The 56126-nt window shown below is 69.2% G+C and carries 53 protein-coding genes and 1 tRNA gene (2 of these 54 running past the window's edge); 31 read left to right on the top strand and 23 right to left on the bottom strand.

The genetic code is table 11. From position 1 onward, the window contains the following. The 6 genes from RX333_RS08365 to RX333_RS08340 form a co-directional block, all read left to right on the top strand. Positions 1-320, top strand: part of the annotated coding region (locus RX333_RS08365; RefSeq protein WP_316014472.1) for an FAD-dependent oxidoreductase (this coding region is incomplete at its 5' end). 158 nt of the annotated region lie to the left of the window's left edge; 320 of its 478 annotated nt are in view. 90 nt (positions 321-410) lie between these two features. Continuing rightward, positions 411-2669 (top strand): phosphoenolpyruvate--protein phosphotransferase, encoded by a 2259-nt coding sequence (gene ptsP / locus RX333_RS08360; RefSeq protein WP_316014471.1) that lies wholly within the window; start codon positions 411-413, stop codon positions 2667-2669. Between the two features lie 38 nt (positions 2670-2707). After that, positions 2708-3643 (top strand): hydroxymethylbilane synthase, encoded by a 936-nt coding sequence (gene hemC / locus RX333_RS08355; RefSeq protein ID WP_316014470.1) that lies wholly within the window; start codon positions 2708-2710, stop codon positions 3641-3643. Further along, positions 3636-4310 (top strand): uroporphyrinogen-III synthase, encoded by a 675-nt coding sequence (locus RX333_RS08350; protein ID WP_316014469.1) that lies wholly within the window; start codon positions 3636-3638, stop codon positions 4308-4310. The genes hemC and RX333_RS08350 overlap by 8 nt, the downstream gene beginning before the upstream one ends. Positions 4311-4365: 55 nt before the next feature. Beyond that, positions 4366-5985: a COG4223 family protein gene (locus tag RX333_RS08345; protein ID WP_316014468.1), complete on the top strand. Its 1620-nt coding sequence runs from the start codon at positions 4366-4368 to the stop codon at positions 5983-5985. 21 nt (positions 5986-6006) lie between these two features. Further along, positions 6007-7581: a heme biosynthesis protein HemY gene (locus RX333_RS08340; RefSeq protein WP_316014467.1), complete on the top strand. Its 1575-nt coding sequence runs from the start codon at positions 6007-6009 to the stop codon at positions 7579-7581. A gap of 147 nt (positions 7582-7728) precedes the next feature. On the opposite strand, the gene RX333_RS08335 is transcribed toward RX333_RS08340, so the two are convergent. The 6 genes from RX333_RS08335 to RX333_RS08310 all read right to left on the bottom strand — a co-directional run bounded on the left by RX333_RS08335 (position 7729) and on the right by RX333_RS08310 (position 14549). Then, positions 7729-7804: transfer RNA gene (locus RX333_RS08335), tRNA-Thr, on the bottom strand. A 118-nt stretch (positions 7805-7922) separates the two neighbouring features. Beyond that, positions 7923-9194 (bottom strand): flavin-dependent oxidoreductase, encoded by a 1272-nt coding sequence (locus tag RX333_RS08330; protein WP_316014466.1) that lies wholly within the window; start codon positions 9192-9194, stop codon positions 7923-7925. Then, positions 9191-10720, bottom strand: a complete 1530-nt coding sequence (locus RX333_RS08325; protein ID WP_316014465.1) for an acyl-CoA dehydrogenase family protein — start codon at positions 10718-10720, stop codon at positions 9191-9193. The genes RX333_RS08330 and RX333_RS08325 overlap by 4 nt, the downstream gene beginning before the upstream one ends. Before the next feature lie 2 nt (positions 10721-10722). Next, positions 10723-11901 (bottom strand): cytochrome P450, encoded by a 1179-nt coding sequence (locus tag RX333_RS08320; protein WP_316014464.1) that lies wholly within the window; start codon positions 11899-11901, stop codon positions 10723-10725. A 66-nt stretch (positions 11902-11967) separates the two neighbouring features. Continuing rightward, entirely contained in the window at positions 11968-13611 is a 1644-nt protein-coding gene (locus RX333_RS08315) for a tannase/feruloyl esterase family alpha/beta hydrolase (RefSeq protein ID WP_316014463.1), read from the bottom strand. Positions 13612-13652: 41 nt separating this feature from the next. Beyond that, positions 13653-14549: an amidohydrolase family protein gene (locus tag RX333_RS08310; protein ID WP_316014462.1), complete on the bottom strand. Its 897-nt coding sequence runs from the start codon at positions 14547-14549 to the stop codon at positions 13653-13655. An 81-nt stretch (positions 14550-14630) separates the two neighbouring features. On the opposite strand from RX333_RS08310, the gene RX333_RS08305 reads away from it, so the two are divergent. The 4 genes from RX333_RS08305 (at position 14631) to RX333_RS08290 (ending at position 18648) form a co-directional block, all read left to right on the top strand. Beyond that, complete coding sequence (locus RX333_RS08305) at positions 14631-15401, top strand: crotonase/enoyl-CoA hydratase family protein (RefSeq protein ID WP_316014461.1); 771 nt, start codon at positions 14631-14633, stop codon at positions 15399-15401. Between the two features lie 260 nt (positions 15402-15661). Continuing rightward, complete coding sequence (locus RX333_RS08300) at positions 15662-16699, top strand: TRAP transporter substrate-binding protein (RefSeq protein ID WP_410056062.1); 1038 nt, start codon at positions 15662-15664, stop codon at positions 16697-16699. 67 nt (positions 16700-16766) lie between these two features. Next, the gene (locus tag RX333_RS08295; protein ID WP_316014460.1) at positions 16767-17279 is read left to right on the top strand and encodes a TRAP transporter small permease; all 513 of its coding nucleotides are present in this window, start codon (positions 16767-16769) and stop codon (positions 17277-17279) included. A gap of 40 nt (positions 17280-17319) precedes the next feature. Further along, positions 17320-18648, top strand: a complete 1329-nt coding sequence (locus tag RX333_RS08290) for a TRAP transporter large permease (protein WP_316014459.1) — start codon at positions 17320-17322, stop codon at positions 18646-18648. Between the two features lie 30 nt (positions 18649-18678). On the opposite strand, the gene RX333_RS08285 is transcribed toward RX333_RS08290, so the two are convergent. Continuing rightward, entirely contained in the window at positions 18679-19158 is a 480-nt protein-coding gene (locus RX333_RS08285; RefSeq protein WP_316014458.1) for a MarR family transcriptional regulator, read from the bottom strand. Positions 19159-19291: 133 nt separating this feature from the next. Then, a complete protein-coding gene (locus RX333_RS08280; protein ID WP_316014457.1) occupies positions 19292-20206 on the bottom strand; it encodes a LysR substrate-binding domain-containing protein in 915 nt (304 codons plus the stop codon). 100 nt (positions 20207-20306) lie between these two features. On the opposite strand from RX333_RS08280, the gene pobA reads away from it, so the two are divergent. From pobA to cydB, 9 genes are all read left to right on the top strand, one after another. After that, positions 20307-21476, top strand: coding sequence for a 4-hydroxybenzoate 3-monooxygenase (gene pobA / locus RX333_RS08275; protein WP_316014456.1), 1170 nt, complete (start codon positions 20307-20309; stop codon positions 21474-21476). 25 nt (positions 21477-21501) lie between these two features. Further along, on the top strand, positions 21502-21879 hold the full coding sequence (pcaC, locus tag RX333_RS08270; protein WP_410056061.1) for a 4-carboxymuconolactone decarboxylase: 378 nt from the start codon (positions 21502-21504) through the stop codon (positions 21877-21879). Next, complete coding sequence (gene pcaH, locus RX333_RS08265; protein WP_316014454.1) at positions 21876-22604, top strand: protocatechuate 3,4-dioxygenase subunit beta; 729 nt, start codon at positions 21876-21878, stop codon at positions 22602-22604. The genes pcaC and pcaH overlap by 4 nt, the downstream gene beginning before the upstream one ends. 3 nt (positions 22605-22607) lie before the next feature. After that, positions 22608-23222, top strand: a complete 615-nt coding sequence (pcaG, locus tag RX333_RS08260) for a protocatechuate 3,4-dioxygenase subunit alpha (protein ID WP_316014453.1) — start codon at positions 22608-22610, stop codon at positions 23220-23222. Beyond that, on the top strand, positions 23215-24063 hold the full coding sequence (locus RX333_RS08255) for a 3-keto-5-aminohexanoate cleavage protein (RefSeq protein ID WP_316014452.1): 849 nt from the start codon (positions 23215-23217) through the stop codon (positions 24061-24063). Before pcaG ends, RX333_RS08255 begins: the two co-directional genes overlap by 8 nt. Further along, on the top strand, positions 24056-24838 hold the full coding sequence (pcaD, locus tag RX333_RS08250) for a 3-oxoadipate enol-lactonase (protein WP_316014451.1): 783 nt from the start codon (positions 24056-24058) through the stop codon (positions 24836-24838). Before RX333_RS08255 ends, pcaD begins: the two co-directional genes overlap by 8 nt. Beyond that, entirely contained in the window at positions 24835-25899 is a 1065-nt protein-coding gene (locus RX333_RS08245; RefSeq protein WP_316014450.1) for a 3-carboxy-cis,cis-muconate cycloisomerase, read from the top strand. Before pcaD ends, RX333_RS08245 begins: the two co-directional genes overlap by 4 nt. A 138-nt stretch (positions 25900-26037) precedes the next feature. Continuing rightward, positions 26038-27486 (top strand): cytochrome ubiquinol oxidase subunit I, encoded by a 1449-nt coding sequence (locus RX333_RS08240; protein WP_316014449.1) that lies wholly within the window; start codon positions 26038-26040, stop codon positions 27484-27486. Position 27487: 1 nt separating this feature from the next. Then, complete coding sequence (cydB, locus tag RX333_RS08235; protein ID WP_316014448.1) at positions 27488-28519, top strand: cytochrome d ubiquinol oxidase subunit II; 1032 nt, start codon at positions 27488-27490, stop codon at positions 28517-28519. A 113-nt stretch (positions 28520-28632) separates the two neighbouring features. Here cydB and RX333_RS08230 read toward each other — a convergent pair whose 3' ends face one another. Then, positions 28633-31209, bottom strand: coding sequence for an HWE histidine kinase domain-containing protein (locus tag RX333_RS08230; RefSeq protein WP_316014447.1), 2577 nt, complete (start codon positions 31207-31209; stop codon positions 28633-28635). Beyond that, positions 31209-31769 (bottom strand): biliverdin-producing heme oxygenase, encoded by a 561-nt coding sequence (locus tag RX333_RS08225; protein ID WP_316014446.1) that lies wholly within the window; start codon positions 31767-31769, stop codon positions 31209-31211. Before RX333_RS08225 ends, RX333_RS08230 begins: the two co-directional genes overlap by 1 nt. Before the next feature lie 183 nt (positions 31770-31952). Here RX333_RS08225 and RX333_RS08220 point away from each other — a divergent pair, with 183 nt between their 5' ends. Together RX333_RS08220 and RX333_RS08215 are read left to right on the top strand one after the other, a co-directional pair. Continuing rightward, complete coding sequence (locus RX333_RS08220; protein ID WP_316014445.1) at positions 31953-33104, top strand: MFS transporter; 1152 nt, start codon at positions 31953-31955, stop codon at positions 33102-33104. Next, positions 33097-34488 (top strand): MATE family efflux transporter, encoded by a 1392-nt coding sequence (locus RX333_RS08215; protein ID WP_316014444.1) that lies wholly within the window; start codon positions 33097-33099, stop codon positions 34486-34488. Before RX333_RS08220 ends, RX333_RS08215 begins: the two co-directional genes overlap by 8 nt. A gap of 3 nt (positions 34489-34491) precedes the next feature. On the opposite strand, the gene ychF is transcribed toward RX333_RS08215, so the two are convergent. Further along, positions 34492-35589, bottom strand: coding sequence for a redox-regulated ATPase YchF (gene ychF, locus RX333_RS08210; RefSeq protein ID WP_316014443.1), 1098 nt, complete (start codon positions 35587-35589; stop codon positions 34492-34494). Positions 35590-35734: 145 nt separating this feature from the next. Between ychF and RX333_RS08205 the strand changes: the two genes are divergently transcribed. The 5 genes from RX333_RS08205 to RX333_RS08185 all read left to right on the top strand — a co-directional run bounded on the left by RX333_RS08205 (position 35735) and on the right by RX333_RS08185 (position 40339). Beyond that, positions 35735-36262, top strand: a complete 528-nt coding sequence (locus RX333_RS08205) for a lipocalin family protein (protein WP_316014442.1) — start codon at positions 35735-35737, stop codon at positions 36260-36262. Between the two features lie 73 nt (positions 36263-36335). Further along, a complete protein-coding gene (locus RX333_RS08200) occupies positions 36336-37727 on the top strand; it encodes an aspartate aminotransferase family protein (RefSeq protein WP_316014441.1) in 1392 nt (463 codons plus the stop codon). Then, on the top strand, positions 37724-39013 hold the full coding sequence (locus RX333_RS08195; protein ID WP_316014440.1) for an FAD-binding oxidoreductase: 1290 nt from the start codon (positions 37724-37726) through the stop codon (positions 39011-39013). Before RX333_RS08200 ends, RX333_RS08195 begins: the two co-directional genes overlap by 4 nt. Positions 39014-39107: 94 nt before the next feature. Beyond that, complete coding sequence (locus RX333_RS08190) at positions 39108-39602, top strand: GNAT family N-acetyltransferase (RefSeq protein WP_316014439.1); 495 nt, start codon at positions 39108-39110, stop codon at positions 39600-39602. Then, positions 39599-40339, top strand: coding sequence for a glucose 1-dehydrogenase (locus RX333_RS08185; protein ID WP_316014438.1), 741 nt, complete (start codon positions 39599-39601; stop codon positions 40337-40339). The genes RX333_RS08190 and RX333_RS08185 overlap by 4 nt, the downstream gene beginning before the upstream one ends. A gap of 2 nt (positions 40340-40341) precedes the next feature. Here the strand turns inward: RX333_RS08185 and RX333_RS08180 are convergent, their stop codons facing one another. Next, positions 40342-41028, bottom strand: coding sequence for a COQ9 family protein (locus RX333_RS08180; protein WP_316014437.1), 687 nt, complete (start codon positions 41026-41028; stop codon positions 40342-40344). Between the two features lie 122 nt (positions 41029-41150). On the opposite strand from RX333_RS08180, the gene rpsU reads away from it, so the two are divergent. Both rpsU and RX333_RS08170 read left to right on the top strand, forming a co-directional pair. Continuing rightward, positions 41151-41357, top strand: coding sequence for a 30S ribosomal protein S21 (rpsU, locus tag RX333_RS08175; RefSeq protein ID WP_196105016.1), 207 nt, complete (start codon positions 41151-41153; stop codon positions 41355-41357). 91 nt (positions 41358-41448) lie between these two features. Next, the gene (locus RX333_RS08170) at positions 41449-42213 is read left to right on the top strand and encodes a metallophosphoesterase (RefSeq protein WP_316014436.1); all 765 of its coding nucleotides are present in this window, start codon (positions 41449-41451) and stop codon (positions 42211-42213) included. Here the strand turns inward: RX333_RS08170 and RX333_RS08165 are convergent, their stop codons facing one another. From RX333_RS08165 to RX333_RS08145, 5 genes are read right to left on the bottom strand one after another with little or no spacing between them, the layout of a single operon-like run. Next, positions 42214-42354 carry an aa3-type cytochrome c oxidase subunit IV gene (locus RX333_RS08165; protein ID WP_316014435.1) on the bottom strand — a complete coding sequence of 47 codons (141 nt, stop codon included), beginning with the start codon at positions 42352-42354 and terminating at the stop codon, positions 42214-42216. A gap of 56 nt (positions 42355-42410) precedes the next feature. After that, a complete protein-coding gene (locus RX333_RS08160) occupies positions 42411-42854 on the bottom strand; it encodes a DUF6173 family protein (protein WP_316014474.1) in 444 nt (147 codons plus the stop codon). Then, a complete protein-coding gene (locus RX333_RS08155; RefSeq protein WP_316014434.1) occupies positions 42839-43873 on the bottom strand; it encodes an MBL fold metallo-hydrolase in 1035 nt (344 codons plus the stop codon). Before RX333_RS08155 ends, RX333_RS08160 begins: the two co-directional genes overlap by 16 nt. Next, the gene (locus tag RX333_RS08150; RefSeq protein WP_316014433.1) at positions 43863-44333 is read right to left on the bottom strand and encodes a hypothetical protein; all 471 of its coding nucleotides are present in this window, start codon (positions 44331-44333) and stop codon (positions 43863-43865) included. The genes RX333_RS08155 and RX333_RS08150 overlap by 11 nt, the downstream gene beginning before the upstream one ends. 32 nt (positions 44334-44365) lie before the next feature. Next, on the bottom strand, positions 44366-46081 hold the full coding sequence (locus RX333_RS08145) for an acyl-CoA dehydrogenase (protein ID WP_316014432.1): 1716 nt from the start codon (positions 46079-46081) through the stop codon (positions 44366-44368). A gap of 77 nt (positions 46082-46158) precedes the next feature. On the opposite strand from RX333_RS08145, the gene RX333_RS08140 reads away from it, so the two are divergent. Next, entirely contained in the window at positions 46159-47100 is a 942-nt protein-coding gene (locus tag RX333_RS08140) for an L-threonylcarbamoyladenylate synthase (protein ID WP_316014431.1), read from the top strand. 45 nt (positions 47101-47145) lie between these two features. Here the strand turns inward: RX333_RS08140 and RX333_RS08135 are convergent, their stop codons facing one another. The 6 genes from RX333_RS08135 to RX333_RS08110 all read right to left on the bottom strand — a co-directional run bounded on the left by RX333_RS08135 (position 47146) and on the right by RX333_RS08110 (position 54421). After that, positions 47146-48681, bottom strand: a complete 1536-nt coding sequence (locus RX333_RS08135) for an ATP-dependent RecD-like DNA helicase (RefSeq protein WP_316014430.1) — start codon at positions 48679-48681, stop codon at positions 47146-47148. 50 nt (positions 48682-48731) lie between these two features. Beyond that, a complete protein-coding gene (dprA, locus tag RX333_RS08130) occupies positions 48732-49859 on the bottom strand; it encodes a DNA-processing protein DprA (RefSeq protein WP_316014429.1) in 1128 nt (375 codons plus the stop codon). A 47-nt stretch (positions 49860-49906) separates the two neighbouring features. Continuing rightward, complete coding sequence (gene plsY, locus RX333_RS08125; protein ID WP_316014428.1) at positions 49907-50536, bottom strand: glycerol-3-phosphate 1-O-acyltransferase PlsY; 630 nt, start codon at positions 50534-50536, stop codon at positions 49907-49909. Then, positions 50533-51831 (bottom strand): dihydroorotase, encoded by a 1299-nt coding sequence (gene pyrC / locus RX333_RS08120; RefSeq protein ID WP_316014427.1) that lies wholly within the window; start codon positions 51829-51831, stop codon positions 50533-50535. Before pyrC ends, plsY begins: the two co-directional genes overlap by 4 nt. Beyond that, positions 51828-53090 (bottom strand): hypothetical protein, encoded by a 1263-nt coding sequence (locus RX333_RS08115; RefSeq protein ID WP_316014426.1) that lies wholly within the window; start codon positions 53088-53090, stop codon positions 51828-51830. The genes pyrC and RX333_RS08115 overlap by 4 nt, the downstream gene beginning before the upstream one ends. Before the next feature lie 407 nt (positions 53091-53497). Continuing rightward, positions 53498-54421 carry an aspartate carbamoyltransferase catalytic subunit gene (locus tag RX333_RS08110; protein ID WP_316014425.1) on the bottom strand — a complete coding sequence of 308 codons (924 nt, stop codon included), beginning with the start codon at positions 54419-54421 and terminating at the stop codon, positions 53498-53500. A gap of 252 nt (positions 54422-54673) precedes the next feature. On the opposite strand from RX333_RS08110, the gene RX333_RS08105 reads away from it, so the two are divergent. Both RX333_RS08105 and RX333_RS08100 read left to right on the top strand, forming a co-directional pair. Then, entirely contained in the window at positions 54674-55669 is a 996-nt protein-coding gene (locus RX333_RS08105) for a DctP family TRAP transporter solute-binding subunit (protein ID WP_316014424.1), read from the top strand. Positions 55670-55843: 174 nt separating this feature from the next. Continuing rightward, on the top strand, positions 55844-56126 hold the beginning of the coding sequence (locus RX333_RS08100) for a C4-dicarboxylate ABC transporter substrate-binding protein (RefSeq protein WP_316014423.1). The gene runs 743 nt beyond the window's last position; 283 of the gene's 1026 nt are visible here — the first part of the coding sequence; the start codon lies at positions 55844-55846; the stop codon falls past the right edge of the window.

The following is a 56126-nucleotide window of genomic DNA, read 5'->3' as shown; positions in this document are numbered from 1 at the left end:
GGACGGTGGAGCTGGACCGCTGGGACGCGCCGCCGACGCCTGCGCGGCTCGACTACGTGGCGGCGGGGGCGGCGCGCATGGTTGGCGACCTGCCCGCGCCCTCGGCCGCCTGGGTGGGCGCGCGGCCCTCGATGCCCGATGCGAAGCCGGTGATCGGGGCGCTGAGGCCCGGCGGGCGGGTGCTGGCCGCCTATGGCCATCAGCATCTGGGGCTGACGCTGGCCGGGGTGACGGGGCGGATGGTGGTGGATGCGGTGCAGGGCCGCGCGGCGGAGCCGGGGGGCGAGGCGCATTCCCCGGCGCGATTCGTCCGCAGGTAGCAAGCGGGCTTCACCTCCCGCGCGTAGCGATTTATGGTCGGCGCGACGCAACCGACCGATCCGCAACCCTGCCACGGGGGCCATCCTCACATGACAGCCCAGACACGCGGCGCCTCCTCGCGGGTGCTGCTGCAAAAGCTGCGAGACGTGCTCGCCTCCCGCGAGGGGGGGCAGGAGCGGCTGGACCGCATCGTTCGGCTGATCTCCGAGACGATGGAGACGGAGGTGTGCTCGATCTACCTGCGGCGCGACGCGCGGACGCTGGAATTGTGCGCGACCAAGGGTCTGAACGAGGATGCGGTGCACCAGACGCGGCTGCGCTTCGGGCAGGGCCTGGTGGGGCGGGTGGCCGATCAGGGCGCGCCGATCAACACGGCGGACGCGACGCGCACGCCCGGTTTCCGCTACATGCCCGAGACGGGGGAGGAGGTCTATTCCGGCTTCCTCGGCGTGCCGATCCAGCGGCTGGGCGAGAGCCTGGGCGTGCTGGTGGTGCAGAACATCTCGGCGCGCCGGTTCTCCGACGACGACCTGCACGGGCTGGAGGTCGTGGCGATGGTGATCGCGGAGATGGCGGAGGCGGGGGCCTTCACCGGGACGGGCGGGACGGAGTTTTCGGCCCCGCATACCGGCTCGGCCTTCTTCCGGGGCGTGCAGGGGCAGGAGGGCGTGGTGGAGGGCGTCGTCCACTTCCACGACCCGCAGATCGTGATCTCGGACCCGGTCAGCGACGATCCAGAGGGCGAGCACCGGCGGCTGCACACCGCGCTGCACCAGCTGCGCGGCGAGGTGGACCGGATGCTGCATGGCGACGTGGTGGAGGAGACGGGCGAGGCGGCGGAGGTCCTGCAGACCTATGCCATGTTCGCCCGCGACCGCGGCTGGATCGCGCGCATGGAAGAAGGCATCCGCGAAGGGCTGGCCGCCGAGGTCGCGGTCGAGAAGGAGCAGTCGGCGATCCGTCAGCGCATGGCCCGGATGAGCGATCCCTATCTGCGCGAGCGGTTCCACGATCTCGACGACCTGTCCAACCGCCTGATGCGGCTGCTGGCCGGGCGCGGGCAGGATGCCGCGATCCCCGACGACGCGGTGCTGGTCGCGCGCAATATCGGCCCGGCGGAGCTGCTCGACTACGGCAAACGGATCGTGGCGGTGGTGCTGGACGAGGGGGCCGTCAGCTCCCACGCCGTGATCGTGGCGCGGGCGCTGGCGATCCCGCTGGTGCTGCAATGCAAGCGCGTGACGCGCGAGGCGGTCGAGGGCGATCCGATCCTGGTCGATGGCGACCAGGGCTTCGTCCACCTGCGGCCCGAGGACAGCGTGCGCAACGCCTTCGTCGAGAAGATCGCGATGCGCGCCGAGGCGCAGGAGCAATACGCCGCCCTGCGCGACCTGCCCGCCGAGGCTCGCTGCGGCTCGATCGTCGCGCTGCACATGAATGCGGGGCTGATGGCCGACCTGCCCTCGCTGGTCGGATCGGGGGCGGAGGGCGTGGGCCTCTACCGTACGGAATTGCAGTTCCTCGTCCGCTCGAAGGTGCCGCGCCGGTCGGAGCAGGCGGCGCTCTATTCGCGCATCCTCGACGCGGGGCGCGGCAAGCGGGTGGTGTTCCGGACGCTCGATATCGGGTCGGACAAGGTGCTGCCCTACATGCGCCCCACGGACGAGCCGAACCCGGCGATGGGCTGGCGCGCGATCCGGCTGGGCCTCGACCGGCGGGGCGTGATGCAGATGCAGGTGCAGAGCCTGCTGCGCGGCGCGAACGGGCGGCCCCTGTCGATCATGTTCCCGATGGTCGCGCAGTTCGACGAGTTCCGCGATGCCCGCGCGCTGGTCTGGGAGCAGATCGAGCGGGAGCGGGCGATGGGCCACACCCTGCCCGAGCGCATCGAGATCGGCGCGATGCTGGAGACGCCGAGCCTCGCCTTCGCGCCCGATGCCTTCTTCGAGGCGGTGGACTTCCTGTCGATCGGGGGCAACGACCTCAAGCAGTTCTTCTTCGCCGCCGACCGGGAGAACGAGCGGGTGCGCCGCCGCTACGACACGCTGAACGTCAGCTACCTGACCTTCATCGGCCAGATCGTCGAGCGGTGCCGCCGTCACGACACGCCCGTCAGCTTCTGCGGGGAGGATGCGGGCCGCCCGACCGAGGCGGTCTGCCTGTCGGCGATGGGCCTGCGCCACCTGTCGATGCGGCCCGCGAGCATCGGGCCGGTCAAGCATCTGCTGCGGCGCGTGAACCTCGACGACGCGCGCGAGGTCATCGACGCGGCGGCGGCGCGGGGCGAGCAGAGCGTGCGCCCGGCAATGGAGGCTTGGCTGGCCGAGATGGATCAGTCGGAGGGCTGACCATTGCCGCCTCGGCGTGCGCTGTCTAGAAAGCGGGCATGACGCAGGACCTCCCCTCCCCCGACGCGCCGTTGAAGATCGGCACCCGTGGCTCCCCGCTCGCGCTGGCGCAGGCGCACGAGGTGCGCGACCGGTTGGCGGCGGCGCATGATCTGCCCGAAGCGGCCTTCGAGATCGTGCCGCTGACCACCACCGGCGACCGGGTGCAGGATCGGCCCTTGAGCGAGATCGGCGGCAAGGGCCTGTTCACCAAGGAGCTGGACGCGGCGCTCGACGACGGGCGGATCGACATTGCCGTCCATTCCACCAAGGACGTGGCCAACACACTGCCCGAGGGGATGGTGCTGAGCTGCTTCCTGCCGCGCGAGGATGTGCGCGACAGCTTCATCTCGCGCGAATACGGCGCGCTGGCGGAGTTGCCGGAAGGGGCGGTCGTCGGATGCTCCTCGATCCGGCGGCGGGCGCAAATGGCGGCCATGCGGCCCGACCTGCAATTCGTGGAGTTTCGCGGCAACGTGCAGACGCGGCTTGCGAAGCTCGACGCGGGGCTCGCGGTGGCGACGCTGCTGGCCTGCGCGGGGCTGCGGCGGCTGGGGCAGGAGGAGCTGATGAACCCGATCGCGCCCGAGGTGATGCTGCCCGCGGTGGCGCAGGGCGCGATCTCGATCCAGCAGCGGGTGGCGGATGCGCGGATCGTGCCGCTGCTCGCGCCGCTGAACGATGCGGCGACGGCGGCCTGCGTGCGGGTGGAGCGGGCGTTCCTGGCGGAGCTGGACGGATCGTGCCGGACCCCGATCGGCGGGCTGGCGGAGATGGACGGCGACACGGTGCGGCTGCGTGGCGAGATCCTGAAGCCCGACGGCTCGGTCGTGCATGGCGACGCGTGGTCGGCGCCGCTGGCGGAGGCGGTCGAGATGGGTGCCGCCGCCGGGCGGGAGCTGAAGGAGCGGGCCGGGCCGGGGTTCCTTGCCTGAGATCCTGCTGACCCGCCCGCGCGCCGCATCGGAGCGGTTCGCGGCGGAGCTGCCGGAGGGCTGGCGCGCGCTGATTGCGCCGCTGATGGAGATCGAATTTCGGAAGATCGCGGTGGGGGCGCAAGGCGCGGCGGGGGTCGTCTTCTCCTCGGCCAATGGCGTGGAAGCCTGGCGGCGGGCCGGGGGCGGCGGCGTGCCCGCATTCTGTGTGGGGGGACGGACGGCGCGCGCGGCGCGGGAGGCGGGGTGCGAGGTCATGGCGACGGGCGCGGACCTCGCGGCGCTGGTGCCGCTCTTGCCGGGCGGGCGGCTGATCCATGTGCGCGGGGTGCACACGACGCGACCCCTGGCGGAGCTGGTGCCGGGCGCGGAGGTGGAGGAGCGGATCGGCTATGCGGCGGCGGCGCGCCCGCTGACCGACGAGGCGCAGGCCGCGCTGGCGGCGGGGATCCTCGACGCCGTCGCCTGCTTTTCGCCGCGCTCGGCGGCGCTGCTGGTGGCGGAGGCGCGGGCGGAGTGGCGGCTGGAGCGGACGCGGCTGGTGGCGCTGTCGGGCGCGGTGGCTCAGGCGCTGTCGCCGCTGGGCAGACCGGTCGAGATCGCCGCGCGGCCCGACGCGGCGGCCTTGCGCGATGTTCTGCTGCACTGCGATGATGGGGACTTGTAGCACGGGCGGCGCGGTCTAGCTTGAACCGAAGCCCGACCAGACCGAGAGTTCCAAGATGTCCGATCCCAAACGCCCCGACGACACCCCCGAGACCGAGGCCGAGACCGGCCCCGTGGCGGAGCGGGACCGGGACGACAGCGCGGGGGAGGTCGAGGACGCCGAGATCGTGCGCGAGGACGATGCCGCGGCGGAGGATGCCGACCGCCCGGACCGGCTGGACGATGCAGATGACGAGACGCTGTCGGACGAGGTGATCGCGGAGGAGAGCGGGACGGCGGACGATGGCGACGTGCGGACCGAAGGCGACGATGCGGACGCGGTCTCGGATGACGACATGGTAGACGATGCGGCTCTGACCGACGGGGCCGAAGCTGACGACACAACCCCGGCCGTCACGCCGTGGGGCGGAGCGCCCGCCGACATAAACGCCCGGTCCACCAGCGACCCGGCGAGCCCGGCCTATGTGCCGCCCGAAACGGGCGCGGAGCCGGTCTATGTCGATGACGAGTATCACGAGGAGACACCCTCGGTCGCCGCGCGCATCCTGTTCTGGCTGTTCCTGCTGGTTCTGGGGGGCGTCCTGGTGCTGTGGGCCGGGCCGCGGATCGCGCCGAACCTGCCTTCGGGGCTGTCGCCGGTCGCCGAATGGCTGATGCCGGGCCAGCGGGCCGCCACCTTGCAGATCGAGGAGCTTGAGGAGCGTCTGAACGACCGGATCGCCGAACTCGACACCGGGCTGACGCCCGATGGCGTGACCGCCGATATCGACGCGCAGATCGCGCAGTCCGAAGCGCGCGTGGCCGACCAGACCACGGACCTGACCGACCGCATCAATGCTTTGTCCGACCAGGTCGCCGCCGCCGACAGCGCGCAGATCGAGGAGCGGCTGGGCCAGGTGGAGACCCGGCTGGAAGGGCTGACCGCGGAGATGAGCGCGCTGCGCGACGACCTGACCGGCCTCGCCGCGGGCGATGGCGGAATCACCGGGCAGAACGCGCAGGAGATCGACGCCTTCACCGCCGCGCTGGCGGGATTGCAGGCCGAGCTGGACACGCTCGCGGCCCAGAACGGCGCGCTGAACCAGCGGCTGGACGAGGTGGCCGCGACCGCCGAGCGGCGGCTGATGACCGCGCGGCAGGAGATGGAAGCGGCGGAGGCGCAGGCGCGTGCCGAGGTCGCCCGTGCCTCCGAACGTGCGGGCATGGTCGCGCTGCAGAACGCGCTCGCCACCGGGGAGCCCTTCGAGGAGGCGCTCTCGACGCTGGAGGGCGAGGCCGAGATCCCCGAGCCGCTGCCCGCACTCGCCCCCGAAGGGGTGCCGACCGAGGCGGAGTTGCAGACGAGCTTCCCCGAGCGGGCCCATGCCGCGATCCGCGCCGACCTGTCGCCGGAGGAGAGCGACGGGGTGTTCGGCAGCGCCGGGGCCTTCCTGCGCTCGCGCCTCGCGGGCCGCTCGCTGACCGAGCGGGAGGGCGACGATGCCGACGCGGTGCTGTCGCGGGTCGAGGCACGGCTCGACGAGGGCGATCTCGACGCCGCGCTGAGCGAGGCGGAAACCCTGGGCGAGGCCCCGCGCGCCGAGATGGAGGCGTGGCTCGACGAGCTGCGCACCCGGCGCGACGCGCTGGCCGCCTATGACGAGCTGGCCGAACGGCTGGCCGGCACCAACGAATAAGAACCGAAGGACCTGCCGCACATGCTCTGGCCGCTTATCAAGATCGTTCTCTTCGTGGCTCTGGTCACCGCCGCCGCCTTCGGCGTGATGTGGGTGATGGAGCAGGATGGCGGGCTGACGGTCGCCATCGGCGGGCGGGAATATCCGTTCTCGCCCGTGGAGGTGCTGGTCTTCGTGCTGATCGCGCTGGTGGTGCTGGCGATCCTGTTGAAGCTGGCGGGGTTCCTCGTGGCGCTGATGCGCTTCTTCGCCGGGGACGAGACGGCGGTGTCTCGCTATTTCGACCGCAACCGCGAGCGGCGCGGCTTCAACGCGCTGGGCGAGGCGATGATGCTGAACGCCTCGGGCGACGGGAAGGCGGCGCTGGCGCGCGCGCGGTCTGCGGACAAGAAGCTGGCCCGGCCCGAGCTGACGCGCCTCGTTACCGCGCAGGCGGCGGAGCTGGCGGGCGAGCGCGCCGTGGCCGAAGAGGAATACAAGGCGATGCTGACCGATCCGCGCACGCGCTTCGTCGGCATCCACGGGCTGATGCGCCAGCGCCTCGCGATGGGCGAGACGGAGACGGCGCTGAAACTGGCGGAGAAGGCCTTTGCCCTGCGGCCCAAGCACGAGGCGCTGCTGGGGACGCTGTTCACGCTGCAGACCGAGCAGGATCACTGGCGGGGCGCGCGGCGCACGCTGGCCGCGCAGGTCAAGGCGGGCACGCTGCCGCGCGATGTCGCCAACCGGCGCGATGCGATGCTGAACCTGGCGCTGGCGCGCACGGCGATCGCAGAGGAGAATTACGGCGAGGAGGCGGATGCGGCACTGGAGGCGCATCGCCTGTCGCCCGATCATGTCGCCGCATCCGTCGCGGCGAGCCGGGTGCACCTGCACCGCGAAAGCCCGCGCGCGGCGCAGCGCGTGCTGCTCAAGACCTGGAAGCTGAACCCGCATCCCGACCTCGCCGCCGCCTATGCCGCGATCGAGCCGGAGGAGAGCGCGGCCGCCCGTCGCAAGCGGTTCGAGCCGCTGGTCAAGGCGAACCCGGATCATCCCGAGACGAAGATGCTGGTGGCCGAGATGGCGGTGGCGGAGGAGGACTTCCCCGCCGCGCGGCGCGCGATGGGCACGCTCGCCACCGACCAGCCGACGACGCGCGCGCTGGCGCTGATGGCGGCGATCGAACGGGGCGAGGGCGCGGAGGACCGCGTGGTGCGCGCCTGGCTCGCCCGTGCGCTGACGGCGCCGGTCGGGCCGCAATGGGTGTGCACGAACTGCCGGACGATCCATTCGGAATGGTCGGCGGTGTGCTCGAATTGCGATGCGTTCGACACGATCTCCTGGATCGAGCTGCCGCAGGGCGCGCCCGCGCGGGCCGAGAGTGCCGCGATGCTGCCGGTCATCACGGGCATGTTCGGGCGCGATCAGGAGCCCGAGGCGGACCCGGAGGCGGAGCCGGACGACACCCCCGCGCCCGACGAGGTGGTCGACCCCACCCCCGCGGAGCCCGTCGAGGCGCCGACCGCGCCGCGCGAACCGAAGGCGGATATCGACGAGATCGCGCATGACGTCACCGATACTGCGGCAGGGCGGACTGCGAAGAAGTCCGGCTGAGCTATCGCGCAGGGCGTGCCGGACGCCCCCTGCCCGATGGACAAGCGCGCGGCGACGGCGTGCGCGCGCGACCAACGGCACTCGCCGCCGGCTGCCGATACGGCGGCGGGTGTGATGTCTTCGGAAGATCGGTAGGTCGGAGAAAAGTGGTGCCGCTGAAGGGACTCGAACCCCCGACCCCATCATTACGAATGACGTGCTCTACCAGCTGAGCTACAGCGGCACTCTTCTCGTGGCGCGCGGGCGGCTGTGCGTCCCGGCGAACCGTGGGTTCGTCTATCCGCTCGGCCCGCGGCCTTCAAGGGAAATTCTGCCGGGCCGGGGCGTTCGCGCGCCGGAGCTCATCCGATATGTGCGTCGGGCGGGATCGTGGGCGGGGCGGCGTTGAGCGTCTCGATGGCGAAGCCCGTGGCGGCCTTGTAGCCGGCCATGAAATCGCGCCGTTCCTGCGGCGGAATCACCGCGTCGATCTCGTCGAACACGCCGCCGCAGCGCTCGTCGAGCAGGTTCAGGAGCCCGAACGGACCCGCGCCGCGATTGCGCAGCACGAGGGCGGAGACGGGAGCGCAGAGTTCCGTGTCATAGGCGGCGAGAGCCTCTGGCGTCAGACCGTGCGCCAGCAGCTTCGCGCCGAGCACGCGGGCGTCCACGATGGCTTGGCTCGCCCCGTTGGAGCCGGTGGGGTACATCGCGTGGGCGGCATCGCCCATCAGCGCGACGGGGCCATCGACCCAGGTCGGGACCGGGTCGCGGTCGATCATCGGGTTCTCGTAGTAGCAATCGGCGCGGGAGAGCATGTCCGGCACGTCGAGCCAGTCGTATCGGAAGCCGTCGAAATGATGCACGAAATCGGGCAGCTGCACCGGGCGGAACCAGCCGTCGTGGGGCCAGCCATCGGTGCCGTCCATCGTCACTTCGGCGATCCAGTTGACGAGTGCCATGCCGTCCGCGTCGGGGGCGGAGATCGGGTAGATGACCATGCGGTGCCGGTGCGTGCCGAGGCCGACGAAGGACGCGCCGCCGCGAAGTGGCTTCGCCCGCACGGTGCCGCGCCACATCAGCGCGCCACCCCAGTGGATCGGCGGCTGATCGGGGTGCATCTGCGCGCGGATTGGGGAGTGGATGCCGTCCGCCGCGATCAGCAGGCGGGCGTCGCGCTGGCCGGTGGTGCCGTCGGGACCTTCGACCTCGACCGTCACGCCGTCTTGCGTCAGGCGGTAGCCGTGCACGCGGGTGCCAAGCTCGACGGCGTCGGGACCCAGCCGTTCGACCACCTTGTCGTAGAGCATCATGTGCAGGCGGCCGCGGTGGCAGCCATATTGCGGCCAGTCATAGCCCGCATCGCGCCCGCGCGGTTCGGCGTAGACCTCGCGCCCGTTCAGGCCGACCAGTGCCCATTCGCGGATCGGCAGGCCGACGCGATCGAGATCGGCGGCGGTGATGCCGAGGTCGTAGAGTTCGCGCACCGCGTTGGGCTGCAGGTTTATGCCGACGCCGAGCGGCCGCATCTCGCGCGAGGCCTCCAGCACGCGGCAGGGGACGCCGATCTGGTGAAGGGTCAGGGCGAGGGCGAGCCCGCCGATGCCGCCGCCGGAGATGAGGACGGGGGTCATGCGGCATGCTCCTTGGCCAGGGGTGTGATCAGGCGGCGCAGGCGGTCCGGGTCCGGGTGGTGCCGCGCGACGGCGGCGATCCGGCGCCCGATGCAGTCGCGGAACAGGGCGGCGGCGGCCTCATGGAACGAGTGGGCAAGCGGGGTGGCGTCGGTTGCAGCGGTCGCGCGGGCCTTGAGGTCGTGCCAGCGGGCGAGCAGGGTCGCGTCCGGTGCGCCATCCGCGAGGTCCGTCATCAGGGCCTCGAACAGGTCGGCGCCGCCCGAGCGCAGGCCGCGCGTGACGAGGGTGCGCATGTGGATGCCGTTGGCCCCTTCGTAGATCGCGCAGATGCGGGCGTCGCGCCAGATCTGCTCCATACCGTATTCCGGCAGGTAGCCGTAGCCGCCGAGCACCTGGATGCCGAGATCTGCCGCGCGCGGCCCGGCCTCGGACCCCGCGACCTTGCACAGCGAGGTGAGGAATTCGGCGAGCGCGGGATCGGCGCCGTGGGCGACCTGCACCAGCGAGACGTGGCACATCGCGCGGGTGGTGAGGGCGAGCGCGTCCTGTTCGTCGAGCATCCGGCGGATATCGGCGTGATGTGTCAGCATGGCGGGGCTGCCATCGGCCTGCCGCCCCTGCCCGCGCCCGCCTGCATAGGTCCGGGCCAGTCCGGCGGCGCGGGCGGCGTGGCCGACACCCTGCAAGGCGACGTCGAGCCGGGCGTGGTTCATCAGCACGAACATGGCGGCGAGGCCCTGCCCCTCCGCCCCGATCAGCTCGGCCCGCGCGCCGTCGAACACCATCTGGCAGGTGGGCGAGGCATGAAGGCCCAGCTTCTCCTCGATCCGGGTGACACGTGCGCCGGACTGGCGCGGGCAGAGGAACAGCGACAGCCCGCCGATGCCCGGGCCCCCGCTGCGGGCGAGGACGAGGTGCAGGATGTCGTCGGACATGTCCTGATCGCCGCCGGAGATGAAGATCTTTTCCCCGTCGAGGCGCCAGTCGTCGCCGTCGCGCGTGGCCTTCGTGCGGATCGTGCCGAGGTCCGAGCCTGCCGCCGGTTCGGTGATGCACATGGTCGAGAGCGCCGTGCCGGAGGCGAGCCGGGGGATCCAGTGCGCCTGCTGCGCCTCTGTGCCGAATCGCAGCAAGGTGGTGATGGCGCCGGGCACGAGGTTGCAGACCATCTGCAGGGAATGGTTCGCCCCGGCGAAGATCTCGGACACGCAGGCGGCGACGAGCGGCGACAGGCCCATGCCACCGAAGGCTTCGGGGGCGGTCAGGCCCTGCCAGCCGCCCTCGGCCAGTTGGCGAAAGGCGGGGCCGAACCCGTCGGGCATGTGGACGCGGCCCTGTTCCAGCCGCGCGCCCTGCCGGTCCCCGGGCCCGTTCAGCGGGGCGATGACCCCTTCGGCGAACTGGCCGAAATGGGTCAGCACCTCGCGCGCGGTCTCCGCGTCCCAGCCGGTGGCGGCATCGGCCCCGGCCACGTGGGTCATGGTGAACAGGATGTCGTCCACGGGCGCGTTGAAAGGCGTCATGGTCAGTTCAGCAGGACGGGCATGTTGATCGGCCCGCGGAAGCCGAAGCCGCGCCAGGTGACGGCGTCGGGGTCGGGCAGGCTCATCTTCGGGAAGCGGTCGAACAGGATCGGCAGCATCACCTGCCCCACCGCACGGCGGGCGACATGGGTGCCCTGGCAGAAATGCGGGCCGTTGCCGAAGCTCTGATGCGGGGTCTTGTCGCGGTAAACACGGAAGACCTCGCCATCCTCGATCACCTCCTCGTCGCGGTTGGCGCTGGCCTGGATGGTCATGACCGTGTCGCCCTTGGGGATCAGGTGGCCGCGGATCTCGGTATCCTCGGTCACGAGGCGGGAGGAGGCGGCGATCGGCGCGACCCAGCGCACGCCTTCCTCGAACGCCTTGTCCCAGTCGGCGTTGCGCGTGACCTCCTCCAGCTGGTCGGGGTTGGTCAGCAGGCCGAAGAGGATGGTGTTGAGCGCGTCGCGCGGCTCGTTGATGCCGCCGCCGATGGCGATCTTGATGTTGGCGTAGATCTGGCTTTCGGGGATCGGATCGTCGGCGTTGAGCATGACGGACATGGCGGAATTGCCCGGCTCGGCCCGATGGCGGTCCTGCACGCGGTCGAACAGGGCGTGCATCTCCTCGTTCGCGGTGTCGGCGCGGGCGAAGGGCTCGTCGCGCCAGCCGAAATTGCCCGCGCCGTCGATCAGCGCCTGCGACCAGCGTTGCATCTCCTCGTCGCTGGCCTCCTCGATGCCGAGCAGGATGGCGAGGCCGCGTGCGCAATAGGGGCCGGTAAGCGCCGGGAACAGGTCCACCACCTCGCCGCGCGGCAGACGGGCGACGTACTTCTCGGCGACCTTCGTGTAGGCGGGCACCCAGTCGTCGCGGATCACGCGCGGACCGAAGGCGGGGGCCATCGCGCCGCGTTCGCGCAGATGCTCCTCGCCGTCCTTGCGCATCAGGGTATGAGACCAGAAGGCGCGCTTCATCGGCGTGTTGGGATCGTCCGAGCTGAAGAGCGCGGGGTTGTCCTTCACGTATTTCGTGTCCGCCGCCTTGGTCAGGAAGGTGCGGCCCGCGGCCTTCACCCGGCAGACCGGGGCCTCGGCGCGCAGGCGGCGATAGATCGGGAAGGGATCGCGGTCGAGCTGGTCGAGCGTGATCGTCTCATCGAGCGGGGCGAGTTCGGCCATTTGCGTTCCTTCGTCACAGGAGCGCGGGGAACGATCCCCGCGCCGTAAAATTCCTCGATCCTCGATTCACTGACAGGTGAAGCTGTCAGCCGACATCGGATCGTCGCCCGTATAGGTCGCGATCAGCGGCGCCGGGCAGAGCGGACGGGTGGCATCCACCAGATCGGCGGGCACCTCGTCATTGCCGGGCGACGCGCTGACGGGTACCTCCCGCGGAGCCTCGCCGTTTTCGACCCAGTTCACCAGTTCCGCGAACATGTCGTAATTGTCGAGCGTCGGACCGCCCTGGCAATGGGCCATGCCCGGAACCGGATAGTAGAGGGCGAAATCCCCGGCCTCGCCACCGTTATTGGCGTCGAGCGTCGCGTACCAGTCCGCCGTGTTCTTGGCGGAAAACACCGCATCGGAATTGCCGTGCACGACGATCAGCCGCGCGCCGGCGTCGCGGAAGGCGGCAAGCTCGGGATCGTCGGATCCCGGTGGCGACATCACCTCCATCGCCGATTCGGGGAAGGCGTCCGTGGTGGCGTTGATGTCGTCCGCGCGTGCTGCCACGTCGAATGTCGCGGCGAATTCCAGCAGGCTTTCAGGATCGCCTGCGACCTGCGTGGGCGGCGTGGTAAAGACCTGCGCCAGCGACGAGGAGCCCATGACCGCGATAAGCGGAAGGTTGCCCCAGGGCGGAATCGGGCTTTCCAGCTTCCAGAAGCGCCAGTTGCCGCTTTCAATTCCGGCATCCCAGTACCAGTCGCTATAGGGCGGGGCCTCCCCATCGAGCGAACCGGCATGGATTTGCGAGAGGGCCGTGACCTGCGCCTCGGACAGGCAGGCACCGTTCTGGCCGGGGCTGCATTGCAGGGTGCCGATGTCGAAGGCGGCCTCGCAGGCGGCGGGATCCTGGACCAGCCCGTCCTCCAGCCCGTCGAGCGCATCGCAGGATGCGCGGATGCCATCGGCGACCAGCGCCAGATCGTCCCGCGTGAAGCTGGAGGCGAGATCACCCGTCACCGCGGACAGCGCCTGCACGTCGATCGCGTGTTGCAGCGCGGCCCGCGGCAGGTCGTAGCCCGGCGCGGTGGCGAGGATGCCGTCGAAAGCCTCTGGCATCCGGGCCGCGGCGACCATCGCGTGACGCCCCCCGTTCGAACAGCCCATGCCGTAGGAATAGGCGATGTCCTGTCCGTAGAACGTCTCCACCGCTTGGCGCGCGACCGGATCGAGCGTCGCGACCGCGCCGTAGCCATACATGCGCCGCGCCTCGAAATCGAAGCCGAACCGCGCGCCACCGGCCAGCCCGGCGTCCGGCACCGCCGCGCCGTCATGGCCCGCATCGGAGGAGACGACCGCGTAGCCACGGCTGAGCGCCGGTCGATCGCCCGTGCCGCTGGGCAGACCGCCCAGCGCCGGCTCGACGCTGCCGTCGTTGCCGCCGTTGAATTGATGCACGAACGAGCCGTTCCAGTCATCGGGCAGGGCCAGCTCGAATCGCAGGGCATAGGCGCGACCGTCCGCACCCGTGCGTTCGGCCATGACGCCCCGGATGCGGCACTGCGCGACGGGGCTTTCGTCGCCTGCCGGGACGGCCATCGCCTCCGTTATGGTCACGTCGTCGAGACCCAGCGCCTCGGCGGTCACATCCTGACACTGCACCTGCGCGTGCGCCGTACCGGCCAGCAGTGCGACCGTCAGGCCTGTTCCTATCGTCTTCATGGTCTTTCCCTCCCGATTGCCGCGCTTGTCCTGCGCGTGTTTCACGTCGTTGCCGGGGCCTCGCCCAGGATGCGCAGGGCATTTTCCTTGAGGATCAGGGGGCGCACCTCGTCCTTGAAGGGCGCGGCCTCGAAATCCTTGAGCCAGCGGTCGGGCGTGATGGCGGGCCAGTCGGAGCCGAAGAGCATCTTCTTCTTCAGGATCGAGTTGGCGTAGCGGATGAAGGTCTCGGGGAAGTATTTCGGGCTCCACCCGCTCATGTCGTAATAGACGTTGGGCTTGTGCTGCGCGACGGCGAGGCCCTCCTCGGTCCAGGGAAAGGACGGGTGGGCGAGGATGATCGGCATGTCGGGGAAATCCACCGCCACGTCGTCGAGATGGATGGGGTTGGAGTATTTCAGCCGCATCCCCATGCCGCCGCGCATCCCCGAGCCCACGCCCGTCTGGCCGGTGTGGAACAGGGTGATCACGCCTTCGTCGGCGCAGGCCTCAAGCACGTCATAGGCGGTTTCGCGGTCGTTGGGGAAGAAGCCCTGCATGGTCGGGTGGAACTTGAACCCGCGCACGCCGAAATCGCGGACGAGGCGGCGCACCTCGCGCGCGCCCGCCTTGCCCTTGTGCGGGTCGATGGAGGCGAAGGGGATGAGGATGTCGTCGTTCTCCGCGCAGATGCGCGCGACCTCCTCGTTCGAGTAGCGCTTGAAGCCCGTCTCCCGCTCCGCATCCACGGGGAAGATCACGGCGGCGATGTTGCGCTCTCTATAATAGGCGGCGGTGTCGGTGATGGTGGGCAGCATCCCCTCCGCCCCGGCGGGGTTGCGGAAATAGGCGGCCATGCCCGCCTGGAACTCGTTATAGCCATCGTCGCGGGCGGGATTGCAGGGCTCCTCCGCATGCGTGTGGAAATCGATGGCTTTGACGGCTTTGAAATCGACCATGTGTTCCTCCCTTAAAAATTTGCTATACAGAAGAACCGTTAATCAGTAAAACAATTTCGAGACACCGAGAGGACGGACGGAATGGCGCAGGAAGCAGTCACGCGGACGGAGATCGACGGCGATATCGCCACGATCGTCTTCGACCGCCCGGAAAAGCGCAACGCCATGAACGACCGGCTGATCGACGAGCTGGATCGCTTCTTCTCGGCCCCGCCCGAGGGGGTGAGCGCGGTGATCCTGCGCGGCGAGGGCGGGCACTTCTGCTCGGGCCTCGATCTGGCCGAGCACGAACAGCGCGCGCCGATCGCCGGGGTGCATCACTCGCGCAACTGGCACCGCGTCTCGGACCTGATCGAGTTCGGCGGACTGCCCGTGATCTCGGTCCTGACGGGGGCGGTGATCGGCGGCGGGCTGGAGATCGCGGCCTCGACCCATGTGCGGATCGCGGAGCCGGACGTCCGCTTCCAGTTGCCCGAGGGGCGGCGGGGCATCTTCGTCGGCGGCGGCGCCACGGTACGCGTGGGGCGGCTGATCGGCGCCGACCGGATGCGCGAGATGATGCTGACGGGGCGAAATTACGGGGCCGAGGACGGGCTGGCGATGGGGCTGGCGCATTACAGCGTCGGGACGGGCGAGGGGCTGCCGCTGGCGCGCGAGCTGGCGCGCAAGATCGCGGACAACGCGCCCTTCTCCAATTACCTCATGCTGCAGGCGATCCCGCGGATCCACGACATGCCGCGCGCGGAAGGGATGTTCACCGAGAGCCTCGCCGCGGCGATGTCGCAGACCTCGGACGGCGCGAAGGAAGGGCTGCGGGCCTTTCTGGAGAAGCGCCCGCCGAAGTTCAGGTAGGGGGCGCTCATGGGCAGGCGCGCGGCGAACGAGACGGCAACCGATGACCGGATGGGAGCAATGATCGGGGAGAGCGGCGACAACTCATAACCAAGGAGGCATGAGTTGGTGTGGTTATAGCAATTCCGCATCGCACCGCGCGCTTCTATCAATGGAAGGAACGGCCCGGCCACGCCATGCTGGCGATGGACCGGACAGACCGCAGAACGTGACCCGGAATAGGGCGCAAACCGCGACGATGTCGCATCAGGGAGGATGACATGACCAAATTCGGTTTCTTGAAGACGACGGCCGCCGGGCTGATCGCCACCGCCATGCTGGGCGGCGCGGCGATGGCGCAGGAGGTCACGCTGCGGCTGCACCAGTTCCTGCCGCCGCCCGCGCCGGTTCCGGCGATGATCCTCAAGCCCTGGGCCGAGGGAGTGGAGGAAGCGTCCGGCGGGCGCATCGCGATCCAGCATTTCGATGCGATGTCGCTGGGCGGCCGCCCGCCCGAGCTGATGGACCAGGCGCGCGACGGCGTGGTGGACATCATCATGACGGTCGTGGGCTACACGCCCGGCCGCTTCCCCCGGACGGAAGTGTTCGAGCTGCCGTTCATGATGACCAATCCGGTCGCCACGTCGAGCGCCTTCTGGGAGATGGTCGAGACCGATTTCCAGGACAACGAATATGCCGATGTGAAGGTGCTGGGCGCCTGGGTGCACGGGCCCGGCGTGATCCACACGCAGGACGGCGTGAACTCGCTGGAGGACATGGCGGGCCTGACGATGCGCGGCCCGACCCGCATCATCAACGACCTCTTGTCCGAGCTGGGCGCGGAGCCCGTGGGCATGCCCCTGCCCGCGATCCCGGAGGCGCTGTCCAAGAGCGTCGTGGAAGGCACCGTGATCCCCTGGGAGGTGACGACCGCGATCCGCCTGTCGGAGCTGGTCGAGAACCACACCGAGTTCTCGGGTGACGCGGCGCTCTACACCGCCGCGATCGTGATGGTGATGAACCGCGACAGCTACGAGGCGCTGCCCGACGACCTGCGCGAGATCCTCGACGCGGAATCGGGGGCGGAGCTGTCGGCCTTCGCCAGCCAGGTGATGTGGGACATGGACGCCCCGGCGCGCGAGATCGCGGTCGAGGCGGGCAACAACATCGTCACGCTGGACGAGGCCGAGGTGGCCCGCTGGCAGGAGGCGGCGCAGCCCGTCATCGACCGCTGGATCGCGGACATGGACGAGCGCGGCATCGACGGCCAGGCGCTGATCGACGAGGCGCGCGCGCTGATCGAGAAGCACGGCGGCTGAAGCCGACCGCACGCGGGCGAAGCGCGGACCGTCGCGCTTCGCCCCAACCCCTGACGAGGTCGCCCCCATGTACGCCGTTCTGAGCCGGATAGCCGAACGCCTTGCCGCAGCCCTCGCCATCGCGGGCGGGCTGGTGCTGCTGGGCATCGTGGTGCTGACCTGCATCTCGATCGCCGGACGGGCACTGGTGCCCTTCGACCTGGGCATCGGGCCGATCCGCGGCATCTACGACATGACCGAGATCGGCATGGCCGCCGCGATCTTCGCCTTCCTGCCCTGGGCGCAGCTGCGCGATGCGCATGCGAAGGTCGACCTGTTCCAGGCGCTGATGCCCGGCGGCATGAACCGGGTGCTGGAGCTGATCTTCAACATCGCGATGTTCGCGATCGCCACTGTCGGCACCTATCGCCTCTACCTCGGCATGCAGGACAAGCTGTCCTATGGCGAGACCACGCTGATCGCGCAGATCCCGGTCTGGCAGGGCTATGCCGCGGCGCTGGTCGGCAGCGTCGGGTTCGTGCTGATCGCGGCCTTCTGCATCCTGCGCTCCGCCCGGCGGGTCGTGGGCCTTCCCGGCTAGTGCGCCTGCCTTCATCCCTGCATTTCGACTGGACCTCCTGATGAGCAATATCGAACTCGCGCTGTGGTCCTTCCCGGTCCTGCTGCTGCTTGTCTTCCTGCGGATGCCGATCGCGCTCGCCATGATCGGCGTGGGCGTGGGGGGAAGCTGGCTGGTCATCGGCACGCCGATGATGACGCTGAACCAGCTCAAGACGCTGACCTACGGCACCTTCTCGAACTACTCGTTCTCGATCATCCCGCTGTTCCTGCTGATGGGGCAGTTCGCGACGCTGTCGGGCATGTCTGCGGCGCTGTTCCGCGCGGCCGAGGGGTTCCTGGGCCACCGCAAGGGCGGGGTGGCCATGTCGGCGGTCGGCGCCTGCGCGGGCTTCGGCGCGATCTGCGGGTCGTCGCTGGCCACCGCGGCGACGATGGGGCAGGTCGCGCTGCCGGAGCTGAAGCGCTACGGCTATCCCGGCTCGCTCGCCACCGGGGCGCTGGCGGCGGGGGGAACGCTGGGCATCCTGATCCCGCCCTCGGTGATCCTGGTGATCTATGCCATCCTCGCCGAGCAGAACATCGAGAAGCTGTTCGTGGCCGCGCTGATCCCCGGCATCCTCGCCGCCATCGGCTACATGGTCGCGATCTCGATCTGGGTGCGGACCTCGCCCAACAGCGCCGCGGTGCGCGACCGGATGCCCTGGGGCGAGCGGCTGGTGCTGCTGGGCAAGGTCTGGCCGGTGGTGACGATCTTCGTCGTCGTGGTCGGCGGGATCTATGCGGGTATCTTCACCCCGACGGAGGCCGCGGCGGTCGGGGCCGCGGGCACCGGCATCGCGGCATTGGCCTCGGGCCAGATGAACTGGGCCCGGTTGCGCGAGGCGATGCTGTCCACGGCCGCCTCCTCGGCCATGATCTTCCTCATCATCCTGGGCGCGGGGATCTACAACAACTTCCTGTCGCTGACCCAGCTGCCGCAGACCGCGTCGGTCTGGATCGGCAGCCAGGGCTTCTCGCCCTGGTTCGTGCTGGCCATCGTGCTGGTGATGTACCTGGTCTTCGGCTGCGTGATGGATTCGCTGTCGATGGTGCTGCTGACCGTTCCGATCATCTTCCCCATCATGTCCGTGCTCGACTTCGGCATGGCGCCCGACGATTTTGGGCTGTGGTTCGGGATCCTGGTGCTGATCGTGGTGGAGGTCGGGTTGATCACGCCCCCGGTGGGGATGAACCTGTTCATCATCAACTCGATGGACCGGACGGTGCCGATCGGCCAGACCTACAAGGGTGCGCTGCCCTTCGTGCTGACCGATATGGTGCGGGTCGTGATCCTCGCCGCGTTCCCGGCGATCACGCTGTGGCTGGTCTGGTTCATCGACGGGTTGTGAGGGCGGATAGTCCGCGTCGGGCGGTGCCGCTCAGCGTGACGCTTCCCGCGCGCGGATCTTGCGCAGGAGGATCAGCAGCGTCTGCTTCTCCTCGCCGGTCATGTCCGCGAACAGCCGGTCCTCATGCGCGCGGATGGCGGCCACCGCCTCGCCATGAGCGGCGCGGCCCGCATCGGTGGGCACCAGCGCCTGCACCCTGCGGTCGTTGGGCACGGGCACGCGGCGCAGGAAACGCTTCTCCTCCAGCTCGTCCACGATGGCGACGAGGCCGGAGCGTTCGATCCCGATCAGGCGGGCGAGCTCGCTTTGCGTGATGTGGGGGTGGCTGACGCAAACCGACAGGGCCGAGAACACGCGGGGCGACAGGCCGCCCTCCCCGAGGGTGGCGCGGAAATCGGCCTGGACGATCATGTAGGCCCGCTTGAGGTTGTAGCCGACGAACCCTTCGAGATCGGTGTCGCGCGGATCGATGTCCGCACCTTCGGTCCTGCGCGTTGCGCTCCGTGGCATGGGGGGCTCCTCCTGATCGCGGCATCGTAGTTCGGTCTCGTCGATCCGGCAAACATGTCGATTGGTGAAAGCGCCGGATGACCGAGCGGCAAGCGGTCTGCGACAGGGCGGCGCGGGCAGACCCCGTCTTGATCTACGCGCCGGGTTGCGTGGTCACGGCGCGGGTCACGCAATCTGCGAAGACGCTGCGCGCGACGCTGACGGGCGCGGAGCGGGCGGTGCTGATGCCGACGGGGCCGGACAGGAGGGGGGAGCTGAGCTCCACCATCCCCAGGAAGCCCGAGGCGAGATCGTCCGCGACCACTCCGCGCGAGATGAACCACAGCGCGTCCGACGCGGAGACGATCTTGCGACCCACGGTCAGGGCCACGGTCTCGAACGCGCCGCGCAGCTCGGGCAGGCCGATGCTGGCGAGGTAGCGCTCGACCGTCGGGAAGATGACCGCTCCCTCGGGCGGCAGGATCAGGGTGAAATCGGCGATGTGCTGCTCGGGGCGGTCGTGCGACAGGATCGGATGGCCGGGTCGACAGACGATGACGACATCCTCGACATAGAGCTGTCGGAAGGTGACGCCGGTCGCCTCCCTCTCCGGCAGTCGCCCGACGACGAGGTCGAGCGCCCCGTCGCGCAGCTGGTTGAACAGCAGCCAGTTCGGGCCGGTCAGCACGTAGAGGCGCACCTGCGGCAGCTCCGCATGGAAGGCGAGGGCCGCGCGCGGCAGGAGGTCGCTGGCCGCCGTGGGCAGCGCACCGACCGAGAGATGCGCGTTCGGGTCGCCCCCGGCCAGTCGGTCGTGGCCGCGCATCAGCTCCACCATCGAGGCGCCGGCATGGGCCTGGAAGACGCGCCCGGCCTCGTTGAGGGTCAGGCCGCGCCCGACGCGATCGAACAGGGGGGTGCCGAGCATCTCCTCCAGTTCCTTGAGACTGCGCGACACCGCGGGCTGGGTGATGTTCAGACGGTCCGCGGCGACGGACACGCTTTCGACGCGCGCAATCTCGAGAAAGGTGCGGACGTGGCGGAGACGGAGATGCGTTTCGAAGTTCATAACCGTAAGATTATGCATCCGGGGCAGTATAGCAATTATCCCCGTCGCGATCTGCATATATCAAGGCGATGGATCACAATGCGGCATGGGGAGGCGCGCGATGAAGACATCCGTTGCGATCATCGGCGGGGGGCCGGCGGGGCTGCTGCTGTCGCAGCTCCTGCATCGCAGCGGTGTCGATTCGGTCGTGCTGGAGCGCAAGACGAAGGACTACGTCCTCGGGCGCATCCGCGCGGGCGTTCTGGAACGGGGGCTCGTCGGCCTGCTGGAGCAGGCGGGCTGCGCCGATCGGCTGCATGCGGAGGGGCATGTCCACGACGGAACCTGGATCGCGCAGGGCGAGGAGATGTTCCGCGTCGACTTCGCGGCCTCGGTCGGGACGCCCGTCGTGGTCTACGGTCAGACCGAGGTGACACGCGACCTCTACGCGGCGCGCGAGGCGGCGGGGGGCCGCTTCGAGTTCGAGGTGGAGGACGTGGTGATCGAGGGCGCGGATGGGGACGCGCCCTCGGTCCACTACTCGGTCGGGGGGGAGCGGCGGCGGCTGGACTGCGACTTCGTCGCGGGATGCGACGGGTTCCACGGGGTCAGCCGCCGCACGATCCCCGAGGACGTCCGCCGCGAATACGAAAAGGTCTATCCGTTTGGCTGGCTGGGCGTGCTGAGCGAGACGCCCCCGGTCGCGGACGAGCTGATCTACGCGAATTCCCCGCGCGGCTTCGCCCTGTGCTCGATGCGCAACGAGGCGTTGAGCCGCTACTACATCCAGTGCCCGCTGAGCGACAGCCCCGAGGACTGGAGCGACGAGGCCTTCTGGGAGGAATTGCGCCGACGCCTGCCGAGCGAGGTCGCGGGCAAGCTGGTCACCGGACCGTCGATCGAGAAGTCGATCGCGCCGCTGCGCTCCTTCGTGACGGAACCGATGCGTTGGGGACGGTTGTTCCTGTGCGGCGACGCCGCCCATATCGTGCCGCCCACGGGGGCGAAGGGGCTGAACACCGCGGCCTCCGACGTGCACTACCTGTGGACGGGGCTGACGGAATACTATCGCGACGGGTCAAGCGCGGGGATCGATGCCTACTCGCAACGGGCGCTCGCCCGTGTCTGGAAGGCGGAGCGGTTCAGCTGGTGGTTCTCGTCGCTGATGCACCGCTATCCCGAGCAGACGGAATTCGACCTGAAGATGCAGACGGCCGAGCTGGATTTCCTGCGCGACAGTGCCTCGGCGCAGCGGGCGATGGCGGAAAACTACGTCGGCCTGCCATACTGAGCCGACGACACGGAGGAGAATGCGGATGGGACGATACGAGGACGGGATGCAGGTGCGTCGCGCGGTTCTGGGCGACGCGCATGTCGACCGGGCCGAACGGGCGCGGACCGCGTTCGACGACCCGTTCCAGCAGATGATCACCGAAGGCGCCTGGGGCACCGTCTGGGCCGATGACACGATCAGCCGCCGCGAACGCTCGATGCTGACGCTGGCGCTGCTGGCCGCGACCGGCAATTTCGAGGAGATCCCGATGCATGTCCGCGCCACGGCCAACACCGGGGCCAGCGCCGAGGACGTGATGCAGGCCTTCCAGCATGTCGCGATCTATGCGGGCGTCCCGAAGGCGAACCACGCGATCAAGCTCGCCAAGCAGACCTATGCCGAGATGGAGGCGGAGCGATGAGCCGACCGGCGGACTACTACCAGCGCGACCGGGCGATCCACCCGCCCGCCTACGCGCCCGACTACAAGACCTCCGTGGCGCGCAGCCCGCGGTTCTCGCTGATCTCGCTGGAGCATTCGGTGGGCGAGATGACCGGACCTGTGTTCGGCCAGAACGATATCGACCCCGGCGATGCGGACCTGCTGACCAACTACGCGCAGCCCGGCGAAGGCCCGATCGGCGAGCGGATCATCCTGCATGGCCGCGTGCTCGACGAGAACGCGCGGCCCTTGCCGCGCACGATGGTCGAGATCTGGCAGGCCAATGCGGGCGGGCGCTATCGCCACAAGAAGGACACCTATCTCGCCCCCATCGACCCGAATTTCGGCGGCTGCGGGCGCACCTTGACGGACGAGACCGGCTATTACGCCTTCCGCACGGTGAAGCCGGGGGCCTATCCCTGGCGCAACAAGGTGAACGACTGGCGGCCCGCGCATGTGCATGTTTCGGTCTTCGGCTCGGGGTTCGTTCAGCGGCTGATCACGCAATGCTATTTCGAGGGCGATCCGCTGATCCCGCGCTGCCCGATCGTGCAGTCGATCCCGGACCCGGACGCGATCGAGCAGCTGACCGCACGTCTCGACATGAAGGCGACCATCCCGCTCGACACCATCGCCTATCGCTTCGACATCGTGCTGAGGGGCCGACGCTCGACTCTGTTCGAGAACCGGATGGAGGGGAACTGAGCCATGCCGCAGGAACTGCCCTATCTCAAGGAGACGGCCTCGCAGACGGCCGGGCCCTACGTCCATATCGGGCTGGCGCCCGGCGCCGCGGGCTTCGACATCTACGACCAGGAGCTGGGCCATGACATCGCCGGCCCGGACGCGGCCGGGGAGCGGATCCGCGTCGAGGGCGTGGTGATCGACGGCATGGGCGCGCCGATCAAGGACGTGCTGCTGGAGGTCTGGCAGGCCGATGCCGATGGGCACTACGCCCATCCCGAGGGCCGCGGCCCGGTCGCCCCCGGCTTTCGCGGGTGGGGTCGGGCGATCAGCGATTTCGCGACCGGGCTGTGGCGGTTCGAGACGGTCAAGCCCGGCCCGACGCCCTGGCGCGACGGTCGGATGCAGGCGCCGCATTTGAACCTGTGGATTGTGGCGCGCGGCATCAATATCGGGCTCAACACGCGGGTCTATTTCGAGGACGAGGACAACTCGGCCGACCCGGTGATGAACCTGATCGAATGGGAGCATCGACGCGACACGCTGATCGCGAAGCGCAGCGAGGACGACGGCGTGGTGGTCTATCGCTTCGACATCCATCTGCAGGGCGACGGCGAGACGGTGTTCTTCGATGTCTGACCCCTGCATCATCTGCGTGGCGATCACCGGCTCGCTGCCGCGCAAGGAAAACAACCCCGCCGTGCCGATCACGGTGAGCGAGCAGATCGAAAGCACGCAGGAAGCCTTCGAGGCGGGGGCGAGCATCGTGCACGCCCATGTGCGCAACGACGACGAGACGCCCTCCGCCGACCCGGAGAAGTTCGCGGCGCTCAAGGAAGGGGTGGAGCGGCATTGCCCCGGCATGATCGTGCAGTTCTCGACCGGCGGACGCTCCGGCGCGGGTCAGGCGCGCGGCGGGATGCTGCCGCTCGCGCCCGATATGGCGTCGCTGTCGGTGGGGTCGAACAACTTTCCCACCCGCGTCTACGAGAACCCGCCCGATCTGGTGGACTGGCTGGCGGGCGAGATGCGCACGCATGGCATCAAGCCGGAGGTCGAGGCCTTCGACCTCAGCCACATCTTCCAGGCGGCGAAGATGCATGGCGACGGGCGCATCGTGGACACGCCCTATGTGCAGTTCGTCATGGGGGTGAAGAACGCGATGCCGGTGGATCGCGCAGTGTTCGATTTCTACATCGCGACGGTGAAGCGTCTGTTCGGGGAGGATGCCCCCTGGTGCGCCGCGGGGATCGGCGCGCAACAGCTGACGCTGAACGAATGGGCGGTGGGTACGGGAGGGCACGCGCGCACCGGGCTGGAGGACAACGTGCGGCTGGATCGCGAAACGCTGGCGCCATCCAATGCGGCATTGGTCGAGCGGGTCGTCGCGCTGTGCGAACGGCACGAGCGGCCCGTCGCGACACCTGCCGAGGCGCGGCGCATCCTGGGGCTGCGCCCGCACGGGTCCGCCGATGCCTGAGTTCCTGCGGGCCAACGGACGGGTTCAGCACTATCGCCTGAGGGAAGGGGCCGGTGGACGGGGGATCGTCTTCGCCAACTCGCTCGGCACGGACATGCGTATCTGGGACGATGTGATCGCGCGGCTGCCCGCCGACGGTCCGGTGCTGACTTGGGACAAGTCTGGGCACGGCCTGTCGGAAGCCGGCGCCACGTCGATCGAGGAATTGGCGGAGGATCTCGCCGCGCTGATGGACGCGCTGTCGCTGCGCGAGGCGCTGGTCTGCGGCGTCTCGGTCGGGGGCATGATCGCGCAGGCCCTGGCGGCGGCCCGGCCCGATCTCGTGGCCGGGCTGGTGCTGTGCAATACCGGGCACCGGATCGGGACGCGCGACAACTGGGCGGAGCGGATCGCGACGCTCGACGCCTCCGGGCTCGACGCGATGGCGGAGAATGTTCTGGAGCGCTGGTTCTCGCCGACCTTCCGGGCGGAGCGGCCCGACGCGCTCGCGGGCTATCGCGCCATGCTGACACGGATGCCGCGCGCGGGCTACCGCGCGGTCTGCGCGGCGATCCGCGATGCCGATCTGACCGAGCGGACGCGGGAGCTGCGCTGCCCGACCCTGTGTGTCGCCGGAGAGGCGGACATGGCCACGCCGCCCGAACTGGTCGAGGCGCTTGCCGCGTTGATCCCCGGTGCGGATTACACCTGTCTGACCGGTGTGGGGCATCTGCCCTGCATCGAGGATCCCGCGCGGCTGGCCAAGCTGGTGAGCGCGCGGCTGGCGCGGGGATGAGCCCGGTCTTCGACCATCCGTGGCTGGGTGCGCTGTTCGGCGATGCCGAGGTCGCGGCGCTGTGGTCGGCAGAGGCGCAGCTGGCGCATTACATCCGCTTCGAGACGGCGCTGGCCCATGCGCTCGACGCGGCGGGGCTGGTGGCGCCGGGCAGCGGCAGCCGCGTCGGCGAGGTGCTGGCGGCGGTCGATCTCGACCCCACTGCGCTCGCCGCCGCGACCGCGCGCGACGGGCTGCCGATACCGGAGCTGGTGCGGACGCTGCGTGCGGCCGTGGGCGCGGACCTCGCCGACGCGGTCCATACCGGGGCGACCTCGCAGGATGTGCTCGACACCGCGCTGTCGCTGACCTTGCGGGCGCAATCGGACCTGTTCGTCGCGCGGCTGCGGGCGCTCGATGCGCAACTGGCCGAGCTGTCCGCGACGCAGGGCGACCGGGCGCTGATGGGGCGCACCCGGATGCAGGCGGCCCTGCCGATCCGCGTGCGCGACCGGGTGGAGGCGTGGCGCCGTCCGCTGATCGACTTGGCCGAAGAGTTGCTGGCGAGGCGAGACCGGGTGGCGCGATTGCAACTGGGCGGCGCGGTCGGCACGCGCGCGTCCTTCGGTGCCGCAGGGCACATGGTGGCGGCCGAGATGGCGCGACGGCTCGACCTGAGCGACGGGCCGTGCTGGCACAGCGATCGCGGGGCGGTCGCCGATCACGGCGCGCTGTTGTCGCGGATCGGCGGGGCGCTGGGCAAGATGGGACAGGACATCGCGCTGATGGCCCAGCAGGGAGTGGACGCGATATCGCTGTCGGGCGGTGGCGGCTCCTCGGCCATGCCGCACAAGTCGAACCCGGTGCTGGCGGAGCTGCTGGTGACCCTCGCCCGATACGATGCGGGGCAGCTCTCAGGCCTGCATCACGCGCTGGTGCACGAGCAGGAACGCTCCGGCGCGGCGTGGATGCTGGAATGGATGATCCTGCCGCAGATGAGCGTCGCCACCGGACGGGCACTCGGCGCCGCGCAGGAACTGCTGACGCGCATCGAGACGATCGGCGACGCCGCCGCGGGCTAGATGCTGCACTGCGACAGAGTGGCAGGCTGACCTCGCGCCGCGAGGGTGGTAGCCCTCGCGCAGCTTCGAGGGGTTGTCCTCGCCGCGATCCGCGCGACATCCTCGGGCCAGGGGCCATGCGGCCCGAGAGGAGACACAATGCTCGGATCATTCGACGCCATCCTCCTGGCGCGTATCCAGTTCGCCTTCACCGTCAGCTTCCACTTCCTGTTCCCCGCCTTCACCATCGGTCTGGCGAGCTACCTCGCCGTCCTCAACGGGCTGTGGCTGTGGACCAAGGACAGCAAGTATCTCGACCTGTTCCGCTACTGGGTAAAGATCTTCGCGCTCGCCTTCGCGATGGGCGTCGTGTCGGGCATCGTGATGAGCTACCAGTTCGGGACCAACTGGTCGGTCTTCTCCGACAAGGCGGGGCCGGTGATCGGCGCGCCGATGGCCTACGAGGTGCTGTCGGCCTTCTTCCTGGAGGCCGGGTTCCTGGGCATCATGCTGTTCGGGCGCGAGCGGGTCGGGCCGGGGCTGCACATGGCCGCCTGCGCGATGGTGGCGTTCGGGACGTTCCTGTCGGCCTTCTGGATCCTGAGCGTGAATTCCTGGATGCACACGCCCGCGGGCTTCTCCATCGACCCCGAGACCGGGCAGTTCCTGCCGGAGGATTTCTGGCAGGTGATCTTCAACCCCTCCTTCCCCTACCGGCTGATGCACACGGTCACGGCGGCGTATCTGACGACGGCCTTCATCGTCGGCGGGGTCGGCGCGTGGCACCTGCTCGCCCGGCGTCGGGGCGGGGAGGATGCGTCCGAGGCGACGAAGACCATGTTCTCGATGGCGATGTGGATGGCCGCGATCGTCGCGCCGGTGCAGATCTTCCTCGGCGACATGCACGGGCTCAACACGCTTGAGCATCAGCCCGCCAAGGTCATGGCGATGGAGGGGCATTACGAGAGCCACCCCGACGGTGCGCCGCTCTACCTCTTCGGGATCCCGAACGACGCGGAGCAGCGGTTGGACTATGCCGTCGGCATTCCGAACCTGTCCTCGCTGATCCTCAAGCACGACCTGAACGCGCCGCTGGACGGACTCGACACGATCCCGGACGACGAGCAGCCGCCCGTCGCCATCGTGTTCTGGTCGTTCCGCATCATGGTCGCCATCGGCTTCGCCATGCTCGGTATCGGGGTGTGGTCGCTCTGGGCACGCTGGCGCGGCCGCCTGCTGACGACGCCGTGGCTGCACCGCGCGGCGGTGGCGATGGCGCCGTCGGGGCTGATCGCGGTGCTGGCGGGCTGGATCACCACCGAGGTCGGGCGGCAGCCCTACACGGTCTACGGCATCCTGCGCACCGCCGACAGCGCGGCCCCGCTGGCCGCCCCGGCAGTGGGCACCTCGCTGGTCGCCTTCGTCGTGATCTATTTCGCGGTTTTCGGCGCGGGGACCTTCTACATCCTGCGCCTGATGAGCCGCCCGCCGGTGTTCCACGAGCCGCGGCTCAAGGACGTCACGAAGGGGCCGATCCGCACGGCGGGTGTCACGCCCGCCCCCGAGGAGGCCGCACGTCGGCCCGAAGCCGCGAAGGAGGATCTGTGACATGGCGCTGGTGGATGGAATCTCGTTCGATCTGACGACCCTCTGGGCGTTCCTGATCGCCTTCGCCGTCCTGGTCTACGTGATCCTCGACGGGTTCGACCTCGGCCTCGGCATCCTCTTCGCGCTGGAGCGCAAGCGGCGCGACCGGGATGTGATGATGAACTCGGTCGCGCCGGTCTGGGACGGGAACGAGACCTGGCTGGTGCTGGGGGGCGGCGGGCTGTTCGCGGCCTTCCCGCTGGCCTATGCGCTGATCCTGCCCGCGCTCTACGCGCCGCTGATCGCGATGCTGCTGGCGCTGATCTTCCGCGGGGTGGCGTTCGAGTTCCGCTGGCGGACCGAGCGCTGGCGCGGGGTGTGGGACGTGGCCTTCATCGGCGGTTCGGCGGTCGCGGCGCTGGCGCAGGGCGTGGCGCTCGGCGCGCTGTTGCAGGGCATCGAGGTCGACAAGGCCGCGCGCAGCTATTCCGGCGGCTGGTGGGACTGGCTGACGCCGTTCTCGCTGACGGTCGGGGTGGCGGTGCTGGCGGGCTACGCCCTGCTGGGCGCGACCTGGCTGGTGATGAAGACCGACGGGCCGCTGCAGGAGCGGATGCGGGCGCGAGCCTGGGTGCTGGGGCTCGTCACCGTCGGTTTCATCGGGGTGGTCAGCCTGTGGACGCCGTTCCTGCAGGAGGGATATTATAGCCGCTGGTTCGGCGGCTGGCGGATCGGGCTGGCGGTGCTGGTCGGCGCGGCGGTGATCGCGCTGGCCTTCGGGATGTTCCGCGCGCTGCACGTGCACCGGCACGATTACTGGCCGTTCCTGCTGTCGCTGGCGATGTTCTGCCTCAGCTTCGGCGGGCTGGGGATCTCGATCTACCCCTATATCGTGCCGGTGGAGGTGACGATCTACGAGGCGGCGGCGCCGCGCAACGCGCAGATCTTCATGCTGATCGGCGCGGGGGTGCTGATCCCGGTAGTCCTGGCCTACACCGCCTATGCCTATTGGGTGTTCCGCGGCAAGATCGACCCGGAAGCGGGGTATCACTGATGCCCCGCCCCCGCTTCGCCGCCCGGTTGGGCTGGTTCGTCGCGTTGTGGCTCGCCGGCGTGCTGGCGGTCGGCACGGTCGGCGCCATCCTCAAGCTGTGGATCGGCTGAGCCTCACTCGCCCCAGACAAGTTTCGCGATGGCGCGCCCGATGCTGTCGTTACTGAACGGCTTTTGCACCACGGGCACCGGCTTTTCCGACACGTCCGTCAGGCCGATGGTCTCGCCGTAGCCGGTGGCGAAGATGAAGGGAATGCCCATCTCGACCAGCCGCTCCGCCGTGAGGCGGCTCGTCTCGGTGCCGAGGTTCACGTCGAGCATGGCCATGTCGAATTCGCGCCGGTCGAGCAGTTCCAGCGCCGCCGTGTTCGAGGCGACGAGTTGCACGTCCTGTGCGCCCAGATCGCGCAGGATATCCTCTGCGTCGAGACCGATGATCATGTTGTCCTCGACCAAGAGGACCCGGTCGATCTTCGGCGCGTCCGGCGTGCTTGGCACAACAGTCGGCGTGTCCGCCCGCCGCGGCGAGGGATCGGTCCGGTTGAACCCGGCGATCTGGGAGCCGGGGAGGTAGAACTCCGCCTCGACCCCGCCGACATGGTAATGCAGTTCCGCCCTACCCTTGAGCTCATGAGGGATCGACCGCTCGACGATGGCGGTGCCGAAACCGCGGCGGGAGGGGGGCTGGACGGGGGGACCGCCACGCTCCTTCCAGGTGAAGGAGACGCCGCCGCGGTCCTCTTCGGTCGCCTCGACGATCGCCCGCCCGCCCGGCACGCTGAGCGCGCCGTACTTGCTGGAATTGGTCATCAGCTCGTGGAACATCAGCGCCAGCGTGGAAAAGGCCAGCGGCGGCAACATCGGATCCGCGCCAGAGAACTCGACACGCTCGGCCGCGTTGGAGAGGAAACCGGACGCCTCCGTCTCGATCAGCGCGCTCAGCGGCAGCGGCGCCCACTGGTCGGAGGTCAGCTGGTCATGCGCGCGCGCGAGCGCGTGGATCCGTCCGCCCAGGACCTCGGTGAAGTCGGAGACGGAGGTCGTGGTGTCCGCGCTCTGCTTCACCAGTCCGCGGATCAGGTTGAGCATGTTGCGCACGCGGTGGTTCAGCTCCGCGATCAGCAACTCCTGGCGCTCCTGCGCGCGGGTGCTGTCGCGCCGCGCGCTGTCGGTCAAGCGCAGGATGATCTCGATCAGCGTGGCACGCAGACCTTCGGCCGCCTGAACCTCGGCCGCCGTCCACGGGGCGGAGGTATCACGCACGACTTCCTGCCAGGTCTCGAAGCTCTTGCGCGGGGTCAGGCGGGCGCCATTGGGCCCCACCGTCACCGGCTTGTTGGGATTGCCCGCCCAGCGCACCGAGCGCGCGATTTCGCGACGGAACAGGACGATGTAATCGCGCGGCTCACGCGAGACGGGGATGGCGAGCAGGCCCGCGATGTCGTGGCCCAGATCCTCGGCCTGCGGGTAGACCGCCTTCAGGTTGTCCGTGTGGTAGATCGTGCCGGAGGCCGCGGTGTTCAGGAATCGCTGCAGCGGCAGGAACGCCTCGCGCGTGGGGGCCTTGCCTCGCGCGGTGTAGTGCTGGCCGTGGCTCAGCGCCGCGCCGTCCCATTCGATCACCTCGGCCACGGCATCTGTGAAGGTCTCGAAGTTGTCGCCGATGTCCGAGCTGGTCGACAGGCTCGACATCAAGCGATCGTGTACCGCGCGGCTGGTGCCGAGCTGCGCGCGCTCCTCGTTCGAGAGCACCTGCTCCAGCACGAAGGAGAAGATCTGGCCGAACATCTCCGCCGCCGAGCGGATCTCGTAGCTGAGCACCCGCGCCTTGCGGTGATGGCAGGCGATCAGGCCCCACAGTTTGCCGCCCCGGATGATCGAGATCGACATGGAGGCACCCACACCCATGTTCTGTAGGTACTCGATATGGATCGGCGAGACGGCGCGCAGGCCCGCCAGCGACATGTCGAGCGGCTGGCCGTGGGCGTTGCGCTCGGGCACGATGGGCACCGGCTCGGCGTCGGTGTCCGAGATGATCCGAAGCAACGATCGCAGGTAGAGCGCGCGCGCCTGCTTTGGAATGTCCGAGGCCGGGTAGCGCAGGCCGTTGAACGGCTCCATCCCCGTTGCGTGCGATTCCGCCACGACCTCACCGCTGTCGTCGGCTGCGAAGCGGTACATCATCACGCGGTCGAACCCGGTCAGCGCCCGCACCTGCCGGACGGCCATGTCGAACAGCTGGGACGAGGAGGCGGCCTTGTTGAGCCGGGAAATCAGCGGCCGCACATAGGCGGCCTGATCGCCGGCGCGGCCCGGCATGCTTGGCTCGAACTCCAGCACGATGTTGCGGCCGGAGAGGTGAACCGCGACGTCGAACTTGCCGCCGCCTTCGATCACCGGGATCTGGAACAGCCGCTCGATCCCGTCATCTCCGGTCAGGACCTGCAGCCGGCTGCGGATCTCGTGCACCGCCTCGCTGGTCAGGTACTGGGTCAGCAGCGTTCCCGGCAGATCCTCGGACGAGAGACCGAGGACGTCATCGAGATTCTGCGAGACATGGGTGACGATCCAGTCATGCGAGCACGCGATCAGGCACCCGAAGGGCTGGATCGTGCTCGGGATATGGATCGGTTCGCGATCGCAATTGGTCAGGTCGACATCTTCGTCCGGGGCGAGAGCCTTGTCGTTCATCACGTGTTCCGCCCGATATGATGGTCGAACGCCTCTTGAAAGATGCCGAAGGCCGCATTCGCACCGGCCAGTGTCGCGGTCGCATCGGTCTGGGCCGACAGCGGATAGGCAAGGAATGCTTTCCACATGTCCATACCCTCTGGCGCGTCGAGATAAGAAGTTACGTAGCGTGCGCGCCCTGTCGCGCGAACCGCGTGATCGCGGGACAGGACCTGCGCCCCGAGGCGGGAGCCCGCGACGACATAGTATGCGCCCAGTGGCGCGCCCTCGTAGCGCAGCGTCAGGCGCGGGCCGGGATCGGCGCAGAGCGTGTCGAGGTCACGCGCGATCGCGGCCTGAAGCGGCGCAGCGGAAGGTAGATCGAGCCGGTCGAGCGCGGGGCGCAGCGCGACCAGCGCGTCGCGACTGGCGCGCAGCATCACCGTCAGACCTGATTCGGACGCGATATCGAGCGCCTCGACCCGCGCGTCGAGACGTTCATGCGCGGCACGCGTTCCGCGCCGCAGGATCGCACGCAGGTCGGATTGCGCTGTTCGGTTAAAGGTGTCGCTGTCCAGCATGGGCAGAAATTGGAGCAGAAACAGCGGTTTTACCAGTGGAAAGCGTCGATTTGTCCAAGCAGGACGATCGATGGTTTCAATTTCGCAACCAACCTGCGGCCAAGACGCTATACAGCCCTCCGGTGAACCCCTACCTATGTCGGAATTTCGCGGTCCAGACGCGCTTTCCGGAGCTTTCCAGCCATGCTCACCGCCATCCTGTCCCTTGGCAATTTCGCCGTCGGCATGGGGGTCTTCGTGGCGATCGGCCTGCTGGAGCCGATCCGCACGGCCTTCGGGCTGGGCGTGGCCGAAGCGGGGCTGATCCTGACCGTCTATGCCGTGACCTATGCCATCGGGTCGCCCGTGCTCGTCGCGCTGACCGGACGGCAGAGCAGGCGGCAGGTCATGTCGATCGGGCTGGGGCTGTTCGCGCTGTCCGCCGCGACGATGGCGCTGGCGCCCAATGCGCCGGTCATGTTCCTCGCCCGCGCGATGGCGGCCCTCGGCGCAGGGCTGTTCACGCCGATCACTGCCAGCGTCGCGGCGGCGGTCAGCGCCCCGGACCAGCAGGGCGCGTCGCTGGCCCGCGTCTTCGCAGGGCTGACCTTCGCGCAGGTGCTGGGCGTCCCGGTCGGCACGCGGATCGGCTATGCCTATGGCTGGGAGGTCGCGTTCTGGATCGTGGCGATCCTCAGCCTCGCCTGCCTCGTCGCGATCCGTCGCTTCGTCCCGGAGGACCTGCGGCTCAGCCCGACGGGGCTGGGCGATCTCGTGGATGCGCTGGCCGACTGGCGGGCATTGCTGACGATCAGCTTCACCGCGACGTTCCTGGGCGGGATCTACGTGCTCTACACCTATCTCGCCCCGATCAGCGAGGACCGCATGGGCTACGCGGGCGATGGCGTCACGACGGTCTTCGCGATCTTCGGCGTCGGCGCGGTGCTGGGCAATTTCGTCGGCGGCTGGACCGCGGACCGGATCGGGCCGCGGCGCACGCTCGCGCTGCTGTGCCTGTCGCAGGTCGTGCTGATGCCCGTCTTCGCCTTCCTGCCGATGCCGCAATGGGCGTTCCTGTCGCTGGTGCTGGTCTGGGCGATCAGCGGCTGGTCCTTCATGGCGAGCCAACAGATCCGCGTCGTCGGCGCATCGGGGGGCCGGCCGGCGGTCGGGCTCGCGCTCAACGCCGCCGCGATCTACGTGGGCTCGACCCTCGGCGCGACGCTGGGCCAGATCCTGATCGCGCGGTTCGGGCTCGATGCGCTGGGATTCGGCGGCGCGGCGCTCGCGCTCATCGCCTTCTTGCATCTGGCGAGTTCCGAGCGTCTCGCCGCGCGGCGCCTCGGGAATGGCTGAGCGGGCGAAGTTCCTCGACGGCAACCTGATGCACCATGTCGCGGTGATGTCCTTCACCGCGTCACTGGGCCTGATGGCGGTCTTCGTCGTCGACTTCGTGGACATGCTGTTCATCTCGATGCTGGGAAACGCGGCGCTGGCGGCCGCCATCGGCTATGCCGGGGCGGTGCTGTTCTTCACCACGTCGATCTCGATCTCCTTCGCCATCGCCACCGCGGCCCTGACCGCCCGCGCGCTCGGCGAAGGCGATGCGGAGCGGGCGCGGGTGGTGGCGAGCCACGCGCTCGCCTACGGCATGGCCGTCAGCGCGGTGCTGGCCGCGATCATCTGGCTGAACCTGCCGAGCCTCGTGGCCCTGCTGGGCGCGACGGGGGACGTCGCCGATCTGGCCGTGGGGTACCTGCGGATCATCGTGCCGAGCCTGCCGGTGCTGGTCATCGCGATGGGCGGCGGCGCGGTGCTGCGGGCGCATGGCGCGGCGCGGCCCGCGATGTGGTCGACCATCGGCGGGGCGGCGGTCAACGCCGTGCTCGACCCGGTGTTCATCTTCGGCCTCGGGATGGAGCTTCAGGGCGCCGCCATCGCCTCCGTCCTCGCACGCGTGGCCATCGCGGTGCTGGCGCTGCGCCCGATCTGGCGCGACTATGGTGGCCTGATCGCGCCGCGACCGGCGCGGATGCGGGCCGACTTCCGCCCGGTCATGTCCCTGGCGGTGCCCGCGCTGATGACCAATATCGCCACGCCCGTCGGACAGGCCTGGGTCACACGCTCCATGGCCGGGTTCGGCGAGGACGCGGTGGCCGGCCTCGCCATCGTGGGCCGGGTCGTGCCGATCGCCTTCGCCGTGGTCTTCGCGCTGTCGGGCGCGATCGGCCCGATCATCGGGCAGAACGCGGGCGCCGGACAGCCCGAGCGGGTGCGGCGCGCCTTCCTCGACGGGCTGATCTTCGCCGGCGTCTACACGGTCGGCGTCTCGGCCCTGCTCTACGCGCTGCGGGCGCCGCTGGCAGGGCTTTTCGAGGCGGAGGGCGTCACGCTGTCGTTGATCTACCTGTTCTGCGGCCCGCTGGCGCTGGCCTGGGGGTTCAACGGCGCGATCTTCGTGGGCAATGCGGCGTTCAACAACCTGGGCCACCCGTTCTGGTCGACGGCGGTGAACTGGGGGCGCAACACGCTCGGGACCATCCCGCTCGTCTCGCTCTTCGCCGCGTGGCTGGGCGCGCCGGGCGTGCTCGTGGGACAGGCGGCGGGCGGCGTGATCTTCGGCCTGATCGCCGTCTGGATGGGCTGGTGGCTGACGAACCGCCCGGTCCTGCACGCGAGCGAGCGGGACCTGCCGAGCCTTCAGGTCCGCCTGCTACAGCTGATGACCCGCCACCGCTGAGCGTCAGGTGTTGAACAGGAAGTGCAGCACGTCGCCGTCGGCGACGGTATAGGCCTTGCCCTCGGCGCGCATCTTGCCCGCCTCCTTTGCCTTCTGCTCGGAGCCCGCCGCGATGAAGTCGTCATAGGCGATGGTTTCCGCACGAATGAAGCCACGCTCGAAATCGCCGTGGATCACGCCCGCCGCCTGCGGGGCCTTGGTCCCCTCGCGGATGGTCCAGGCGCGCGCTTCCTTGGGCCCGACGGTGAAGTAGGTCTGCAGGTTCAGGAGCTGGTAGCCCGCACGGATCAGCCGGTCGAGGCCCGCTTCCTCCAGCCCCATGTCCGACAGGAACTCGTCACGCTCCGCATCGTCGAGCTGGGCGACCTCCTCCTCGATCGCGGCGGAGATCACGACCGAGACCGCGCCCTGCTGCGCCGCCATCTCGGCGACCTTGGCGGAGTGGGCATTGCCCTCGGCGGCGTTCTCCTCCTCGACATTGCAGACATAGAGCACGGGCTTGGCGCTGAGCAGTTGCAGCATGGCCCAGGACTTCGTCTCGTCATCGGCCACCTCGACGGTGCGCGCGGGGCGGCCCTCGTCGAGCGCGGCCTTCGCGCGCTGCAACAGCGCCTCCTGCTCCTTGGCCTCCTTGTCGCCGCCGCGCACCTTGCGCTGCAGGTTCACGAGGCGCTTCTCGATGCTTTCGAGATCGGCGAGCATCAACTCGGTCTCGATCACCTCCGCATCCGCCAGCGGGTCGACACGGCCGTCCACATGGGTCACGTCGTCATCCTCGAAGCAGCGCAGGACGTGGGCGATGGCATCGGTCTCGCGGATATTGGCGAGGAACTGGTTGCCCAGGCCCTCCCCCTTGCTCGCGCCCTTCACCAGACCCGCGATGTCGACGAAGGTCAGCCGCGCGGGGATCACAGATTTCGACTGTGCGAGACCGGCGAGTTTTTGCAGCCGCGCGTCGGGAACCGAGACCTCGCCGACATTCGGCTCGATCGTGCAGAACGGGAAGTTCGCCGCCTGCGCCGCCGCCGTGCGCGTCAGCGCGTTGAACAGCGTGGACTTGCCCACATTCGGCAATCCGACGATCCCGCACTTGAATCCCATGACGATGCTCCCGGCTCGAAAAGACGGGATCACTAGAGGCGACGGGCCGTTCGGGTCAAGGGCGTGCGCCTTCTTCTTCGGTCAAATATCCCCGCCGGAGGCTTCGGCGCTGGCAACGGGTGCCGGACGGACCATATCGAGCGACATGACACGCCTCGCGCTCCTTCTGGTGCTTGCCCTGTCCGCCTGCGGGACGCCCGCCTGGCGCGACGCGGCGATTCCGGTCCGGCCCGCGATGGGATTCGAGCTCGACCGCTACCTGGGCGAGTGGTACGAGATCGCCCGCTTTCCCAATCGGTTCGAGGAGGGCTGCACCGACGTCACCGCCGCCTACGACCTGAACGAGGACGGCACCGTCGCCGTCACCAACAGCTGCCCCAACCGCGACGAGATGGCCGAGGGCACGGCGGAGACGACGGACGATCCCGCCGTGCTGCGCGTCAGCTTCGCGCCCGGCTGGGTGCCCTTCGCCACGGCGGATTACATCGTGATCTGGGTCGATCAGGGCTACCAGACGGCGGTGGTCGCCTCGCCCGAGGCGGGGCTGGGCTGGATCCTCGCCCGCGACCGGCAGCCCGACGCCGCCCGGCTGGAGGAGGCGCGCGACGTGCTGCGCGCCAATGGCTACGACCCGTCGGCGCTGATCGAGCCGGTGCAGGTAACGGGGCTCTGACACAGGGCCTCCGATCCCCCCTTTCCTTCCCCGCGCGGCGGGTTCAATCTCGTCTCCGGAAGAGGAGACCCCGATGGCCCCGAAGGACAATCACCTGCCCACGGCAGAGATGCAGGCGCTCGACGCCGCCCACCACATCCACCCGTTCTCCGACAGCGCCGGGATGCGCAAGCGCGGCGCGCGCGTCATCACCGAGGCCGAGGGCGTCTGGCTGACCGACAGCGACGGCAAGCGCATCCTCGACGGCATGGCGGGGCTGTGGTGCGTCAATATCGGTTACGGGCGTGAGGAACTGGCGGACGTGGCCGCACGCCAGATGCGCCAGCTGCCCTATTACAACACCTTCTTCATGACGAGCCATCCGCCCGCCGTGAAGCTGAGCGCAAAGCTCGCCGAGCTGGCGCCGGGCGATCTGAACCGGGTGTTCTATTCCGGCTCCGGCTCCGAGGCGAACGACACCAACATCCGGCTGGTGCGCCATTACTGGCAGCTGATGGGCAAACCGAACAAGCGTACGATCATCGCGCGGCGCAACGGCTATCACGGCTCCACCATGGGGGCGGCGAGCCTCGGCGGCATGGCGGCAATGCACGCGCAGGGCGGGCTGCCGATCCCCGACATCGTGCATATCGACCCTCCGCACTGGTACGCGGAGGGCGGCGACATGTCGCCCGAGGAGTTCGGGCGCGTGCGCGCGGCCCAGCTCGACCAGATGATCGACCGACTGGGCGAAGGCAACGTCGCCGCCTTCATCGCCGAGCCGGTGCAGGGGGCGGGCGGTGTCGTCATCCCGCCCGACAGCTACTGGCCCGAGATCGGCCGCATCTGCCGCGAGCGCGACATCCTGCTGATCGCGGACGAGGTGATCTGCGGCTTCGGGCGCACCGGCAGCTGGTTCGGCTCCCAGACCTACGACATCGATCCCGACATCATGACGATCGCCAAGGGCCTCAGCTCCGGCTACCAGCCGATCGGCGGCTCGATCATCCGCGAGAGCGTGGCGCAGGTCATCGAGGACGGCGGCGATTTCAACCACGGATACACCTATTCCTCGCACCCCGTCGCAGCGGCGGTGGCGCTGGAGAATATCCGCATCCTCGACGAGGAGGGCATCGTCGACCGCGTCGCCACCCATATCGGCCCCTACCTCAAGGAGCGCTGGCTGAAGCTCGGCGATCACCCGATGGTGGGCGAGGCGCGCATGGTCGGCTTGATGGGCGCGCTGGAGCTGTCGCCCGACAAGTCGGCGCGCGCGCCCTTCGCTTCGCCCGGCGCGGTGGGCCTCATCACGCGGGAGCGCTGCTTCGCCAACGGGCTGGTGATGCGACATGTCGGCGACAAGATGATCATCTGCCCCCCGCTCATCATCTCCGAGTCCGAGGTCGATACGCTGATCGAACTGGCGTGGCAGTGCCTCGACGAGGCGATGGCGCAGGCGAAGGCCGAAGGGGTCTTCACCGCGTGAACCTGCTCTACGCCAACGACCTGCCGGGGCGCCATGCCGACAGCTGGTACGCGGCGAGCGCCCCCCTGCCCGCCCCGCGCCCCGCGCTGGAGGACGAGGTGCGGGCAGAGGTCTGCGTGGTCGGCGGCGGCTATACGGGCCTCAGCGCGGCGCTGCACCTGGCCGAAGCGGGGCGCGACGTCGTGCTGCTCGACGCGCACCGGGTCGGCTGGGGCGCGTCTGGCCGCAATGGCGGGCAGGTCGGCTCGGGCCAGCGTGTCGACCAGCAGGATCTGGAGGCGAAGCTGGGCGCGGAGACGGCGCGCGAGCTGTGGCGCATCGGCGAGGATGCGAAAGCCTTGGTCAAGGAACGGATCGCGCGGCACGGGATGGCGTGCGATTTCCGGCCCGGCATCCTCTACACCGATCACCGGCGGCAGGCCTCCGCCGGGATGCGCGACTACGCGCGGCACATGACGCAGGTCTACGACCACCCCGTCCACTACCTGACCCGCGACGAGACGCGCGCGGAACTCGGCACCGACGCCTACCACTGCGCGGTGCTGGACGAGAGCGCGGGCCACCTGCATCCGCTCAAATATGCGCTGGGGCTGGCGGCGGCGGCGAAGGACGCGGGGGTGCGCATCTACGAGAACACCCGCGTCGCCGGGATCGAGGGGACGGAGGTGCGCACCGTACATGGAAGGGTGCGCGCCGAGCACGTGATCCTGGCCTGCAACGGCTATCTGGGCGATCTCGCGCCGCAGGTCGCGCGGCATGTCATGCCGATCAACAACTACATCGTTGCGACCGAGCCCTTGGGCGAGGACGGCGCGCGGGCGATCATCGCGAACGATCGCGCGGTGGCGGATGCGAAATTCGTGGTGAACTATTTCCGCCTCAGCGCCGATCACCGGCTGCTGTTCGGCGGGGGCGAGAGCTATTCCTACCGCTTCCCCGATGACATCGCGGCCAAGGCGCGCGGACCGATGGTCGAGATCTTCCCGCAGCTGGCCGATGCCCGGATCGACTACGCCTGGGGCGGAACGCTGGCGATCACCCTGTCGCGCCTGCCCTATCTGCGGCGGCTGGGGCCGGGCGTGCTGTCGGCCTCGGGCTATTCGGGGCACGGGGTGGCGCTGGCGACGCTGGCAGGTGCCTTGATGGCCGAGTCGGTGATGGGCGACAGCCCGCGCTTCGACGCGATGGCGCGGCTGGCGCATCGGGCATTTCCAGGCCCGCGCCGCTGGCGCACGCCGTTGCTGGCGCTCGCGATGAGCTGGTACGCGTTGCGCGACCGGATGTGAGCGGGGCACGCTCCGGATTCGAATATTTGGGCCAATCCGAAGGCTTGACCGGGCGGCCCCGCGACGGCTGGATGGCGTGCAGGAGGACCGCCCGATGATCGCGTTCGAGCGACTGGATCCAACCCGCGACGAGGCCCGCGCCATCGACCTGTTCGCGCGCGCCGCCGACTATGTGCGGCTGGAGACGGGGGCCGACGATACCGAAGGCTATGCCCGCGAGATGCTGGTGGAGGCACCGCCGGGGGCGGAGATTTTTAACTACGGGTTGGCGCGCCGCGACGGCAAGCTGGCGGGCTTCGCCGGATCGGTGCGCGGCTATCCCGGCCCGCGCGACTGGTACATGGGCCTGCTGGTGCTCGACCCGGCCGAACGGGGATCGGGGCTGGGCACCACGGCCTTCACCTTCATCCGCGAGCTGGCGCGCAGCCACGACGCACCCGCCATGCGGATCGCCGTGCTCGACGCCAACCCGGCGGGGCGGCGGTTCTGGGAGCGGCAGGGCTTCGTGCTTGAGCGCAGCGTGCCGGGCGACCCGGAGGGGGACGGTCACTTGCGGCACGTGTTGAAGCTGGATCTGGAGGGAGCATGAGACTCGACGGCAAGACGGCGATCGTGACGGGCGGCGGCTCGGGCTTCGGCGCGGGGATCGCCCGCCGCTTCGTCGAGGAGGGCGCGCGGGTCGTCGTGGCCGATATCAACGCCGAGGCGGCCCGACAGGTCGCGGACGAGATCGGCGGCGACCCGGTGCAGGTCGACGTCGGTGCGGCGGACAGCGTCGCGCGGCTGGCGGCGGAGGCCAAGGCGATCTTCGGCTTGGCCGACATCCTGGTGAACAATGCGGGCATCACCCACCTGCCGAAGCCCATGGAGGAGGTGACGGAGGAGGAGTTCGACCGCGTGCTCACCGTCAACGCCAAGTCGGTCTATCTGACCGCCCGTGCCTTCGTGCCCGCGATGAAGGCGCGCGGCAGCGGGATCATCCTCAACATCGCCTCGACCGCCGGGGTCAGCCCGCGCCCGAACCTCAACTGGTACAATGCCTCCAAAGGCTGGATGATCACCGCGACCAAGGCGATGGCGGTGGAACTCGCCCCGCATGGCGTCCGCGTCAACGCGCTCAACCCCGTGGCGGGGGAGACGCCGCTGCTCGCCAGCTTCATGGGGGAGGACACGCCCGAGATGCGGGCGAAGTTCCTCGCCACGATCCCGCTCGGCCGGTTCTCGACGCCGCGCGACCTCGGCGCGGCGGCGGCGTTCCTGTGCTCGGACGATGCCGACATGATCACGGGCGTCGCGATGGAGGTGGATGGCGGGCGCTGTATCTGAGCTCAGCGACCGAAACTGCCGGGCATGGGCGGGCGCGTGCGGCGCTGCCCGACCCGCGACAGGATCTGCCCCGCCCCGCGATCCAGCATCCGGCCGAGCGGATTTTCCCGCAGGCGGGCCTTTGCCTTCTCGATCTGCATGACGTTGCCGATCCGCCGGTCGAGGAAGGCGCGGGTGGCCGCGTGCCCCTCGGACGTATCACCCAGCCAGTAGAGCACGGTGGAGGAATAGACCCCCGACAGCGTCGCCCGCTTGGTGTACCAGTTGTGATCGGTCGAGCGGTCGCCGAGCCCGGTCCAGATCACGTCCGCCGTGTGCCAGATCGCCTGGGCGCCATCGCCCGCATGCATCGGCAGGGCGAAGAGCGCAGCCCCACGGCGCACGGCCTCCTTCTCCGCCGCGACCAGTTGCAGACGGTGCCAGACGCTTTGCGTGATGCGCGCGGTCATGCCCCCTTGCGGCCCGTCCGGCCCCGCGATCCAGTCGGCGAGTTGCCGGTCGCCGCGATAGTGGAAGGCGAGCGCCAGATCGACAGGCCCGCGCGGAAACAGGCTGGCGGCGAGCGCGGGATCGACCCCCGAATCGGCCACCGCCCGGCGCAGCGTCTCGCCCGACCAGCCGTCGAACGGCACGTGGACCAGCGCCGCGTCCAGCACCGCGTCGCGCGCTTCGTCGTGGCGTTCACTCATGTTTTCGACCATCGAGACCTCCGATCCGCCATCCCTTCAGGGTGGACACGTAAGCATTTGCCGCTTATGTAGCACCTTCCTGCGACCAATCGAAATTCTGACCTGAAAGGTGGTGACTACAAGTGCAGGTACAGGTTCGCGACAACAACGTCGATCAGGCTCTCCGTGCCCTGAAGAAGAAGCTTCAGCGCGAAGGCGTGTTCCGGGAAATGAAACTCCGGCAACATTACGAGAAGCCCTCCGTCAAGCGTGCCCGCGAGAAGGCCGAGGCCGTCCGCCGCGCGCGCAAGCTGGCCCGTAAAAAGGCCCAGCGCGAAGGTCTGCTCTGATCGAGCGGATGCGACCGGCCGGCGTCACCCGGCTGTTGTCATTCAGGCCCCCGCCCCTCACGGTGCGGGGGTTTTCTTTTGCGGAGGGATCATGGGCACGGACGGATACCGGATCTACGCCATCGGCGACGTCCACGGGATGCTGGACGCGCTGCGCGAGGTCCACGCATGGATCGCCCGCGACCGGGCGGAGCATCCGGGGCGCGAGGTGCGCATCGTGCACATGGGCGACTACACCGATCGGGGACCGGACTCGCGCGGGGTGATCGACTGGCTCATGTCGCATGACGGGCCCGAGGTGGTGAACCTCAAGGGCAATCACGACCGGATGTTCCGCAACTATGTCGCGACCGGCGCGCAGGATGCGCGGCTCTACCGGCACAAGGGGTATCACTGGCTGCATCCGAGGCTGGGCGGGAAGGAGACGCTGGCGAGCTATGGCGTGAAGGTGCCCTCGCAGGATATCGACCTCGCCGATGAGCTGAGCCTACACGAGGCCGCGCGCGACGCCGTGCCGCAGGCGCATCTCGACTTCATCGACGGGCTGCGGCTGTCGTGGACCTGCGGCGACTACCATTTCGTCCACGCCGGCGTGGACGTGACTCGCCCGCTCGACGAGCAGGACGAGGACGACCTGTTGTGGATGCGCGAAGGCTGGATCGACTGGGACGGCGACCTGCCGCGCACGGTCGTGCACGGGCATACGGTGGTCGAGGTCGCCGAACGCTATCGCCGCCGCATCGCCATCGACACCGGCTCGGTGTTCGGCGGGGCGCTCACCTGCCTGGTGCTCGACGGGGACGAGGTCGGCACGCTGACCGGGCACAATGTCCGGCCGCTGCCCGTCCGGTCCTGATCAGGTGCGGAAGATCGCGAGGAAGATCAGCACGATGATGCAGAAGATCGCGAGGCGGATCGAGAAGGTGATGAAGCCCGCGAAGGTCTTCTCCTGCTCGGTGGTGTCCATCGAGCCGTGCTCGTGATGATGGTCGGCCATGATGCGCTCCCTCAGAATCTTTCGCCTGTCTTACAGCATCGGCATGGCTGCGCAAGTCACCCGGCGGTCTTCTCCAGCTCCTGCCCCAGGCGGAACCCGATGCGCCGGGCCGGGCTCTTCTGCCGGGGTGCAGCCGTCAGCATGACGTTGAGCTGGCTGACATGCTGGACCAGTTGCCGTTTCCCGCCGCCCGCATCGGTGCCGTAGAAGGTCACGATGTCGGGCGCGAAATAGCCGATGCCCTGGATGGTCAGCACGCCGCTTTCCGAGCCGACGAAGCCCATGCCGACCTCGTGCTCGCCGTCGAGGCTCTCCTCGAACTGTTGGATGTAGTGAATCAGCCGCTCATAGGCCCATTGCGCCGGGTTCTTTCCCTTGGCGCCGCCCATCTTCTGCGCCTGTTCCGCGTTCTCGGCGGTCGGCAGATCCTCGATATGCACCCCGCGCGCCAGGACCGCGTTCTCCGCGATCTCGGCGCTGGTGTTCACTTCGTCGTCCATAGCCATGCCCCGTCCTCCCCCAGCTCGCGCGTGACCAGACCTTCATGCCAGACATGGTTGAGATGGGCCACCGTCTCGGCCAGCGCGAGGCCGTAGGTCGCATCGTCGATGCGCCGCTTGAACAGCAGCGGGAAGCATTCGGGCGCGCGGCGGGGCTGGCGCAGGAAGTCGAGCAGGCGCGGCAGGGCCGCCTCGTGGTTCTCGATCAGCTGGCGCAGGCGTGCGGGAACACCGTGGAAGGGCCGCTTGTGCCCCGGCAGCGCGAAATGGTCGTCGGTGGCGAGCGTGGCGAGGCGCGTGCAGCTCTCGATCCATTCGGCCAGCGGGTCGGCCTCTGGCTCGGTCGGGTACACCCCTATATTGGAGGAGATGCCGGGAATGATCTGGTCGCCCGCCAGGATCAGGTCGCCCGACCACAGCGTCGCGTGCTCGGGCGCGTGGCCGTTGCCGACATGCACCTCCCAGTCCCGCCCGCCGAGGCGGATGCGGTCGCCCTGCGCGATCCGGGTGAAGCCGACCGGGATCGGATGCACCCCGTCGGCGAAGTTGAAGGGCCGCTCGGCCCGCCGCTTTTCCAGCCTCTCGGCGTCCATGCCCGCGCGGCGGTAGAAGGCCAGCGCCTCGGGCGTCGTCCGCTCCTGCACGTCGAGCGTCAGCATCCGCGCGAACAGCCACGCCGTGCGCGTCGTGATGAGCTCGCCCCCCCTGGCCTGGAACCAGCCGACGAGGCCGCAATGGTCCGGGTGGTGATGGGTCAGCAGCACCCGACGCACCGGCTTGCCTGCCAGCGGGCCGGAGAGCAGCGCCTCCCACAATGCGCGGGCCTTGGGCGTGTCGATGCCGGTATCGACCACCGTCCAGCCGTCCCCTTCGTCGAGGATATAGACGTTGACGTGGTCGAGCACCATCGGCAGCGGGATGCGGGCCCAGAGGATCCCCTCCGCCACCTCGATCACCTCGCCCGGCGCGGGCGGCTCGGCATGGGGGAAGCGGATCAGCGCCGCGCCGTCATCCGGCATCGGTCACCTCCGCCGCCGTCCGCTGCGCCAGGGTCTGCGCGAGGTCCTCGAATGCCTCCTCCGATGTCAGGGCGCTGCGCGGGATGCCGATCTTGCGACCGCCGCCATGCACCTCGAGGATGCGCGAGCCGCGGAACGCGAACCGCTCCAGCCGCTCGACCTCGCCATAGCCGATCCGCACGATGCGCCCGCCGAACGCGGTGGAGGGCGCAGCGATCCCGTCCGCATCGAGGATGACCTCTACCGCCCCCGCATGCATCCGCCGGTTCATGTGCCAGATCACGCCGACCGACACCGCGATCCCGATGGCGAAGGCCGCCAGCGGCAGCGCGCGCCCCGACAGCCCGAAGGTCGCGGGATCCAGCGCCACCAGCCCCAGCAGGATGACCACCGACACGGCGGTGCACAGCGCCACCAACAGCGGGCCGAAGGCGAGATAGGTGTAGCGGCGCGTCTCCATGTCGGTCCTTTCCGGTCGGGTCCGGACCCGGCTTACGACGCCAGCGCCTCCGCATCCAGTGCGTAGAGCGGCCCCGCCCCTTCGGTGACGGCGGCACACAGCGCCCCGGCCTGCGGCATCAGCTGGCGGATATGGAACCGGGCGAGCGCCAGGCGATCCTCGCCTCCGGCCATCGCCGCGCGCAGCAGGTAATGCCCGCCCAGCACCAGCGCGAAGGCCCGCAGGAACGGCACCGAGCCTGCGAAACGGTCGTTCGGCTCCGCCTTCACCAGCCAGTCGAGCGTTGCGGAGAGCGTCTCGCCCGCGTCCTGCAGCGCGTCGGCCAGGTCGGAATGCGCCTCCTGCGCCTCCTTGGCCGTCGCCTCGATCTCGCCCAGCAGGCCCTCGGCGGCCGCACCGCCATCCATCAGCTTGCGACCCACGAGGTCCATCGCCTGGATGCCGTTCGTGCCCTCGTAGATCCGCGTGACCCGCACGTCGCGGGCATATTGCGCCGCGCCAGTTTCCTCGACGAAGCCCATGCCGCCATGCACCTGGATGCCCAGATCCGCGACCTCCGAGCCGACATCGGTGCCGAACGCCTTGGCGATCGGGGTCAGGAACGCGCCGCGTGCCTTCCATTTCGCCGCCTTGTCGCCGTCCGTCGCCCGCGCCATGTCGAGGCTGAAGGCCGTGTCGAGGCAGATCGAGCGCGCCGCATGGGTCAGCGCCTTCATCTGCATCAGCATCCGCCGCACGTCCGCATGGTCGAGGATCGTGCCGGTGTCGCCTGCGAGGCTCTTGCCTTGCTTGCGGTCGAGCGCATAGGCCAGCGCCTTCTGATAGGCCCCTTCCGCGATGCCGAGTCCCTGCACGCCGACGCCGAGGCGGGCGTTGTTCATCATGGTGAACATCGCCGCCATGCCGCCATGCTCGGGCCCGACCATCCAGCCGGTCGCCTCCTCGAACTCCATCACGGCGGTGGGGGAGCCATGGAGACCGAGCTTATGCTCCAGGCTGATCGGCTTCAGCGTGTTCGCCACGCCGGGGTTGCCGTTCTCGTCGGGGATGAATTTCGGGACGAGGAACAGGCTGATGCCCTTGGTCCCCGCCACCCCGTCGGGCAGGCGCGCCAGAACGAGGTGGCAGATATTCTCGGCCACGTCGTGATCGCCCCAGGAGATGTAGATCTTCTGCCCCGTCACCTTGTAGGTGCCGTCGCCCTGCGGCTCGGCCTTGGTGCGCAGCGCGCCGACATCGGATCCCGCCTGCGGCTCGGTCAGGTTCATCGTGCCGGTCCACTCGCCCGAGGTCAGCTTCGGCAGGTACAGCGCCTTCAGCTCGTCGCTCGCGTGATGCTCCAGCGCCTCGATCTGGCCCTGGGTCATCAGCGGATTGAGCGCGAGGCTGAGGCAGGCGGAGTTCATCATCTCGCCCACCGCCGTCGTCAGCGTCATCGGCAGGCCCATGCCGCCGAATTCGGGATCGGCGTTCATGCCGACCCAGCCGCCCTCGGCGATGGCCTGGTAGGCTTCCGCGAAACCGGGGGAGGCGCGCACGACGCCGTTCTCCAGCCGTGCGGGCGTCAGGTCGCCGTTGCGGTTGACGGGGGCCAGCACCTCGGCCGCCAGCTTGCCCGCCTCGGTCAGGATCGCCTCGGAGGTGTCGGCGGTCGCGTCGGCGAACAGCTCGGTCTCAGCCAGCCGGTCGGCGCCGATCACCTTGTCGAGCGTGAATTGCATGTCGCGGATCGGAGGTGCATAGGTCATGGCGCGGCTCTCATCAGGGGTGTGTTGGCAGGGACGCTATGCAAACTGGACCGGACGGACAAGAAAGACGCAGCGACATGGGGGCGCACGCAACTTTGCGTCTGGCGGCGGATGCGGGCGGGATCGCGGAGGCGGCGCGCCTGCTGCGTGACGGGCGCATCGTCGCCTTCCCGACCGAAACGGTCTACGGCCTGGGCGCGGATGCAACCGATGGCCGCTCGGTGGCGAAGGTCTATGCCGCGAAGGGGCGACCCTCCTTCAACCCGCTGATCGCCCATGTCGCCGATGCGGGGATGGCCGGGGGTCTGGTGGAGATGACCGACGCCGCGCTTCGGCTGGCGGAGGCGTTCTGGCCCGGCCCGCTGACGCTGGTTCTGCCCCGACGCGGCGCGGTCTCCGACCTCGTAACCGCCGGTCTCGACACGCTGGCCGTGCGGGTGCCTGCGCAACCTGTAGCCCGCGCCCTGCTTTCCGCTGTAGGCAGGCCGGTCGCGGCTCCCAGCGCCAATCCCTCCGGCCGGATCAGCCCGACCGAGGCCGCCCACGTGCTCGACGGCCTCGATGGACGAATCGACGCGGTTCTCGACGGCGGGCCCTGCACGGTCGGGGTGGAAAGCACCATCCTCGGTTGGAAGGATGGCGTGCCGGTGCTGCTGCGCCCCGGCGGCCTGCCGGTGGAGCGGATCGAGGAAGTTCTGGGTCAGCGTGTCGCGCATCGCAGCGGCGAGGCGATCAACGCGCCCGGCCAGCTCTCCTCCCATTACGCGCCCGAGGCGGCCCTGCGCCTGAACGCCGACGCGCCCGAACCGGAGGAGACTTGGCTACGCTTCGGCGACGGCGCGTCCGACTGGTCGCTGTCGCCCACCGGCGACCTGGAAGAAGCCGCCGCGCGCCTGTTCGGCCTGCTGCGCCGCGCGGATGCCGCCGGACGCCCCATCGCCGTCGCCCCGATCCCGACACACGGGCTGGGAGCGGCAATCAACGACCGCCTCGCCCGCGCCGCCGCACCCAGACCGTAGCGCCGGACGCCTGCGGCGGGCGCGTATTTGGTGGAAGATGAAGGTTCAGCCCTCCACCTCCGCCTCGGCCTCCAGCGTCAGGGTGGAGGGCGCGGGCTTGCGCAGATCCTCGATGCTCAAGGGCTCCTTCGGGCGGGCGAGACGGTTGTCGGTGATCCAGTGCAGCCGCGTCTCTGCCCGCGTGATCGCCACGTAGGCCAGCCGCTTCCACAGTGGGACGCCAGCCTCCTCGCGCCCCATGCGCGCGGCGATGGCGAGGTCGGGAGCGAAGACCTGGACCTCGGCCCATTGCGAGCCCTGCGCCTTGTGGATCGTGCAGGCGGCCCCGTGCACGAAGGCCGCCCCCATGCGCGCGGCGGACGGGATGAACGGTTCCTCCTCGTCCGGCTTCTCGATCTTGATGATCGTGGCCGCGTTCACCTGCGGCTCCTCCGCGCCCATGACGTAGAGGCGGGAGAAGCCCGGCTTGCGCCCCTCGCCCATAAAGACGCATTGCGCGCCCTTGATGAGGCCCCGCGCCTCCAGATCGATGCGTTTCTTGCGATGCTTGAGCGGCAGCTCCACCCCGTCGCAGATCAGCGGCTCCCCTTCCATCAGCGCGAATTCCGGCGCGTCGTAGGCGCGGCGGAACGCGGTGATCAGGCGGATGCGCGTGGCGTTGCGCCAGACCAGCACGGGGGAGCGGGCCATCAGCCCCGCATCGACGCGGGGCGACAGCACCACGCGGTCGTCCCGCTCCGCCGCCTCGGCCACGGCGCGGGTGAAGTCGTGATAGCTGATTCCGGGGTCGCCCAGCGCGTGGGCGAGGTCGAGGATCGGGTTGTCCGCCTCCTGCCGGTGCACGCGGCTCAGCTCCCGCCGGCGGCTTTCAGGCAGCGCGTCGAAGACCATGCTGCCCGACTGCCCTACCGGGGCGAGCTGCGCCGGATCGCCGAACAGCACCAGCGTCGAGAAGATCTCCTTCAGATCGTCGAGCTGCCGGTCGTCGAGCATCGAGCTTTCGTCGACGAAGCCGATGTCGAGCGGATCGTCCCGCCGCTTCCACCCGGTGATGAAGTCCGAGCCGCGCAGCCCCGCCGCCGCCAGCGCGCCCGGAACGCTCGCCTGCTGGGCATAGAAGGCGGCGGCGCGATCGAGCGCCTCCTCCGTCAGCCCCTCGATGGTCGGGCGGTCGCCGTCGCCGGCCAGCCATTCGGCAATCTTCTCGTATTCGGGATCATAGACGGGCGTGTAGATGATGCGGTGGATGGTGGTCGCGGGCACGCCGCGATTGCGCAGCACGCTCGCCGCCTTGTTGGTGGGCGCGAGGATCGCGAGCGTCCGCTTGCTCGATTTCTTCCGGCTCTCCCAATCGCCCGAGATCGTCTCGACCCCCATCTCGCGCAGGGCGCGGACGAGATCGGCGAGCAGCAGCGTCTTGCCCGATCCGGCCTTGCCCAGCACGGCGAGAATCGCGGTCTTGCCGCCTTCGGCCGCCGGGGTCGTGGTGCCCTCCACCATGTCCACACCCGCCCCGGACAGCAGTTCGGAGATCGCATCCCAGGCCTCTGCCTGATCGTCGGAATAGGTGATCGCGCTCATGGCGCGACCCTAGCCGCCGCCGCCGGGGGCGACCAGCGCGAAACCGCCCCTCAGACCGCGCGCGCGACGAAGCCGCCGGGATGCCGATCCACCAGCCCGGCCAGTTCCATGTCGAGCAGAAGTCCCAGGACCTGCGGCGGCGGCACGCGCAGGGTGCGGATCAGATCGTCCTCCGCCACCGGAGCGGGCGAGATCAGGTCCAGCAGGCGCGTGCGCAGATCGTCGGGCATGGGCTGCTCCGCCAAGGGCGGGACCGGCGGCGCGCAGGCGGCTTCGGCGAAGGCATCCTGCCGGATCGGGGGCGACAGCGCCTCCGCCACGTCATCGGCGTCGCGCACCAGCGTCGCCCCCTCGCGGATCAGACGGTTGCACCCCGCCGCCCGCGCGTCGAGCGGATGGCCCGGCACGGCCATCACCTCCCGCCCCTGGTCGAGCGCCATGCGTGCCGTGATCAGCGAGCCGGAGCGCTCCGCCGCCTCCACCAGCAGGACCGCGCGCGACAGCCCTGCGATGATCCGGTTGCGCTTGGGGAAGTGCCGCGCGGCGGGTTGCAGGCCGGGCGGCGCCTCGGTCAGCAAGGCGCCCCGCTCGACGATCGCATGGGCGAGGTCGCTGTTCTGGGCCGGGTAGATCGTGTCGATCCCGCCCGCCATCACAGCGATGGTGCCGGTGTCGAGCGTGGCGGCATGGACCTCGGTATCGATGCCGCGGGCGAGGCCGGACACGGTGACATAGCCCAGCGCCCCCAGGCCCTGCGCCAGCCGCGTCGCCATCCGACGCCCCAGTGCCGAGGAATTGCGCGCCCCCACGATGCCGACGGCGTCCCGATCGGGACCGGGCAGCCGACCGCGCATCCACAGGATGACCGGCGCATCGCCGAGTTCGCCCAGCGCCGAAGGATAGCCCGGCTGACCCAGAAGCAGCAGCTCCGCCCCGGCCTGCGCGCCGTGGTCGATCTCCGCACACACCCGGTCCATATCGACGGGGCGGTATCCGCGCAGACCGCCGCGCGCGGCATGTTCGGGCAGGCGTTCGAGCGCCCGGACCGGGTCGCCATAGGTCGCGACCAGCCTGCGGAACGTCACCGTGCCCACGCGCGGACTGCGGGCCAGCGCCAGCTGCGCCAGCCGCGTCTCCGCCGATGGCGGGGCGATCGCGGGTTCGTCGAATGCGGGCACGCGCGCTCCTCCTCACCGTACCGTCCCGCGATTCGGTTAAGGAAGGCTTAAGCGGACTTGCCGATCTTCGGCTCCGTCCCGCGCAGCAGGCGCGAGATGTTGTCGCGATGCTTGAAGAAGATCAGCCCCAGCAGCAGCGTGCCCAGCCAGATCGTCGGCTCCGCCCCCGTCACGGTCAGCCAGATCGGCGTCGACAGGGCCGCCACCAATGCGGCCAGCGACGAGAAGCGGAAGACGACCGCGGTGATGATCCAGGTCAGGCAGGTCAGGATGCCCGCGGGCCAGTAGAGCGCGAGCACGATCCCGAGGAAGGTCGCCACGCCTTTCCCGCCTTTTAGCCTCAGGTAGATCGGATAGAGATGACCCAGGAACGCGCCCGCCGCCGCGATCTGCCCGGCGAGGATCCCGAAATTCGCGATGGCGATCAGTACGACCGCGGCGCCCTTCCCACCGTCGAGCAGCAGCGTCAGCGCAGCTGCGGCCTTCGATCCGGTGCGCAGGACGTTGGTCGTGCCTATGTTGCCCGACCCGATCTTACGCACGTCGCCCAGGCCCATCGCCTTGGTGATCACGAGGCCGAAGGGGATCGAGCCCACCAGGTAGGCCACGACGAACACCGCCAGCAGCCACGGCCAGGCCGAGGCGATGGCGGCATATTCGGGCAACCAGGCTCTCATGACGTTCCTTCCCCGTGCACGCGGCGGCCGCGCACCCAGGTCGCCACGACCCGGCCCTGCATCCGCCTGAGGTCATAGGGCGTGTTCTTGGACTTGGATGCAAGCGTCTCCCGGTTGAGGACGTAAGGCCTGTCGGGGTCGAACAGGATCAGGTCGGCGGGCGCGCCGGAACTCAGCCGACCGCAGCGCAGGCCCAGCAGCCGTGCGGGGTTGAGCGCCAGCTTGGCAAAGAGCATCGGCAGGTTGAGATAGCCCGCGTGCACGAGTTGCAGCGCCGCGTGCAGCAGGGTCTCCAGCGCGACCGCGCCGCTCGCCGCTTCCTCGTATGGCAGGCGTTTCGATTCCTCGTCCTGCGGGGTGTGCATCGAGGAGATGAGGTCGATCTCCCCATCCACCAGCGCGCCGATCAGGGCAAGACGGTCGGCTTCGGAGCGCAGCGGTGGCTTCACCTTGAAGAAGGTGCGGTAGTCGGCGACATCGAGCTCGTTCAGCGTCAGATGGTGAACCGAGGTGCCCGCGGTCACGGGCAGCCCGGTTTCGCGCGCACGACGCAAGGCCGGTAACGCGGCTTGCGTCGTGATCTGATCGGCATGCCAGCGCACGCCGGTCGCCTCGACGAGTGCGAGGTCACGCTCCAGCCCCATCCGTTCGGCCAGGGGGGAGACCGCGGGCAGGCCCAGCTGCGAGGCGTATTGTCCGGAGGTCATGCAGGCCCCCGCGCTCAGCACCGGCTCCTGCGGGTGGCCGATCACCAGTGCGCCGAGCCCGGCGGCATAGGTCATCGCACGGCTCAGCACCTTGGTGTCCGAGACGACCGCGTCGCAATCGGTGAAGGCGACGGCGCCCGCGTCGCCGAGGAAGCCGATCTCGGTCATCTCGCGGCCCGCGCGGCCCTTGGTCAGCGCGGCCATGGGCAGCATTCGGACGATGCAGTCATCCTCGGCCCGCTCGATCTGGAAGCGGACCATCTCGGGCGTGTCGATGACGGGGTCGGTGTCGGGGCGCGTGACCATAGTGGTCACGCCTCCGCGCGCGGCGGCCCGTCCGGCGGAGGCGAAGCTCTCCTTGTGCCGCTCGCCCGGTTCGCAGACCTTCACGCCGATATCGACGATGCCGGGTGCGAGGCAGAGGCCGCCCCCGTCCACCGTCTCGACACCGGTTTCGCGCGCGAAACCAGACACTTGCTCGGAATTCCGCAAGACTTCCTTAATCATTCCATCGGCAACAAGGACGGCCCCGCGCTTATCGGTCCCGGCCTCCGGATCGATGAGGCGAACGTCGTGGATCAGGATCATCTCGCCTGCCTTTCCTGCTGCGCCTCGCCGATCGCTGCGAGCGCGGCCACGATCTCCTCCTCGGACAGCATGTCGAGGCGCAGCCCATCGACCGCGGCTTTCCTCTTGTTCTTGGTGTTCGTCGACATGTCCGAGCGGCGGGGCGGTTTCGGCCCGATGAGGATCTGGTCCACGAGGCGCACCACCTTGGTCGATGGGGTCAGGGGATAGCGGTCGACCTTGGGGAAGGAGCCCATGCGCTGCTCGATCACGAACCGGTCGGTGACGGCGTAGATCGTATTCTGGCGACAATAGCGGTCCCAGAAATGGATGCCGATCATCATCCAGAGACCCATCGCGACGAAGGGCAGTCCGAACAGGCTGAAGAGAAGAGGTGCGTTGCCGTAGATCGCCAGCGACATCCACAGGATCGAGAAACCGGCAAAGAACGTCGAGAAGAGGAGACCCGGCAGACCGCCCGTCGGCTTGAGCGACCAGCGGTCGGACGGACGGGCCTGCCATAGCAGGCGTTCGGAGGGCGCGATCACGCCGCGCCATAGATCGCGGTCCTCATCGAGCAGGTTCGGGTCGGGAGACGGATCCACGATGGGCGCGCCGTCATCCTCCGCCCCGCGCAGCAGGACGAGCCGCGACAGGACTCCATCCGGGTCGTCGAGCCGCGACAGCCTGACACCGTCGCGTCGGCCGACATCTCCGCCGATCTTCGCCCTCATGAAATCGCCGACCGGATGGTGCGGGCGCGGGTTGTGACCGATCAGCACATCGTCGCCTTCGCGCCTGATCGGGGTTTCCGGCCCAAAGGAGCAGGCCTCCAGCCGCCCACCCCAACTGCGGTTCGACACGATTGCGCGCCGGTCGGTGACGGCGAAGCGGGTCCGGGGGCTCTCGATGAAATCGAGAAGCGGGGGGAGGCCGAACCAGGCGAAGCCCGCTGCCAATCCCGTCAGGATCCCGACCTGGGGCAAGCCGACCAGCGCGGCCATGATCACGGCGCCGAAGAGACCGCCGAGCACCTTGGTCGCCAGAACGATCTCGGACGGGGTGATGCCGCCGGTCGGCGCACCTTCCCACTGGATCGCCTCGCCTTCGCGAAGCTGCCCGAGCCAGAGAGGCGTCGCGTCGAACCGGGCGGCGAGCGGGTCTACCGGCTCCCCCGCCCGAGGATGTCTGGCCTTCGGTGGGGGCGGTGTCACTACGTCTGGCGCGCGCTGCGAAACCTCTTCTATCACCCACGGGTTCAGATCCGAAAGCGGCTCCATTGTCCGCGCGGACAGGTCCGATTCCGACGGCAACGGCTCGGTGATCGGTGCCTCTACAGGGGGCACGGCGGGCGGTTCGACAACCGGGGGAGGTGCGAGCCCCGCATCGTTTGCGATGGGCTGAGACGCCCGGCTCGCCTCCTCGACCGGCGCTGCAATTGGCGGTGCGGTAGTTTTCGCAGGCGGGGCCGGTCGGCGATCACGCACGACCGGCGGTTCCGGCGTCTTCGCCACGGTCGGCGTGGGTGAAGCCGTGCGAGGTGGCCGTGAGGCGGCAGGCTTCGGTGGCGCCTTCTGGTTCGGTGGCACCGTGGGCCGCAATGGTTGCGGCGCGGGTTTCGGCCGCCCGCCCTTCGGTCCGAACTTGCGGCTGATCGCGTGGCCGCCGGGAATGCGGGGTTTGTCGCTCATCCCCGCGCCTCCGCCAGCAGCTCGAGCACGGCCATGCGCACGGCGACTCCCATCTCTACCTGCTCCTGGATCACGGAGCGGTTGATGTCGTCCGCGATCTCTCCGTCGATCTCCACCCCGCGGTTCATCGGGCCGGGATGCATGACGATGGCGTCGGGTTTCGCGTGCTCGAGCTTGGCCGCGTCGAGTCCGAAACGATGGAAATACTCCCGCTCGGACGGGATGAAGCCACCATCCATGCGTTCGCGTTGCAGGCGCAGCATCATCACGACGTCGGCGTCGCGCAGGCCCTCGGCCATGTCGTCCGTCACCTCGACGCCGAAGCGGTCGATGCCTGCGGGCATCAGGGTGCGCGGGCCGACGAGGCGGATGCGGTTCTCCATCTTGCCCAGCAGCATGATGTTCGAGCGCGCCACGCGGCTGTGCGCGATGTCGCCGCAGATGGCGATGGTCAGGCGCTGCAACCGGCCCTTGCGGCGGCGGATGGTCAGCGCATCGAGCAGGGCCTGCGTAGGGTGCTCGTGCCGCCCGTCGCCTGCGTTGACCACGGCGCAGTTGACCTTTTGCGCCAGAAGCGCGACCGCGCCGGAATTGGGGTGGCGTACGACCAGCAGGTCGGGGTGCATGGCGTTGAGCGTCAGGGCGGTGTCGATCAGCGTCTCGCCCTTTTTGATGCTGGAGGCCTGCATCGCCATGTTCATCACGTCCGCGCCCAGACGCTTGCCCGCGATCTCGAAGCTCGCCTGCGTGCGGGTCGAGTTCTCGAAGAACATGTTGATCTGGGTGAGCCCGGCCAGCCGGTCGGAGCGGGCCGCCGGGCCGTCCTGCGTGGTGGCGTAGCCGTCGGCGCGGTCGAGGATCGTGCGGATGTCGTCGGGCGTCAGAGCCTCGATTCCCAGAAGATGCCGGTGTGAGAACATTGCCGCCCCGCCTTGCTGCGCCCCGGTTATGGCAGGGGGTGTGCGCGCTCGCAAGCGCGGGGCGCGGGGGGATTTTCGCCCGTTCGGGCGGGGCGATGGGTGAGCCTGTCCACATCCGTAAGATTTTCACGATATCGCTCGCCTTCAGGTTGTGCCTCGCGCTGGCGCGGGGCTATCGTGGGGCGCAGGATCAGAGGCGAGGTCTCGGCAAGAAGGCCTGTCTGAACAACGACTCGAACGGGAGGAACGGGAATGCGGTGGTATTCGATCGGTCTGGTGCTGGCGCTGGGGGCGGCGGGAGGGGCCGCCGCACAATGCGATCCGGGGGAGGAGCGTATCCGCTTCAGCCACGTGACGGCGGAGACGGGACATCCCAAGGGCGAGGCGGCGCTGCTGCTTGCCCAGCGCATCAACGAGGACCTCGACGGGCGCGCCTGCATGGAGGTCTATCCACGCTCCAGCCTGTTCAACGACGACGACGTATTGCCCGCCATGTTGCGCGGCGAGGTGGAGATGGCGGCGCCGTCCCTCTCGAAGTTCGGGGCCTATACCAGCCAGCTGCAGGTCTTCGACCTGCCCTTCCTGTTCGAGGACATCCTCGCGGTGGAGGAATTCCAGTATTCGCCCGAGGGCGCGGCGCTGAAGCTGTCGATGGAGGGCGAAGGCCTGATCGGGCTGGAATTCTGGCACAACGGCATGAAGCAGTTCTCGGCCAACCGCCCGTTGCAGATGCCGGGCGATGCGGAGGGGCTGGTGTTCCGCATCCAACCCTCCGCCGTGCTCGACGCGCAGATGCAGGCGCTGGGGGCCGAAGGCGTGCCGATGCCGTTCAGCGCGGTCTACGACGCGCTGGAGGCGGGCGAGGTCGACGCGCAGGAGAACACCTGGTCCAATATCTACACGCAATCCTTCCACACGGTGCAGGACGGCGTGACCGAGAGCAATCACGGGATCATCGACTATCTGGTCGTGACGTCCGCCGACTGGTGGAACGGGCTCGACGCGGGCCTGCGCGACGACATCGCGCAGATCCTGCTGGAGGTGACGCATGAGCGGAACCGCTTCGCCTTCGAGCTGGGCGAGCTCAACAAGATCCGGGTGCGCCAGGACGGCAGCACCATCCGCGCGCTGAGCGAGGAGGAACGTGCCGCCTGGGTCGCGGCACTCGCGCCCGTGTGGGACCAGTTCCGCGGCGAGATCGGGGACGATCTGATCGCGGCGGCGGAGCGTGCCGAGGGGGGCATCTGACGCGCGGGCTTCCGCAGGGCAACCTGCGGAAGCCCGCGCATCGCCGCCGAAAAATGCGTGAGGGGGACGGGGCGTGCCGATGTGGCACGCCCCTTGCATTTCGGTCCTTTTGATTGTCGTGACGCGTGTGTTGGGGGCCACCCGGAGCAACGGCAGTTTTCGGGAGGACGAGAGATGCCATTCAAGGCACGAGCGTGGGCCGCAGCGCTGATCGCGGCAATCGGGACGGGTGCGCCGGTCACGGCGCAGGAAACGACTTGGCAGGTCTCGCTGTGGGGGGCGCCGCGCGCGTTCACCGAGCATGTGGAGTTCCTCGCTCGCAGCGTGCGGCTGCGCACCGGGGGCGATTTCATCATCGAGATCGACTATGGCGGGCTGTCCTCGAACCGCGAAAATCTCGACGGCATTCGGGCGGGGGCGTTCGAGATGGCGCAATTCTGTGCGGGCTATCACCCCG

Source organism: Roseobacter sp. HKCCA0434 (assembly GCF_032464675.1).
In the GTDB taxonomy this organism is placed as follows: domain Bacteria; phylum Pseudomonadota; class Alphaproteobacteria; order Rhodobacterales; family Rhodobacteraceae; genus Pontivivens.
The sequence above is the reverse complement of the archived record's forward strand: the minus strand, read 5'-3'. Positions and strand labels throughout refer to the sequence as shown.

Bases quoted from the DNA above. Each gene is read 5' to 3' on its own strand.
- RX333_RS08140 (WP_316014431.1), top strand. From the start codon at position 46,159: ATGGGGGCGCACGCAACTTTGCGTCTGGCGGCGGATGCGGGCGGGATC.
- RX333_RS08205 (WP_316014442.1), top strand. From the start codon at position 35,735: ATGACACGCCTCGCGCTCCTTCTGGTGCTTGCCCTGTCCGCCTGCGGG.
- hemC (WP_316014470.1), top strand. From the start codon at position 2,708: ATGACGCAGGACCTCCCCTCCCCCGACGCGCCGTTGAAGATCGGCACC.
- RX333_RS08215 (WP_316014444.1), top strand. From the start codon at position 33,097: ATGGCTGAGCGGGCGAAGTTCCTCGACGGCAACCTGATGCACCATGTC.
- RX333_RS08155 (WP_316014434.1), bottom strand. From the start codon at position 43,873: ATGCCGGATGACGGCGCGGCGCTGATCCGCTTCCCCCATGCCGAGCCG.
- cydB (WP_316014448.1), top strand. From the start codon at position 27,488: ATGGCGCTGGTGGATGGAATCTCGTTCGATCTGACGACCCTCTGGGCG.
- RX333_RS08115 (WP_316014426.1), bottom strand. From the start codon at position 53,090: ATGGAGCCGCTTTCGGATCTGAACCCGTGGGTGATAGAAGAGGTTTCG.
- RX333_RS08280 (WP_316014457.1), bottom strand. From the start codon at position 20,206: ATGAACTTCGAAACGCATCTCCGTCTCCGCCACGTCCGCACCTTTCTC.
- RX333_RS08145 (WP_316014432.1), bottom strand. From the start codon at position 46,081: ATGACCTATGCACCTCCGATCCGCGACATGCAATTCACGCTCGACAAG.
- RX333_RS08300 (WP_410056062.1), top strand. From the start codon at position 15,662: ATGACCAAATTCGGTTTCTTGAAGACGACGGCCGCCGGGCTGATCGCC.
- RX333_RS08310 (WP_316014462.1), bottom strand. From the start codon at position 14,549: ATGGTCGATTTCAAAGCCGTCAAAGCCATCGATTTCCACACGCATGCG.
- RX333_RS08220 (WP_316014445.1), top strand. From the start codon at position 31,953: ATGCTCACCGCCATCCTGTCCCTTGGCAATTTCGCCGTCGGCATGGGG.
- RX333_RS08190 (WP_316014439.1), top strand. From the start codon at position 39,108: ATGATCGCGTTCGAGCGACTGGATCCAACCCGCGACGAGGCCCGCGCC.
- RX333_RS08105 (WP_316014424.1), top strand. From the start codon at position 54,674: ATGCGGTGGTATTCGATCGGTCTGGTGCTGGCGCTGGGGGCGGCGGGA.
- RX333_RS08245 (WP_316014450.1), top strand. From the start codon at position 24,835: ATGAGCCCGGTCTTCGACCATCCGTGGCTGGGTGCGCTGTTCGGCGAT.
- RX333_RS08330 (WP_316014466.1), bottom strand. From the start codon at position 9,194: ATGACCCCCGTCCTCATCTCCGGCGGCGGCATCGGCGGGCTCGCCCTC.
- pcaH (WP_316014454.1), top strand. From the start codon at position 21,876: ATGAGCCGACCGGCGGACTACTACCAGCGCGACCGGGCGATCCACCCG.
- RX333_RS08180 (WP_316014437.1), bottom strand. From the start codon at position 41,028: ATGAGTGAACGCCACGACGAAGCGCGCGACGCGGTGCTGGACGCGGCG.
- pobA (WP_316014456.1), top strand. From the start codon at position 20,307: ATGAAGACATCCGTTGCGATCATCGGCGGGGGGCCGGCGGGGCTGCTG.
- RX333_RS08345 (WP_316014468.1), top strand. From the start codon at position 4,366: ATGTCCGATCCCAAACGCCCCGACGACACCCCCGAGACCGAGGCCGAG.
- RX333_RS08290 (WP_316014459.1), top strand. From the start codon at position 17,320: ATGAGCAATATCGAACTCGCGCTGTGGTCCTTCCCGGTCCTGCTGCTG.
- ptsP (WP_316014471.1), top strand. From the start codon at position 411: ATGACAGCCCAGACACGCGGCGCCTCCTCGCGGGTGCTGCTGCAAAAG.
- RX333_RS08225 (WP_316014446.1), bottom strand. From the start codon at position 31,769: ATGCTGGACAGCGACACCTTTAACCGAACAGCGCAATCCGACCTGCGT.
- RX333_RS08305 (WP_316014461.1), top strand. From the start codon at position 14,631: ATGGCGCAGGAAGCAGTCACGCGGACGGAGATCGACGGCGATATCGCC.
- RX333_RS08295 (WP_316014460.1), top strand. From the start codon at position 16,767: ATGTACGCCGTTCTGAGCCGGATAGCCGAACGCCTTGCCGCAGCCCTC.
- RX333_RS08110 (WP_316014425.1), bottom strand. From the start codon at position 54,421: ATGTTCTCACACCGGCATCTTCTGGGAATCGAGGCTCTGACGCCCGAC.
- RX333_RS08185 (WP_316014438.1), top strand. From the start codon at position 39,599: ATGAGACTCGACGGCAAGACGGCGATCGTGACGGGCGGCGGCTCGGGC.
- pcaD (WP_316014451.1), top strand. From the start codon at position 24,056: ATGCCTGAGTTCCTGCGGGCCAACGGACGGGTTCAGCACTATCGCCTG.
- RX333_RS08135 (WP_316014430.1), bottom strand. From the start codon at position 48,681: ATGAGCGCGATCACCTATTCCGACGATCAGGCAGAGGCCTGGGATGCG.
- RX333_RS08255 (WP_316014452.1), top strand. From the start codon at position 23,215: ATGTCTGACCCCTGCATCATCTGCGTGGCGATCACCGGCTCGCTGCCG.
- RX333_RS08160 (WP_316014474.1), bottom strand. From the start codon at position 42,854: ATGGACGACGAAGTGAACACCAGCGCCGAGATCGCGGAGAACGCGGTC.
- RX333_RS08200 (WP_316014441.1), top strand. From the start codon at position 36,336: ATGGCCCCGAAGGACAATCACCTGCCCACGGCAGAGATGCAGGCGCTC.
- RX333_RS08325 (WP_316014465.1), bottom strand. From the start codon at position 10,720: ATGACGCCTTTCAACGCGCCCGTGGACGACATCCTGTTCACCATGACC.
- RX333_RS08170 (WP_316014436.1), top strand. From the start codon at position 41,449: ATGGGCACGGACGGATACCGGATCTACGCCATCGGCGACGTCCACGGG.
- RX333_RS08285 (WP_316014458.1), bottom strand. From the start codon at position 19,158: ATGCCACGGAGCGCAACGCGCAGGACCGAAGGTGCGGACATCGATCCG.
- pcaG (WP_316014453.1), top strand. From the start codon at position 22,608: ATGCCGCAGGAACTGCCCTATCTCAAGGAGACGGCCTCGCAGACGGCC.
- pyrC (WP_316014427.1), bottom strand. From the start codon at position 51,831: ATGATCCTGATCCACGACGTTCGCCTCATCGATCCGGAGGCCGGGACC.
- RX333_RS08150 (WP_316014433.1), bottom strand. From the start codon at position 44,333: ATGGAGACGCGCCGCTACACCTATCTCGCCTTCGGCCCGCTGTTGGTG.
- plsY (WP_316014428.1), bottom strand. From the start codon at position 50,536: ATGAGAGCCTGGTTGCCCGAATATGCCGCCATCGCCTCGGCCTGGCCG.
- RX333_RS08240 (WP_316014449.1), top strand. From the start codon at position 26,038: ATGCTCGGATCATTCGACGCCATCCTCCTGGCGCGTATCCAGTTCGCC.
- ychF (WP_316014443.1), bottom strand. From the start codon at position 35,589: ATGGGATTCAAGTGCGGGATCGTCGGATTGCCGAATGTGGGCAAGTCC.
- RX333_RS08320 (WP_316014464.1), bottom strand. From the start codon at position 11,901: ATGGCCGAACTCGCCCCGCTCGATGAGACGATCACGCTCGACCAGCTC.
- RX333_RS08165 (WP_316014435.1), bottom strand. From the start codon at position 42,354: ATGGCCGACCATCATCACGAGCACGGCTCGATGGACACCACCGAGCAG.
- pcaC (WP_410056061.1), top strand. From the start codon at position 21,502: ATGGGACGATACGAGGACGGGATGCAGGTGCGTCGCGCGGTTCTGGGC.
- RX333_RS08315 (WP_316014463.1), bottom strand. From the start codon at position 13,611: ATGAAGACGATAGGAACAGGCCTGACGGTCGCACTGCTGGCCGGTACG.
- RX333_RS08340 (WP_316014467.1), top strand. From the start codon at position 6,007: ATGCTCTGGCCGCTTATCAAGATCGTTCTCTTCGTGGCTCTGGTCACC.
- RX333_RS08230 (WP_316014447.1), bottom strand. From the start codon at position 31,209: ATGAACGACAAGGCTCTCGCCCCGGACGAAGATGTCGACCTGACCAAT.